This is a genomic window from Tunturibacter psychrotolerans, from assembly GCF_040359615.1.
GTDB classification, from domain to species: Bacteria; Acidobacteriota; Terriglobia; order Terriglobales; family Acidobacteriaceae; genus Edaphobacter; species Edaphobacter psychrotolerans.
In genome coordinates this window covers 4,029,132-4,082,782 of the sequence record NZ_CP132942.1, presented here as the reverse complement: position 1 = coordinate 4,082,782, position 53,651 = coordinate 4,029,132, and the positions used below count along the sequence as shown (strand labels likewise).

64 protein-coding genes (2 of these 64 cut by a window edge) are annotated in these 53,651 nt (G+C 58.0%); 23 read left to right on the top strand and 41 right to left on the bottom strand.

Translation table 11 applies throughout. The features are described 5' to 3' along the window. A protein-coding gene (gene uvrA / locus RBB77_RS17180; protein ID WP_353062961.1) for an excinuclease ABC subunit UvrA crosses the window boundary here: on the bottom strand, positions 1-1,013 show its 5' end (the start). 2,098 nt of this gene lie to the left of the window's left edge; 1,013 of the gene's 3,111 nt are visible here — the first part of the coding sequence; the start codon lies at positions 1,011-1,013; the stop codon falls past the left edge of the window. Positions 1,014-1,260: 247 nt separating this feature from the next. Between uvrA and RBB77_RS17175 the strand changes: the two genes are divergently transcribed. Beyond that, entirely contained in the window at positions 1,261-1,431 is a 171-nt protein-coding gene (locus RBB77_RS17175; protein WP_353062960.1) for a hypothetical protein, read from the top strand. A gap of 172 nt (positions 1,432-1,603) precedes the next feature. On the opposite strand, the gene RBB77_RS17170 is transcribed toward RBB77_RS17175, so the two are convergent. Next, on the bottom strand, positions 1,604-2,362 hold the full coding sequence (locus RBB77_RS17170; RefSeq protein ID WP_353062959.1) for a hypothetical protein: 759 nt from the start codon (positions 2,360-2,362) through the stop codon (positions 1,604-1,606). Positions 2,363-2,503: 141 nt separating this feature from the next. On the opposite strand from RBB77_RS17170, the gene RBB77_RS17165 reads away from it, so the two are divergent. The 4 genes from RBB77_RS17165 (at position 2,504) to RBB77_RS17150 (ending at position 5,774) form a co-directional block, all read left to right on the top strand. Further along, complete coding sequence (locus RBB77_RS17165; protein ID WP_353062958.1) at positions 2,504-2,884, top strand: MGMT family protein; 381 nt, start codon at positions 2,504-2,506, stop codon at positions 2,882-2,884. Positions 2,885-2,989: 105 nt separating this feature from the next. Then, complete coding sequence (locus tag RBB77_RS17160; RefSeq protein WP_353062957.1) at positions 2,990-4,003, top strand: hypothetical protein; 1,014 nt, start codon at positions 2,990-2,992, stop codon at positions 4,001-4,003. A 145-nt stretch (positions 4,004-4,148) separates the two neighbouring features. Continuing rightward, entirely contained in the window at positions 4,149-4,799 is a 651-nt protein-coding gene (locus RBB77_RS17155) for a nitroreductase family protein (RefSeq protein ID WP_353062956.1), read from the top strand. An 18-nt stretch (positions 4,800-4,817) separates the two neighbouring features. Further along, complete coding sequence (locus RBB77_RS17150; RefSeq protein ID WP_353062955.1) at positions 4,818-5,774, top strand: alpha/beta fold hydrolase; 957 nt, start codon at positions 4,818-4,820, stop codon at positions 5,772-5,774. A gap of 15 nt (positions 5,775-5,789) precedes the next feature. Here the strand turns inward: RBB77_RS17150 and RBB77_RS17145 are convergent, their stop codons facing one another. The 10 genes from RBB77_RS17145 to RBB77_RS17100 all read right to left on the bottom strand — a co-directional run bounded on the left by RBB77_RS17145 (position 5,790) and on the right by RBB77_RS17100 (position 14,150). Beyond that, on the bottom strand, positions 5,790-6,428 hold the full coding sequence (locus RBB77_RS17145; RefSeq protein ID WP_434557069.1) for a UbiX family flavin prenyltransferase: 639 nt from the start codon (positions 6,426-6,428) through the stop codon (positions 5,790-5,792). Next, positions 6,428-7,534, bottom strand: coding sequence for a hypothetical protein (locus RBB77_RS17140; RefSeq protein ID WP_353062953.1), 1,107 nt, complete (start codon positions 7,532-7,534; stop codon positions 6,428-6,430). Before RBB77_RS17140 ends, RBB77_RS17145 begins: the two co-directional genes overlap by 1 nt. 319 nt (positions 7,535-7,853) lie before the next feature. Next, complete coding sequence (locus RBB77_RS17135) at positions 7,854-8,468, bottom strand: YkgJ family cysteine cluster protein (RefSeq protein ID WP_353062952.1); 615 nt, start codon at positions 8,466-8,468, stop codon at positions 7,854-7,856. Positions 8,469-8,486: 18 nt separating this feature from the next. Next, the gene (locus RBB77_RS17130; RefSeq protein WP_353062951.1) at positions 8,487-8,879 is read right to left on the bottom strand and encodes a hypothetical protein; all 393 of its coding nucleotides are present in this window, start codon (positions 8,877-8,879) and stop codon (positions 8,487-8,489) included. A 53-nt stretch (positions 8,880-8,932) separates the two neighbouring features. Beyond that, the gene (locus tag RBB77_RS17125; protein ID WP_353062950.1) at positions 8,933-9,997 is read right to left on the bottom strand and encodes an SDR family oxidoreductase; all 1,065 of its coding nucleotides are present in this window, start codon (positions 9,995-9,997) and stop codon (positions 8,933-8,935) included. Between the two features lie 113 nt (positions 9,998-10,110). Beyond that, complete coding sequence (locus RBB77_RS17120) at positions 10,111-10,317, bottom strand: hypothetical protein (protein WP_353062949.1); 207 nt, start codon at positions 10,315-10,317, stop codon at positions 10,111-10,113. A 58-nt stretch (positions 10,318-10,375) separates the two neighbouring features. Then, positions 10,376-10,846: a nuclear transport factor 2 family protein gene (locus RBB77_RS17115; RefSeq protein WP_353062948.1), complete on the bottom strand. Its 471-nt coding sequence runs from the start codon at positions 10,844-10,846 to the stop codon at positions 10,376-10,378. A gap of 60 nt (positions 10,847-10,906) precedes the next feature. Further along, positions 10,907-12,427 (bottom strand): glycoside hydrolase family 32 protein, encoded by a 1,521-nt coding sequence (locus RBB77_RS17110; RefSeq protein ID WP_353062947.1) that lies wholly within the window; start codon positions 12,425-12,427, stop codon positions 10,907-10,909. 67 nt (positions 12,428-12,494) lie between these two features. After that, the gene (gene purB / locus RBB77_RS17105; protein WP_353062946.1) at positions 12,495-13,796 is read right to left on the bottom strand and encodes an adenylosuccinate lyase; all 1,302 of its coding nucleotides are present in this window, start codon (positions 13,794-13,796) and stop codon (positions 12,495-12,497) included. Between the two features lie 96 nt (positions 13,797-13,892). Then, on the bottom strand, positions 13,893-14,150 hold the full coding sequence (locus tag RBB77_RS17100; protein ID WP_353062945.1) for a glutaredoxin family protein: 258 nt from the start codon (positions 14,148-14,150) through the stop codon (positions 13,893-13,895). A gap of 62 nt (positions 14,151-14,212) precedes the next feature. On the opposite strand from RBB77_RS17100, the gene RBB77_RS17095 reads away from it, so the two are divergent. After that, positions 14,213-14,713 (top strand): DinB family protein, encoded by a 501-nt coding sequence (locus tag RBB77_RS17095; RefSeq protein WP_353062944.1) that lies wholly within the window; start codon positions 14,213-14,215, stop codon positions 14,711-14,713. A 94-nt stretch (positions 14,714-14,807) separates the two neighbouring features. Here RBB77_RS17095 and RBB77_RS17090 read toward each other — a convergent pair whose 3' ends face one another. The 4 genes from RBB77_RS17090 to RBB77_RS17075 are packed head-to-tail and all read right to left on the bottom strand — an operon-like array spanning position 14,808 to position 18,215. After that, complete coding sequence (locus RBB77_RS17090; protein WP_353062943.1) at positions 14,808-15,581, bottom strand: SDR family NAD(P)-dependent oxidoreductase; 774 nt, start codon at positions 15,579-15,581, stop codon at positions 14,808-14,810. 9 nt (positions 15,582-15,590) lie between these two features. After that, positions 15,591-16,469 carry a tRNA adenosine(34) deaminase TadA gene (gene tadA, locus RBB77_RS17085; RefSeq protein ID WP_353062942.1) on the bottom strand — a complete coding sequence of 293 codons (879 nt, stop codon included), beginning with the start codon at positions 16,467-16,469 and terminating at the stop codon, positions 15,591-15,593. A 37-nt stretch (positions 16,470-16,506) separates the two neighbouring features. Continuing rightward, entirely contained in the window at positions 16,507-17,169 is a 663-nt protein-coding gene (locus RBB77_RS17080; protein WP_353062941.1) for an HD domain-containing protein, read from the bottom strand. Beyond that, on the bottom strand, positions 17,166-18,215 hold the full coding sequence (locus RBB77_RS17075; protein ID WP_353067655.1) for an agmatine deiminase family protein: 1,050 nt from the start codon (positions 18,213-18,215) through the stop codon (positions 17,166-17,168). The genes RBB77_RS17080 and RBB77_RS17075 overlap by 4 nt, the downstream gene beginning before the upstream one ends. A gap of 417 nt (positions 18,216-18,632) precedes the next feature. On the opposite strand from RBB77_RS17075, the gene RBB77_RS17070 reads away from it, so the two are divergent. Then, a complete protein-coding gene (locus RBB77_RS17070; RefSeq protein WP_353062940.1) occupies positions 18,633-19,025 on the top strand; it encodes a tautomerase family protein in 393 nt (130 codons plus the stop codon). 36 nt (positions 19,026-19,061) lie between these two features. Here the strand turns inward: RBB77_RS17070 and RBB77_RS17065 are convergent, their stop codons facing one another. From RBB77_RS17065 to RBB77_RS17055, 3 genes are all read right to left on the bottom strand, one after another. Further along, on the bottom strand, positions 19,062-19,826 hold the full coding sequence (locus RBB77_RS17065) for an SDR family NAD(P)-dependent oxidoreductase (RefSeq protein WP_353062938.1): 765 nt from the start codon (positions 19,824-19,826) through the stop codon (positions 19,062-19,064). A gap of 146 nt (positions 19,827-19,972) precedes the next feature. Further along, complete coding sequence (locus RBB77_RS17060; protein ID WP_353062937.1) at positions 19,973-20,920, bottom strand: carbon-nitrogen hydrolase; 948 nt, start codon at positions 20,918-20,920, stop codon at positions 19,973-19,975. Positions 20,921-21,046: 126 nt separating this feature from the next. Then, positions 21,047-22,108, bottom strand: a complete 1,062-nt coding sequence (locus RBB77_RS17055) for an aldo/keto reductase (RefSeq protein WP_353062936.1) — start codon at positions 22,106-22,108, stop codon at positions 21,047-21,049. 253 nt (positions 22,109-22,361) lie between these two features. On the opposite strand from RBB77_RS17055, the gene RBB77_RS17050 reads away from it, so the two are divergent. Then, complete coding sequence (locus RBB77_RS17050) at positions 22,362-23,792, top strand: glutamine synthetase family protein (protein WP_353067654.1); 1,431 nt, start codon at positions 22,362-22,364, stop codon at positions 23,790-23,792. A 94-nt stretch (positions 23,793-23,886) separates the two neighbouring features. Next, a complete protein-coding gene (locus RBB77_RS17045; protein ID WP_353062935.1) occupies positions 23,887-24,771 on the top strand; it encodes a hypothetical protein in 885 nt (294 codons plus the stop codon). Positions 24,772-24,822: 51 nt separating this feature from the next. Here RBB77_RS17045 and RBB77_RS17040 read toward each other — a convergent pair whose 3' ends face one another. Further along, entirely contained in the window at positions 24,823-25,392 is a 570-nt protein-coding gene (locus RBB77_RS17040) for a flavin reductase family protein (RefSeq protein WP_353067653.1), read from the bottom strand. 275 nt (positions 25,393-25,667) lie between these two features. Between RBB77_RS17040 and RBB77_RS17035 the strand changes: the two genes are divergently transcribed. The 3 genes from RBB77_RS17035 (at position 25,668) to mdh (ending at position 29,009) form a co-directional block, all read left to right on the top strand. Continuing rightward, positions 25,668-26,435, top strand: coding sequence for an SIMPL domain-containing protein (locus RBB77_RS17035; protein WP_353062934.1), 768 nt, complete (start codon positions 25,668-25,670; stop codon positions 26,433-26,435). A gap of 86 nt (positions 26,436-26,521) precedes the next feature. Beyond that, positions 26,522-27,922, top strand: a complete 1,401-nt coding sequence (locus RBB77_RS17030) for an NADP-dependent isocitrate dehydrogenase (RefSeq protein WP_353067652.1) — start codon at positions 26,522-26,524, stop codon at positions 27,920-27,922. Between the two features lie 157 nt (positions 27,923-28,079). After that, on the top strand, positions 28,080-29,009 hold the full coding sequence (gene mdh / locus RBB77_RS17025; protein ID WP_353062933.1) for a malate dehydrogenase: 930 nt from the start codon (positions 28,080-28,082) through the stop codon (positions 29,007-29,009). A gap of 99 nt (positions 29,010-29,108) precedes the next feature. Here mdh and RBB77_RS17020 read toward each other — a convergent pair whose 3' ends face one another. Both RBB77_RS17020 and RBB77_RS17015 read right to left on the bottom strand, forming a co-directional pair. Further along, complete coding sequence (locus tag RBB77_RS17020; RefSeq protein ID WP_353062932.1) at positions 29,109-29,630, bottom strand: peptidylprolyl isomerase; 522 nt, start codon at positions 29,628-29,630, stop codon at positions 29,109-29,111. Between the two features lie 79 nt (positions 29,631-29,709). Further along, complete coding sequence (locus RBB77_RS17015; RefSeq protein ID WP_353062931.1) at positions 29,710-30,459, bottom strand: peptidylprolyl isomerase; 750 nt, start codon at positions 30,457-30,459, stop codon at positions 29,710-29,712. Between the two features lie 249 nt (positions 30,460-30,708). On the opposite strand from RBB77_RS17015, the gene RBB77_RS17010 reads away from it, so the two are divergent. Then, positions 30,709-31,008, top strand: a complete 300-nt coding sequence (locus RBB77_RS17010; protein ID WP_183975238.1) for a putative quinol monooxygenase — start codon at positions 30,709-30,711, stop codon at positions 31,006-31,008. Positions 31,009-31,017: 9 nt separating this feature from the next. Here the strand turns inward: RBB77_RS17010 and RBB77_RS17005 are convergent, their stop codons facing one another. Further along, positions 31,018-32,250 (bottom strand): dipeptidase, encoded by a 1,233-nt coding sequence (locus tag RBB77_RS17005; RefSeq protein ID WP_353062930.1) that lies wholly within the window; start codon positions 32,248-32,250, stop codon positions 31,018-31,020. Positions 32,251-32,590: 340 nt separating this feature from the next. Between RBB77_RS17005 and RBB77_RS17000 the strand changes: the two genes are divergently transcribed. After that, on the top strand, positions 32,591-32,791 hold the full coding sequence (locus RBB77_RS17000) for a hypothetical protein (protein ID WP_353062929.1): 201 nt from the start codon (positions 32,591-32,593) through the stop codon (positions 32,789-32,791). A 245-nt stretch (positions 32,792-33,036) separates the two neighbouring features. Here RBB77_RS17000 and fdhA read toward each other — a convergent pair whose 3' ends face one another. The 12 genes from fdhA to RBB77_RS16940 form a co-directional block, all read right to left on the bottom strand. Beyond that, positions 33,037-34,224 carry a formaldehyde dehydrogenase, glutathione-independent gene (fdhA, locus tag RBB77_RS16995; protein WP_353062928.1) on the bottom strand — a complete coding sequence of 396 codons (1,188 nt, stop codon included), beginning with the start codon at positions 34,222-34,224 and terminating at the stop codon, positions 33,037-33,039. Positions 34,225-34,351: 127 nt separating this feature from the next. Next, positions 34,352-34,747: a GlcG/HbpS family heme-binding protein gene (locus RBB77_RS16990; RefSeq protein ID WP_353062927.1), complete on the bottom strand. Its 396-nt coding sequence runs from the start codon at positions 34,745-34,747 to the stop codon at positions 34,352-34,354. 153 nt (positions 34,748-34,900) lie between these two features. Next, positions 34,901-35,368: an energy transducer TonB gene (locus RBB77_RS16985; protein WP_353062926.1), complete on the bottom strand. Its 468-nt coding sequence runs from the start codon at positions 35,366-35,368 to the stop codon at positions 34,901-34,903. 9 nt (positions 35,369-35,377) lie between these two features. Continuing rightward, positions 35,378-36,127 (bottom strand): succinate dehydrogenase iron-sulfur subunit, encoded by a 750-nt coding sequence (sdhB, locus tag RBB77_RS16980; RefSeq protein WP_353062925.1) that lies wholly within the window; start codon positions 36,125-36,127, stop codon positions 35,378-35,380. Between the two features lie 98 nt (positions 36,128-36,225). Then, complete coding sequence (locus RBB77_RS16975; protein WP_183975252.1) at positions 36,226-36,426, bottom strand: hypothetical protein; 201 nt, start codon at positions 36,424-36,426, stop codon at positions 36,226-36,228. 96 nt (positions 36,427-36,522) lie between these two features. Further along, positions 36,523-38,298 carry a succinate dehydrogenase flavoprotein subunit gene (gene sdhA / locus RBB77_RS16970; RefSeq protein WP_353062924.1) on the bottom strand — a complete coding sequence of 592 codons (1,776 nt, stop codon included), beginning with the start codon at positions 38,296-38,298 and terminating at the stop codon, positions 36,523-36,525. A 407-nt stretch (positions 38,299-38,705) separates the two neighbouring features. Beyond that, positions 38,706-39,020, bottom strand: coding sequence for a hypothetical protein (locus tag RBB77_RS16965; protein WP_353062923.1), 315 nt, complete (start codon positions 39,018-39,020; stop codon positions 38,706-38,708). 3 nt (positions 39,021-39,023) lie between these two features. Beyond that, positions 39,024-39,827 (bottom strand): succinate dehydrogenase, encoded by an 804-nt coding sequence (locus RBB77_RS16960; RefSeq protein WP_353062922.1) that lies wholly within the window; start codon positions 39,825-39,827, stop codon positions 39,024-39,026. A 162-nt stretch (positions 39,828-39,989) separates the two neighbouring features. Continuing rightward, complete coding sequence (locus tag RBB77_RS16955; RefSeq protein WP_353062921.1) at positions 39,990-40,379, bottom strand: VOC family protein; 390 nt, start codon at positions 40,377-40,379, stop codon at positions 39,990-39,992. A gap of 9 nt (positions 40,380-40,388) precedes the next feature. Continuing rightward, positions 40,389-41,021: a non-canonical purine NTP pyrophosphatase gene (locus RBB77_RS16950; RefSeq protein WP_353062920.1), complete on the bottom strand. Its 633-nt coding sequence runs from the start codon at positions 41,019-41,021 to the stop codon at positions 40,389-40,391. A 9-nt stretch (positions 41,022-41,030) separates the two neighbouring features. Further along, a complete protein-coding gene (locus tag RBB77_RS16945; RefSeq protein ID WP_353062919.1) occupies positions 41,031-41,579 on the bottom strand; it encodes an AAA family ATPase in 549 nt (182 codons plus the stop codon). Between the two features lie 16 nt (positions 41,580-41,595). Next, positions 41,596-43,074: a hypothetical protein gene (locus RBB77_RS16940; RefSeq protein WP_353062918.1), complete on the bottom strand. Its 1,479-nt coding sequence runs from the start codon at positions 43,072-43,074 to the stop codon at positions 41,596-41,598. 133 nt (positions 43,075-43,207) lie between these two features. On the opposite strand from RBB77_RS16940, the gene RBB77_RS16935 reads away from it, so the two are divergent. Then, positions 43,208-43,348 (top strand): hypothetical protein, encoded by a 141-nt coding sequence (locus RBB77_RS16935; protein ID WP_353062917.1) that lies wholly within the window; start codon positions 43,208-43,210, stop codon positions 43,346-43,348. A 213-nt stretch (positions 43,349-43,561) separates the two neighbouring features. Here the strand turns inward: RBB77_RS16935 and ogt are convergent, their stop codons facing one another. Next, positions 43,562-44,110 carry a methylated-DNA--[protein]-cysteine S-methyltransferase gene (ogt, locus tag RBB77_RS16930; RefSeq protein ID WP_353062916.1) on the bottom strand — a complete coding sequence of 183 codons (549 nt, stop codon included), beginning with the start codon at positions 44,108-44,110 and terminating at the stop codon, positions 43,562-43,564. 322 nt (positions 44,111-44,432) lie between these two features. Here ogt and RBB77_RS16925 point away from each other — a divergent pair, with 322 nt between their 5' ends. After that, the gene (locus RBB77_RS16925) at positions 44,433-44,822 is read left to right on the top strand and encodes a RidA family protein (RefSeq protein ID WP_353062915.1); all 390 of its coding nucleotides are present in this window, start codon (positions 44,433-44,435) and stop codon (positions 44,820-44,822) included. Between the two features lie 71 nt (positions 44,823-44,893). Here RBB77_RS16925 and RBB77_RS16920 read toward each other — a convergent pair whose 3' ends face one another. From RBB77_RS16920 to RBB77_RS16910, 3 genes are read right to left on the bottom strand one after another with little or no spacing between them, the layout of a single operon-like run. Then, positions 44,894-45,652: a flagellar motor protein MotB gene (locus tag RBB77_RS16920; RefSeq protein ID WP_353062914.1), complete on the bottom strand. Its 759-nt coding sequence runs from the start codon at positions 45,650-45,652 to the stop codon at positions 44,894-44,896. After that, positions 45,649-46,434: a flagellar motor protein gene (locus RBB77_RS16915; RefSeq protein WP_353062913.1), complete on the bottom strand. Its 786-nt coding sequence runs from the start codon at positions 46,432-46,434 to the stop codon at positions 45,649-45,651. The genes RBB77_RS16920 and RBB77_RS16915 overlap by 4 nt, the downstream gene beginning before the upstream one ends. 29 nt (positions 46,435-46,463) lie before the next feature. After that, a complete protein-coding gene (locus tag RBB77_RS16910; protein ID WP_353062912.1) occupies positions 46,464-46,742 on the bottom strand; it encodes a flagellar FlbD family protein in 279 nt (92 codons plus the stop codon). Positions 46,743-46,839: 97 nt separating this feature from the next. Between RBB77_RS16910 and RBB77_RS16905 the strand changes: the two genes are divergently transcribed. From RBB77_RS16905 to fliS, 4 genes are all read left to right on the top strand, one after another. After that, positions 46,840-46,974 carry a hypothetical protein gene (locus RBB77_RS16905; protein WP_353062911.1) on the top strand — a complete coding sequence of 45 codons (135 nt, stop codon included), beginning with the start codon at positions 46,840-46,842 and terminating at the stop codon, positions 46,972-46,974. Positions 46,975-47,005: 31 nt separating this feature from the next. Further along, positions 47,006-47,845 carry a flagellin gene (locus RBB77_RS16900; RefSeq protein ID WP_353062910.1) on the top strand — a complete coding sequence of 280 codons (840 nt, stop codon included), beginning with the start codon at positions 47,006-47,008 and terminating at the stop codon, positions 47,843-47,845. A 153-nt stretch (positions 47,846-47,998) separates the two neighbouring features. Then, complete coding sequence (fliD, locus tag RBB77_RS16895) at positions 47,999-49,369, top strand: flagellar filament capping protein FliD (RefSeq protein WP_353062909.1); 1,371 nt, start codon at positions 47,999-48,001, stop codon at positions 49,367-49,369. A gap of 9 nt (positions 49,370-49,378) precedes the next feature. After that, on the top strand, positions 49,379-49,849 hold the full coding sequence (fliS, locus tag RBB77_RS16890; RefSeq protein ID WP_353062908.1) for a flagellar export chaperone FliS: 471 nt from the start codon (positions 49,379-49,381) through the stop codon (positions 49,847-49,849). A gap of 138 nt (positions 49,850-49,987) precedes the next feature. Here the strand turns inward: fliS and RBB77_RS16885 are convergent, their stop codons facing one another. Next, complete coding sequence (locus tag RBB77_RS16885; RefSeq protein ID WP_353062907.1) at positions 49,988-51,754, bottom strand: ABC transporter ATP-binding protein; 1,767 nt, start codon at positions 51,752-51,754, stop codon at positions 49,988-49,990. Between the two features lie 34 nt (positions 51,755-51,788). Next, on the bottom strand, positions 51,789-52,499 hold the full coding sequence (locus RBB77_RS16880) for an FKBP-type peptidyl-prolyl cis-trans isomerase (RefSeq protein WP_353062906.1): 711 nt from the start codon (positions 52,497-52,499) through the stop codon (positions 51,789-51,791). Between the two features lie 121 nt (positions 52,500-52,620). On the opposite strand from RBB77_RS16880, the gene RBB77_RS16875 reads away from it, so the two are divergent. The 3 genes from RBB77_RS16875 to RBB77_RS16865 form a co-directional block, all read left to right on the top strand. Further along, positions 52,621-53,004, top strand: coding sequence for an ArsR/SmtB family transcription factor (locus tag RBB77_RS16875; protein ID WP_353062905.1), 384 nt, complete (start codon positions 52,621-52,623; stop codon positions 53,002-53,004). Then, a complete protein-coding gene (locus RBB77_RS16870) occupies positions 52,970-53,467 on the top strand; it encodes an SRPBCC family protein (RefSeq protein WP_353062904.1) in 498 nt (165 codons plus the stop codon). The genes RBB77_RS16875 and RBB77_RS16870 overlap by 35 nt, the downstream gene beginning before the upstream one ends. A 114-nt stretch (positions 53,468-53,581) precedes the next feature. Next, positions 53,582-53,651, top strand: partial view of a hypothetical protein gene (locus tag RBB77_RS16865; protein WP_353062903.1) — the start only. Its footprint extends 167 nt past the window's final position; the window shows 70 of its 237 coding nt (coding positions 1-70); its start codon is at positions 53,582-53,584; the stop codon falls past the right edge of the window.

Below are 53,651 nucleotides of genomic sequence, written 5' to 3'. Positions count from 1 at the left end.
GCGAAGAGCTTGATGAGGCGGAGGAGGTAAGCGGAGCCGCTGCCGGGGCCCATGGCGCCGTCGAGGAGGGGTTTGGACCAGTCGGTGATGGTCTTGGCGGGGTCGAAGTCGTAGATGCTGCCTAGGCCGTGGCAGTTGGGGCAGGCGCCGTAGTTGGAGTTGAAGGAGAAGCTGCGGGGCTCGAGGCGGGGGACGTTGATGCCGCAGTCGGGACAGGCCATCGAGGACGAATAGAGGGTTTCCTCTTGCTCGCGGGTATCGGGATTTTGAATGCCGACGAGAACGAGGCCACTGGCCATCTGGAGGGCTTTGGTGACGGAGGTTTCGAGGCGGCGAGTGTCGTATTTGGGGGCTGCGTTGGCGCTGTCGGGCGGGAGCGGCTTGAGAATGATGCGGTCTACTACGGCTTCGATGGTGTGGTTTTTGCGCTTTTCGAGGCGCATGCCTTCGGTGAGCTCGGTCATTTCGCCGTCGATGCGGGCGCGGAAGCCCTGCTGGTCGAGGGCTTCGAGCTCTTCGCGGAACTCGCCTTTGCGGCCGCGAACGATGGGAGCGAAGACGGTGATGCGTTCGCCGGGGGAGAGGGCGGCGATGCGTTCGACGATCTGTTCGGCGGACTGGCGGGTGATGGGGCGGTGGCAGTTGGGGCAATGGGGCTGGCCTACACTCGCGTACAAAAGCCTCAGGTAATCATAGATCTCGGTGATGGTGCCGACGGTGGAGCGGGGGCTGCGGCTGGTGGTTTTTTGCTCGATGGAGATGGCGGGAGAGAGGCCGTCGATAGCGTCGACGTCGGGGCGCTCCATCTGGTCTAAGAATTGTCTTGCGTACGCCGATAAGGTTTCTACGTAGCGGCGTTGGCCTTCGGCGTAGATGGTGTCGAAGGCGAGGGAGGATTTTCCGGAGCCGGAGAGGCCGGTGACCACGGTGAGGGTATTGCGCGGGATGCTGACGTCGACGTTGCGCAGATTGTGCTGGCGAGCGCCGCGGACGGTGATGTGTGTAATGCCCATGTGAGTTCTGTGGCGGTGTTCGGCCAAGTCTCTAGAATACGGCATTTTGGGGAGGAGAAGGTCGGGCGGGGGTGAGAGCTGATTTTGGCTGGTACAACCCCGGAGTGGGAATGATGTATCCGAAGGAACAACAAGAGCCACTTTCGGGTCATTGTAATGGCAGGTAAGTTTGCAACAATAGCCGAGATGTTAAAAGTTCAGTCGCCGTAAAAAGGCCGGCGACCTATGAATTCGAGGGTTGGGTGTGATGACGTCGATTATGTTGGTCTGTGCGGTGTTGGCTTCGCTGGCTGTAGGTGTCCTGGTTGCTTATGGGGTTTGTATTGCCATGTTTAGCGCATTCCACATGCATGCCCGTCAGGTGGCAGGAAACGCGGCCCGTCGAGTGGCGGCGACTGCACAGGCTGCGAAGAGCTAAGGGTATCGACTTTTCGAATCGAAACAGCCCCTTCCGCTTCCGCGGGACGGTGCATCTCAAGTATTCAAACAACAAATCCTAAAATTTAATGATCTCGCAAACGGAGTCCAGCCGAAGTGCCCCAGGCGGAGAGGCTGACATAGCCGGTGGCTGCCTAATTTGAAGTTTAAACCTATTGAGGCGGAGTCTGCTGGCGGAGATGCTGGAGCTGCTCGTAGATCTGCTGGGGTGTTTTGACTCCGTTGGGGGAGTCTGGCTGGGATCCGTCCGCGGGAGTGGATGCGCCGGGCGCGGCGGGAACGATTGGCGGCACGGTCCTGTTCCGGTCAGGAACCGCTTCGGCGGCGGGCTGAGGTTCGGGGGCAGGTTGCGATTGAGAGTCATCGGACTCGTTTTTGTCGTCGGAGGCGACCGCGTTCGGGTTGGGTGGAGTGGGACCGCCCTGACGTGGGGTGAGGATGAGCTCCGGCGCGGCGTTGCCATCGTGTTTTACGAAGAGCATGTTGCTGCCTGTGCCGTCTAGCAGTTCGGCGAGAATTTGATCTGGCGCGGCGGGACCGTATTGCCCGAAGACTCGCTCATCCATGACGCCTCCTGTGATCTTGATGCCGGTGTCATGGGAGATCTGCCGGAGGATCTGGTTGAGGCTGGAGTTGTCGGCCGAGACCGAGAGACTGCCGTTGACCAAGGTGACCTGAGCGCGCTTTGGCTGTTGCTGAGAGGGAGTGAGCGGGACCGTGGGCTCAATGGTGGGGGGAGTCGGCGGCAAGGTTGATGCGGCCGGAACGGTTGCGGATGGTTTGAACTGAGAGGTGGGGACAGACTGCGCAGACAGCAGGGCGGCGGAGGCGAGGCTGGAATAGAGGATGAAACGAATTGGCCCGATGCTCTGCATGTAGTTGTAGGACGCGCTGCGGCGAAGAAATGTCATCGCCGCGAAGAACCTCTTCTATAGTTTATCGCGGATGACCTGCGGGCAGCGAATTTCCATGCTTTGGACGGTTGGTTTGCCCGGCTTGGGGATGAGTCGGGAAGATGCTTCGTCCGTCGAGGCTCTGATAGAGTTTTGGTCATGCGCGCGACGGTTGTTCCGCAGAACCTGAAACGAAGAATTTTGAAAGAGTCGCTGCGTGAAGACGAGCAACGAGATGCGGCTTTTCGTAGCATCATTCGTTCGGTTCCCAAGGGCAAGGTTTCAACGTATGGCAAGGTGGCGGCTGCGGCTGGCTATCCCTTGTACCATCGTGCGGTGGCACGGTTGCTGCGGCAAGCTCCTCTTCAGGGATTACCCTGGCAACGCATTGTCGGTGCAGGCGGTGAAATTAAGCTAAGGGGTGAAGCTGCGGCGGAACAGCGGTTCCGACTGGGCATGGAGGGGGTAAAGTTTCGCGGCAAACGCGTCAATATGGAGATCTATGAACACGCGCTCCGCAGCTGGGAGACGCTGGACTAAGGCTTCGCCTGTTGGATGTGTAGGAGTAGCTGTAGACTGGGATGGCCTTTTTGTGCGTCCTCAAATGGGTTATCGAGGCTCTGTAACAGGTTGATGGTGGACGTGATGATGAGACTGAAGATTGGATTGCTGATGGTGGGGCTACTTGTGGCTGGGGTGGCGTCGGCGGAGGTGTGCACGACACAGTCGCAGATGACGGGCGGAGAGCGAGAGGCTTTAGTGACAGCGGCGCGCGGGCTGGCGGCGAAGGTTCAGGCTGGTGATGTGGCCGGTTTGCGTGCGGCTACAGCTGCCGAATATGCCAAGGATTTTGGTGGTATTGGAGAGGTTGTGAGCAGCACCGCGGCGCATGTGAAGGGTGGCACGCTGAAGGTGGAACAGGTTTATGTGCTGGATGGGACTGAACTGAAGCGTGCTGCGGATGGGTCGGTGCCGGATGCACAGTTTTTCTGTTCGCTGAATAAGACGTCCGCGGAAGCAGATTTTATTATTTCGGGGCTGGCGCCGGGACGCTATGGATTTGCGATGATGGACGTTCCCGATGGCGCTGCGCCGTGGCGGTTGTCTTTTCTGCTGCGGCAGGATCAGGGTCAGTGGGTGATGGCGGGGTTCTATCCGAAGCCTTTGATGGCGGCGGGTCATGATGGGCTTTGGTACTGGACGCAGGCACGTCTGATGACGGCTCAGAAAGAGCATTGGAATGCGTGGCTCTACTACCAGCAGGCGGAGAGTCTGCTGCGGCCTGCGAACTTTATTCAGAGCACGCATCTGGAGAAGTTGAAGGCTGAGGAGACTGCGGCTGCGCCACCTGCGTTGTCGGAGGGCGTGAGTGCGGAGTCGCCGCTAGTGGTGAAGGGTCCAGATGGAGTGGAGTACCGCTTTACCGCGTTGGGGGTGGATGACTCGCTTGGGAATGACAAGGTGGACATCACGGCGCATCTGAAGTTGGAGCAGGTGGGAGATGCGGCGACTGCGAAGAAGCATAACTTGGATGCGATGACTGCGCTCTTGACTGCGTATCCGGAGTTGAGGAAGCCCTTTCACGGCGTGTGGATGATTGCGGAGGCTCCTGGGCAGAATCCATTTGCGACTGAAGAGGCGATGAGCCAGATTCATTGAGGCGGCCGCGCAGTCTTCTGATTGGTGTTTGATTGGGTAGTGATATCTTGAGAATCGTTTCTGCAGGACGGTAAGAGATGCAGGGTAAGATGACTCACCTTCCAGGTTAGAACTGGCACTCTATTGACAGGCAAGAAAGAGAACAATGACAAAGATTAAAAAAACACTGAGTCAGGCAATCCAAGAACGTAGAGCGACACCGAGTTTTGATGGAACGCCGATTCCGGCGGAGGACCTGCGCCAGATTCTCGATGCAGGCTTGCATGCACCGAGCGGATACAATCTTCAGCCCTGGCGTTTTGTAGTGGTGCAGTCAGCGGAGCAGAAGAAGAAGCTGCGGGGCGCGAGCTATAACCAGGGTAAGGTCGAAGAGGCCTCGGTGGTGATCGTGGCCTGCGGCGATACCGATGGGTGGCGGAAGGATTTGGACCTGATACTCGAGAAGGGGCGCAAGGGTGGGATGCCGGAGAGTTATGCGGCGCAGGCACAGAGCAGCGTTCCGAATTACATGTCAAGCTTCAGTAGCGGGCAGATGCAGGCGTGGCTGAATAAGCAGGTGATGCTCGCGTTTACGCACATGCTGTTGATGGCCGAGGTGATGGGCTACGACACCGCGCCGATGGAAGGGTTCGAACAGGACAAGGTGCATGAAGTGCTGCGGCTTCCGCTGAGCTATTGGGTGGTGGCGCTGCTGGCGATTGGACATGTGCAGGGGACGGACAAGTTCGACGGCGGGCGGTTTGAGATGGGACACACGGTGTTTGGAGAAGAGTTTGGCAAGCCGCTGAAGGTGTAATGCGGAGAAGACTGGGCTATGAAGCTTGCACTGCGCGTTGTGGCTTTTCTTTTGCTTGTGGTTGTCGCGGCCGGGTTGATCTTTTATCGCTATCCGCTTTGGGTCGCGGATCAGCATACTCGATTTCATCTTTGGCGCCTCGGCGTGAAGAGCGAGTACGTCGAGGCTGGCGGATACAGGCTTCATTATTTCGAGGCTGGACCAGCGGGTGGAGCTGGGACGCCGGTGGTGCTAGTGCATGGGCTGGGAGCTCGGGTTGAGGATTGGGGGGCGATGATTCCGGCGCTGGCGGCGCAGGGATTTCATGTGTATGCACCGGATCTGCTGGGATACGGAAGGTCGCCGAAGCCCGATGTGAGTTACTCGATCTCGCTGCAGGAGCAGACGGTGGCTCAGTTCATGCAGGCGGTGCATGTTCCCAAGGCGGATGTTGGTGGATGGTCGATGGGTGGGTGGATCGTGATGAAGCTGGCGCTGGATCATCCGGAGATGGTGGACCGGCTGATTGTGTACGACAGCGCGGGCGTGTATTTTCCGGCTACGTTCGAGGCGGATTTGTTTACTCCGCATGATGTCGCGGGTGTAAGGAAGTTGATTTCGATGCTGACTCCGAATCCTCGGGATGTTCCTGATTTTGCGGCGGAGGCGATGGTGCGGAAGCTGCAGCGGAATGCGTGGGTGGTGAATCGAAGTACAGCCTCGATGATTACAGGGAAGGATCTACTGGATTTTCGGTTGCACAATATCTCGCAGCCTATGTTGATTGTGTGGGGCTCTAAGGATGAGCTGATTCCGCTGGCTTCAGGGGAGACGATTCATAGGAGTGTGCCGCAGTCTGTGCTGGATATTGTCGAAGGGTGTGGGCATCTGGCTCCGGCGGAGTGTGCGAAGCCTGTGATCGAGGGGACGGTCGAGTTTTTGCGGGCGCAGCCGCCGATGCATGGTGGCGAGAGGACGTTTCCGGCGGGTTCTTGATGTTGCGTGCTTCGGCTAGTCGGGTTGCCACTGGTAGGCGTTGGGTTGTGGCAGGCCGATGTGGGCGAGGACTCGGTTCACGAAGTTGCGAGCCATCTCTTGCGTGCTTTGCGGGTGGTTGTAGAGTGTGGGGATGGCGGGGAAGATGGTGGCGCCAGCGTCGGAGGCTAGCTGCATGTTGCGGATGTGGATGCGGTTGAACGGTGTCTCGCGGATGCAAAGGATGAGGGGGCGGTTTTCTTTGAGGCAGACGTCGGCAGCGCGGTGGATGAGATTTTGCGCGAGGCCATTGGCGATGGACGCAAGGGTGCCCATGGAGCAGGGGAGAATGATCATCGCGTCGGTGGGGTAGCTGCCGCTGGCGATGTTGGCTGCGATGTCGGTTTCGGCGTGTTGCTGGAGTTTGGGGGAGGGAGCGCCGAGGAGTTTTTCGGCGAGGTCGTTGCGTCCGCTTAGGTGGAGCTCTTCGGCGAAGACGCGGAGGGCGCTGTCGGAGGCGACGAAATTGATTTTGGTGACGCGGGGGTCGGCGGCGACGGCGCGAAGGATCTCGGCGGCGTAGATGCTGCCGCTGGCTCCAGTGACGGCTAACGTGATGTTGGTCGGTTCTGTCACTGGATTGATTATCGCTGATGGGAGAGGGTACCTCCGCATTAAGGACGCAGTGTGTCGTTCTGCGCAAAGCCCTTTTCAAGCTCGCGTCGTATTTCGGGAGTGTCTTCCAGCACACCGCATCGGTCGAGTTTGATTGGCGAGTCTTTTGTTAGGATGTCGTGCTTTTCGTCATTCCCGACGGGAAACACGATGAATCGTTTTCCGGGAACCATCCCTTGGCCTTTTTCAGGCGGGATGTCTCCATTTCCGTAGGGGTGTCCCCTGACGATAGCGCCGGGCAGCCAGGGAGAAGGCTCCTTGAGAGAAGTGACGATCCGCACTTTTGCCATGCCGGGATCGAACTTCTGGTCATCTGCCGTGGTCGGGAGGACTTCGACGGCCAAGGCGTAGCGGACGTCCCGCGCGTGCGCCCATACAGGAATGTTGCTGCAGGGAGGAGGGATTGGCATCTTGGTATAGCTGGGTTCGGGCCTTGGAGGTGGTATCGGCACAGTGGGGCTGGATTGGTATTCGTCGTAGAGGTGCCACTCTCTGGATGCAGGCAATAGATCGTCAATGTGCGCACACGCGGTGAACTGGGTGAAGCATGAGAAGTTATACGATGTGAGGCGCTCGATATCGGCAGGTGGAGTATGGGGGGAATAGTAGACAATCTCCATCTGGCAGGCGACCATGCAGCCCCCTGGTCTTCCTGCTTTGTAGTACGGGTGCTGGGCGAGCTCATCCTCGGAGTACATGTAACTGAACGGGTCTTCTATCGTCCGATGAAGCCGCTGGCGACTCTCGGCACTGATAGAGAGAGTCCAGGGCCAATCGTTATCGCTTCGCATCCTCCTGGTGGGGACTTCGACGCCAATCCCGCTGCCTGTTCTCCAGATGGTCCCGTCATGGACGGTGAAGGAAGCGTAGAACACTACGTCGCGCCCGCCGAGCCATTGGTAGAGATTGAGACGGTCGTGCGCGGAAAACCAATCCACCCAAGCGCGACGGGGAGCATTGGGGTTTTGATATCTGATGGTGCCTATGCTGATTGCGTAATGGCAAACTTGCGTGCAACTGCCGTCGTAGTGGCCCCACGCTCCCCAGCGGTGCATAAGGCGTTGGGCATCGGCCCAGGTGCTTTGGTAGAGGCGAATCTGATGCATATCTGCGGACAGCCGCTCGGCTCGCCAGCGGGATATTATCAACTGAATCTGCACTATCAGAAATGTGATGAAGAACAGGGACAGGAACAGTGCGCCAGCAAAGAGGACAATGCGTACAGCCCAGCTTCTGATGGTCATATAAGGTTAGACACCAAGGACAGTAAAGTTAGACATAAAAGACAGTGAAAGTGATTGGTTTGATGGCGACGAGTCAGACTAGTCTGCGCGATTTTGCTGCGCGACGAATTGTATCAACTGTTGAATATGAGTCCTCATTGAGATCTGAGAGGAGTGGTGGCGCGCCGGATCAGCGGATAGGTCAGGGGGTGATTCGGGGGCGTAGGGCGTAGGCGATGAGGGTTTGGCCGTGGAGGTTGTGGGTGGTGTTGAAGGCTTCGTTGCTGGCTTCTTCTTTGGCTGGGATGGTGGGGTCTAGTTCGCAAGCGGCGATCTCTTCGGTGGTGGCGTGGATGAAGCAAAGCTCGCAGGTGGCTAGGTTGACTTCGCCGTTGTCGCCTTCGCTTCGCATGGGTGGGCCGAAAGTGCGGCAGAGGATGGGGCGATGTTCGTAGAGATCGCAGGTGCCGGTGGTGAGGTCTAGGACGGGGCAGGGCTCGTCGTTGGCGAACTCTTCGAAGAGGATGGCGGCTTCGTGGTCTTCGTTGAGGATGCCGGTGGTGAGGTCGCCTGGGAACCATGGGTCTAGGCGGGTGAGGGAATCTTTGACTCGGTTGTGGATGCGTGTGGCTTTAACCGGGTCGGTTTGCTCGAGTGTGGCTAGGCCTTCGCGCAGGCGTGCTCCGTCTTCGTGGGCGATGGGGAAGACGCCGATGCAGCATTGAGAGCAGCCGGGGTGGCAGACGAGGTGAGGGTCTCCTCGCTGGTAGGCGTCGGCTACGGCTGCGTCTACGATTTGGACGAGTGTGTCTGACATTGCCAAGTACGAAGATAGTTATGGGAGTGCGAATGCTGCAACAAAGCCAATCGCAGATGACTGAACATCTTGCCATCGTGGATCATTCAACGTTTCTTCTGCCTCCAGTATTTCCGGAGCTTCGTTGAGGAAACTATTCAGCGTTAGGGAGAAGTTCGCCGCTGCTTCATGCTGTTGGTCCGAAAAGCTAAAAGCACAGTCCTGCAGAAACAGGTTGAACACACAGTCGTCCACTAGCACACTGACGACCTCATTCGGGTCCTCCCAAGCAGGTCGATCATCTTGGAGCCAGTGGGTTGATTGATAGTGCTTATCACCTATTCTCTCGACGGCTTCGACTACATTTCTCTTCCAGCGGTCGAGAGGTACCTGAGGATAATGCTGGTCGTAGTCGGATTGAGTCTTGATCATCGTCATTTTCCTAAGTAGGTTGATATCGGGTTTGTGAAGTCGAAATCAAACTCTTAGGGAATGATACGGTCGTGGCGGAGGCGAGTGAAGAGGTCGAAAAAGCTGTCGTCGGTGGGTTGGTAGTCGAGGAAGCCGAGTTTGCGGCTCTTGCTCATGTCGGTGACGACTTCGATGGGACGGCCGAGGTCGGCGTCGGTGTGCCATGCGGAGACGAGTTGGTCGATGTTGGACTCGATCAGGTTGTGGGATTTTGCGATCTTGTGCCAGATGCCTTCGGTGCCGGCTAGTTGTTGTTCAAGCGGAGTGCCCTGGCCGGAGAAGGGAGCGGGTTCTATGCCGAACCAATCGGCGAGACGAGGCCACATCCAGTTCCAGCGGAAGACGTCGCCGTTGACTACGTTGAAGGCGTGATTAAATGCTACTGGTATCGTTGCGGCCCATTCGAGATGGCGTGCGAGGAGTCTGGCGTCGGTCATGTCGGTGAGACTGTTCCACTGGGCGGCCGAGCCGGGGAAGAGGAAGGGGCGACCGGTTTCGCGGCAGATGTTTGCGTAGACGGCAAGAGTGACGCCCATGTTCATCGCGTTGCCGAGCGCGTAGCCGATGATGGTGTGCGGGCGATGGATGGTCCAGTTGAAGTCGTCGCGGTCTGCGGCGGCGAAGACCTCGTCTTCCTGGGCGTAGTAGAAGTTTTCGATTTCGAGGCGGGGTTGCTCTTCGCGGAATGGCGTGGCGGGGAGCTTGCCTTTGCCGTAGGCCTCGAAGGGGCCGAGGTAGTGCTTCAGGCCGGTGACGAGAGCTACGTGGCGGACTGACCCGGCGGGCGCGACGGCTTCGAGGAGGTTGCGCACCATGGCTGAGTTGATGCGGATGTTTTCCGCTTCGGTAGGTTGGCGGAGCCAGGTGGCGAAGAAGATGTGCGACGGCTTGAGATGAGAGACTGCGGCGCGGAGAGAGGTGGGGTCGAGGAGATCGGCGGCGATGAAGTTGACTCCGTCGATGGCGTTCGAGGCGCGTCGGGCGAGGCCATGGACATGCCAGCCATTTGCGAGGAGCTGGTGCGCGAGATTGTTGCCGACGATGCCTGTGACTCCAGCGATGAGCGCGATGCGGGACATGAGTGATCCTTGAGTCAGGTGGCTGACTTCAATTGGATGATGCTCCTGACCGATGCGATTCGGTGGGAAGGAATGTGTGTAAGACACCGGCCTGCGCGGCCGGTGCCATGACGCTACACAGCTTTGCGCTGGAAGGTTGTTTTTTTGGATCCGGCGAAGGAGTCCTTCGCCTTGACGGAAGCGGTCGACGAGGTGGCAAGAGATTTGTCGCCGCCCTTTGCCTGAGCCGCAGCTTTTTCGCGTGCGGCCTGAAGCTTCTGTGCTTTCGGGCTCAGCCCGCGGGTCTTAACTTCAGCTGCTTTTGGAATGAAATCACTCATAGAGAGATCGTATAACGGGCAGATGGTTTTCGAACAGGGCGTGCCGGTGTGTTCGGAGTTACGTTGCCGGATGCGGTTTGACGCCGGACCATGTCCAGCTTCGGATCTTCCAGCCGCTCGGCTCTGCATGAAGGACGAAGGTTGCCTGGCCTTCTTCGGCGATCGGTTTGCCGTTCTGCTTGTAGAGATAGACGGTGGGGATGATGACGTAGGCGAGGTCTTCTTCGATTTCTGTGCGCGTGGGGGCGCTATATTTGACGATGCCTTCGGTGACGCCTGTGGACGTGGCATGTTTTTCGTAGTCGGCTGCCCATTCTTTGGCGGCGTTGGGGCCGGTCCATCGATGGGGAGAGAACTCGTCGATGATGGTGATGTCACCGTCTTCGTAGGCTGCGAATGCGGAATGAGTATCGCCTGTGTTGAAGCCGTCGATGAACTGGCGGATAGGCGCCATCACGTTCGGTGAAGCGGCCAGGGCGGTGTTGGTTAGCAGGACGATTGCGAAGAGTGCGAGGATTGCTTTCTTCATGTAGAACTCCAGTCGGCGCTGCTTAGTTGCTTCGCATCGTCGCGAAGAGGTTCGAAAAGATTACCAGATTGATTTGAGTTCCCAGACTTGGCCTTCGCTTTCGATGGGCTTTGCGTCGTCGGGGAAGATCTGGATTTGAAGATTGTTGGCGACGGGGAATACCAGGTCTGTCATGGCGATGGTTCCGTCCTGGGCGAAGGCTTCGACGGAGGACCGATCGACGATCAGGGTGAGGTCGTAGGGGCGAGTGGTGACCAGCGGAGCTTTGGTTCGGACGCGGAACTCTGGACTGATGGCTGCGCCTGAGTGGGTGCGGTCGATGTAGAACTCTTTCTTGCCGGTGTCGAAGGCTACTTCGGTCCAGTGTTGCTGGTCGGAGTAGATTTTCAGGCCGAAGACGGATTCGACGGGATGGCCGAAGTGGATCCGAATTTCGAAGGGAGGTTGGATGGTGTGTCCGCTTCCATAGAGGGCAGAGGTGTTGGTGGCGAGGGCTGAGATCTCGTAGTTTTTCCCTCGGAGAGGAGCGATGATGGGCTCCTGTTTGAGGGCGAGACCTGCGGCGTCGTTGATGAAGGAGAGACGGCGAGGGATACTCATCTGTCCTCGCCAGGGAGTGGTGGGGATTTGGGCGGCGTACTGCCAGTTGCTCATCCAGCCGATGAGGACAGGTTTCTGATCCTTGGGTAGACCGTTGTAGCTGATGGCGCAATAGTCGTCTTTGCCGTAGTTGGTCCAGCCGTAGGAGCCGCGGAGGCGTGATTGGCGGAAGGTTTTGCCGTCGAAGTCTCCGAGGAAGTATTGCTCGCCAGAACCGCCTTGTGGGGCGCCGGGATTGAGGCCGACCTTGAGAGCCCAGATGCTCTTTGCACCGTTGGAGGAGGGGATCTGGAGGAGGTCGGGGCACTCCCAGTCGCCGTTGATGTCTCCGGTGGGACCGAAGTCGCTGAGTTGTGTCCAGGCTTTGAGGTTGGAGGAGGAGTAGAAGCGGATCTTGTGTTCTTTGGGGAGGGAGACGGCCATGACCCAGTGGCGCGCGATGGGGTCCCAACTGACGCTGGGGTCGCGGAAGTCTGCCAGGTGGAGATCGAGGACGGGATTGCCGGGGTATTGCGCCCAGTTGCGGCCTTTGTCGAGGCTGACGGCGAGGTTTTGAGTTTGGCGGATTCCTTCAGGGGTTTGAGTGTGGCCGGTGTAGATGGCGACGAGACAGTCGCCGTGAGTGCAGAAGCCGCTGGTGTTGCCGTGATCGACGACGACGCTGCCGGTAAAGATCATGGTGTTGTCGTGTTCGGGGATGGCAACTGGAAGCTCGTGCCAGTGGAGGAGATCGGTGCTGACGGCGTGGCCCCAACTCATGTGTCCCCACTGATCGCCGTAGGGGTTGTACTGGAAGAAGAGGTGGTACTCGCCCTGAAAGAAGACGAGACCGTTGGGGTCGTTCGTCCAGTTTTCCGCAGGGGAGAAGTGGACTTGCGGGCGGTAGGGCTGGTCGTAGTCGGAGTTCTGCGCGGCTATGGGGAGTGTGAATAGAGTGAGAGCGGCGACGCAGCGGATCAATTTGCGAAAAAAACTCTTCACCGTTGATGCTCCATTGCAGATGGATGCAGGTTCTGATGTTGAGAATATTCGCTATTGCAAAAAAGATCTATTCGCCGAGGACTCGGGTGAAGATGGCGTCTACGTTGGCTAGTTGGCGGTTGTAGTCGAAGGCGCGGGCTAGTTTTTCGGGGGAGAGGCGGGCGGTGATCTCGGGGACCTTGGCGATCTCGTCGCGGAAGATGAGGTCGTTCTTCCATGAATTCATGGCGTGGCCCTGGACGAGGCGGTAGGCGTCTTCACGGGACATGCCGGATTCGGCGAGGTCGAGCAGAAGTTGACCGGAGAAGATGAGACCGCCGGTGGATTCGAGGTTCTTCAGCATGCGGGCTGGATAGACGAGGAGCTTGGCGATCAGGTTTTCCGTCTTCGCGAGGAGGTAGTCGGCGAGGATGGTGGAGTCGGGGAGGATAACGCGTTCGGCAGAGGAGTGCGAGATGTCGCGCTCATGCCACAGGGCTACGTTTTCGAAGGCCGTCTGTGCGTTTGAGCGGATGACTCGGGCGAGGCCGGAGATCTGTTCGCTGGTGATGGGATTGCGCTTGTGGGGCATGGCGCTTGAGCCCTTTTGCTTTTCGCTGAAGAACTCTTCGGCCTCGCGGACTTCGGTGCGCTGAAGGTGGCGAATCTCGGTGGCGATCTTGTCTAACGTGCTGGCGAGGACGGCGAGAGTGGAGATGTAGGCGGCGTGGCGGTCGCGCTGGACTACCTGAGTCGCTATCGCGACTGGTTTGAGACCTAATTGGTTACAAATTGCTTCTTCGTGTTCGGGCTTGAGGTGGCCGAAGGTGCCGACGGCTCCGGAGAGCTTGCCGACGCGAAGGTCTTCGGCGGCTGCGTCGAAGCGGGTGAGGTTGCGCTGCATCTCGGAATACCAGAGGAGCAGCTTGAGGCCGAAGGTGGAGGGCTCGGCGTGGATGCCGTGGGTGCGGCCGATGATGGGTGTGTGTTTGAACTCAAGGGCGCGCTTCTTCAGGGTTTCGGAGAGGGCCACGATGCCCGCGCGGATGATGGCGGATGCCTCTTTGATCTGGAGGGATTGTGCGGTGTCGACGACGTCGGTGCTGGTGAGGCCGTAGTGGAGCCAGCGGGAGTTTTCGGGGGAGTTGATGTGCTCGGCGACGGTGGTGGTGAAGGCGATGACGTCGTGACGGACCTCAGCTTCGATCTCGTTGATGCGGTCGACGGTGAAGGCGCCCTTGTCGCGGATGGCGTCGGCAGCAGACTGGGGGACAAGGCCGAACTTGGCGAGGGCCTGAGAGGCGGCTACTTCTACGGTGAGCCAGCACTGGTACTTGTTGGCGTCGGACCAGATGCGGCCAAGTTCGGGGCGTGTGTAGCGGGCGATCATGAGTTTCCTTCAGTGTTGCGCTTGGCGAATGTCCCCGAACCATTTGATGATCTAGTTGTGCTCAGGATGACAATTTTGACAGTTGGATCAATCGAACTAAGGCTGACTTACGCCGAAGAGTTCAGACATTTCGTCGTAGAGGAAGCCTTCACTGGGTTTATAGGGCTGGATCCACTTGCCGTCGAGAACGAACTGAGGGATGGCGCGCTTGCCGGTATTCTGGATGACGAGGTCGGCGGCGCCGGGGGTGTTCTCGATGTCGATCTCTTTGAACGGGATGTTGTGTGTTGTCAGGAAACGCTTGGCTTCGCGGCAGTCACGGCACCAGGAGGCGGAGTAGACGGTGAGATCCATAGAGTTTTATTTTACCCGCTGGCTGGCCGAGGGCAGGGTATGGCTGGATTAGAATCCCTGTTATGTCGCAGCTTAAGGTGCTTTTGCTCGCGCATACCGGCTACTCTGCCTGGGGGACTCAGCAGGTTCTCGATGCCTGTACGGCTCTTACGCCCGAGCAGCGGGAAAGAGGGATGGGCGCGTCTCACTCGAATATTCTGCAGACCTTCTGCCATGTTTATGATGCTGAGCAGGTGTGGCTTCGCAGATTGGCCGAAGTTGATAACGAAAAGCTACCGCCCGGTCCTGCTCCGCACCACTCTTTCGAATTTCTCGTCGAATCGTGGCCGGAGTTGTGGGATGGGTATCGACGATGGATCGATGCAGCTTCTGAGGCGGACCTTACTCTGGAGCTTTTGACCGTGCTGCCCGACGACACGCGTTTCTGTGTTCCTCGGTGGCAGATTGTGTTACATGCGATCAACCACTCTACCTACCATCGCGGGCAGATCATCACGATGCTGCGGGCGTTTGATATTACGCCTCCGAATACGGACGTGACGGCTTACTACTCGACACGCTAGAGCTGTCCTGCCGGACGGGCCCGCTGCGCGCGGGGCGGCCACTTCGTGGCGCGTATACCCTTTTTGCTGATTTGTGCGCAGCTGGGATGTGGATTTATTGCTCGTGGTAGTTGCGGATTAGGCCGCCGTCGATGAAGTAGGTGGAGCCGGTGACGTAGGCGGCGTCGTCGGAGGCAAGGAAGAGGGCTACGCCGGAGACGTCGTCGGGTGTGCCCATGCGACCTAGCGGGATGTTTTTGAGGAGGGCGTCGAGCTTGGGTTTGTCTTCCATCAACTTGACGTTGATGGGAGTGGCGATGGCGCCGGGGGCAATGTTGTTGATGGTGATGTTGAGTGGGCCAAGCTCGACAGAGAGATTGCGCATGAGCATGCGGACGCCACCCTTGGAGGCGCAGTAGGTGGAGAAGTTGGGAAAGACCATGTCCTCGTGGACGGAGGAGATGTTGATGATGCGGCCTGGGAGCTTCGCGTCGCGCAGGCGGCGGACGAAGGCCTGGGTGAGGAAGAAGGCGCCTTTGAGATTGACGTTGAGGACGGCGTCATAGTCGGCTTCGGTGACGTCCCAGAAAGATGCGCTTTTTTCGATGCCGGCGTTGTTGACGAGGATGTCGCAGCGGCCGAGTTGTTCGTAGGCCTGGTCGACGAGGTTTTGCGTGTCGCTAAGGCTGGTAACATCGGCTCGGACGAGAATGGCTTTGCCGCCAGCGGCTTCGGCTTTGGCAGCGGTCTCCTTAGACTTTTCTATGTTGGTGCGGTAGTCGACGACAACGCTGGCGCCTTCGCTGGCGAAGCGGATGGCGATGGATTGGCCGATGCCGGAGCCGGAGCCGGTAACGATTGCGACTTTGCCTGCGAGACGACCTGGCATTGATGGCTCCTATTTTTTGATGGATTTTTTTGCAGCGGCTTTCTTGGTTGCTTTCTTTGGGGCTTTTTCCGCTGCGGATTTTTTTGCTGGCTTCGCGGGCTCGGGCTTTTCTTTGGCGATGATTTCGGAGAGAAGCGTCTTCGCTTTTTCCAGTTCGGCGTGACGTTCCTGGGCTAGGTTTTTGCCGGCACGGTTGATGTAGAAGTTCAGCATCTGCATGCCGGAGGCTGGGCCCTTTGGAGAGACTTTTTTTGTCGCGAGCGCTTTGGCTATGGCGGAGGCGTTTTTTTTGAAGAGGCCTTCGTCGGGATGGGTTGAGTCGGTGTTTACCTTTGCGGACCACTTCTTTTTTGTCGCCATGAGTGTCTCCTTCGCTGCGTCGCGGGGCGCTGCTTCGGTTTGTAGGATGCGGGCTTGGGACTTTTCCTGGCGGCGTTTGCGAAAAAAAGCGGTGAGGAGGGTGCCGCACTCTTCGGCGAGGAGGTTGGCGGTGACTTCGACTTTGTGGTTGAGTTGGGGGTGGTTCATGACGGAGAGGACTGAGCCACAGGCGCCTGCTTTGGGATCGGGCGCGGCGTAGACGAGGCGAGCGATGCGTGCGTGGAGGATGGCTCCGGCGCACATGGCGCAGGGCTCGAGTGTGACGTAGAGGGTGCAGTCTTCGAGGCGGTAGTTGCGTAGATAAAGACCGGCCTGGCGGAGGGCGACGATCTCTGCGTGGGCGGTGGGGTCGTTGTCGCGTAGGACACGGTTCTGACCGCGGCCGATGATTTTGTTTTGATGGACGACGACGGCGCCTACGGGAACTTCGCCATTTGCCTCGGCGCCATTGGCTTCTGCGATTGCTTTGCGGAGGTAGGCTTCGTCGGTTTCGTTCGCAGAGGTCATTGCAGGCTAGTTTAGCTTTGCTTCGTGATCAGAGCGGTTAATAGAGATTTGGGCCGGCTTCGGATTCGAGGGCATCGAGGAAGGTTTGCATGGTCGCGATGCGCGGGGCTGCGAGGACTTTCGAGGTCTCAAGAAGGAGCTGTGAGGGGAGATTCGTGAGGTGTTTTTTGAGGGCCGTGTGGGCTTCGGTGAAGGTTTCGAAACGCGTGTCGCTGCCTAGTTTGGCGAGGGTGCGGGTGATGCCAATGGCGCCGAGTTGCTCGAGGATGTCGGCGTCGCGGGCGATGGTGGCTTCGATGGTGAGTGGCTTGTCGTGGGGCTGGTGGGTGCGAATGACTTCGAGAACGGCGGTGATTTTTTCTTCGGGGAAGCAGAACTCCGTGAGGAGCGCGGGAGTTTTTTCGATCGCGTAGGCTACGTGGTCCCAGGTTTTGAGTGCGACTTCGTCTTCGGGGCGGTGGCCGACGAAGACGCCTAGATCGTGGAGCCAGACTGCGGCGAAGACTACGTCATCGTCATAGGTGAGGCCTTGTCCGATTTGCTGCGTGAGTGCGTAGAGGCGGGGTTGGTGGCCGAATTTGTGGGTCGGCTTGGCGTGGGTCGCGATGTAGGTTTCGAGGGCGGCTCGGTAGGACTGATCTTTCGTGTCTTTGGTGTCCAATGTAGTTGTCGTATCTGTTTTGTCTGTCATGGTATTCATGCGGGTTCTTGTTGGGAGAGGCAGTGGAGGGTGCCTAGGCCCCAGACGAGGTCGACGGCGTGGATGCCGATGATCTCGCGGTCGGGGAAGCAAGCAGCAATAATGTTGAGCGCGTGACGGTCGTTGGGGTCGTTGAAGGTGGGGACCAGGACGAGCGAGTTTGCGATGTAGAAGTTGGCGTAGCTGGCGGGTAGGCGTTGGCCTTCGAAGATAACCGGGGCGGGCATGGGCAGCTCGACTATTTCGAAGGGCTCGCCTGCGAGGTTGCGGAAGTTGCGGAGGCGGTTGAGGTTTTCGGCGAGGGGCAGGTGGTTTTCGTCGTGAGTGTTGGGCTCGACGGCGGTGAGGATCTTGTTTTCGGCGACGAAGCGGGTGATGTCGTCGACGTGGCCGTGGGTGTCGTCGCCGGCACAGCCTTTATGGAGCCAGAGAACTTTTTCGATGCCGAGATATTCGTGAAAGGCCTGCTCCAGGCGCTTGCGGGTTTCGGACTCGTCGCCTAGACCGGGGTTGCGCTGTTGGATTTCGCTGAGGAGGCACTCTTCGGTGGTGAGGAGGAGGCCGGCGCCGTTGGTGTCGATGCTGCCGCCCTCGAGAACGAGGCGGTGGGGCTTGCCGTTGGCTCCTTCGATCTCGGGTTTGAACTGGGGCATGTCGTAGTGTTTGGCGACGTGCTGGGGGATCTGGTCGTCACGGTGCCAGTTGTCGTACTTGGCCCAGGCGTTGAACTTCCAGTTGGTGATGGCGGATTCGCCTGCGGCGTTTTTGACGAAGATGGGGCCGGAGTCGCGGAGCCAGACGCGATCGGTCTGCCAGTGGTGGAAGTGGAGGCGGGCGAGGTTGGCTCCGGCGCGGCGGAGGAGGTTGGTGGCGCGGCGCTCGGCGGCAAGGTCGTTGACGAGGATGTGGACGTCTTCGACGCTGGAGAGATGACGGACGATTTCTCCGTAGACCCAGGGGATGGTTTGGAATTTGCCGGGCCAGTCTTCGGCGTTATGGGGCCAGCCGAGCCAGGTGGCGGCGTGGGGAGCCCACTCTGCGGGCATGCGGTAGTTGGTCGGTGTGTCGGTCGTACGGCTCACCCTGGCTTGCTCCTTCTTGGGAGGTACCCCTCCCCGGGTCAAAAAGTGTGCAAAGTCTTCCATCCACGCGGCTTAGGCTTGGACTTCCAAGGCATTCAAGACACGGTAGCAGCCCTGCACCACGTTTGGATGAACTGGCGTGGGCTTCGGTCGCTTGTTCGCGAAAGAGCGCGCTTATTTAAGTATAGCTGTTTGGAGATAACTGATACGCCACGCGAATGTGCTGGATTGACGCGGGTTTTATGTGGTTTGGGGGTTGACAGAGTTATGGGCGGCGCATCGATCGAGTCCTATGAAGAATCTTATGAGAGGTGATTGGTTCGAGACACCGGGAAGCCGTTGGATGCTGGGCTCGACCATCCTTCATCATCAGGAGATTTCATGCCGTTGTTTACAGTGACGTTGAGATCCGGTAGAACCGCTGACGAAAAAGACGCGATCTCCCGGGCCATACACCAGGCGAGCATCAAGGCGGGGTATCCCCACGACGATATGTTCCAGCGGTTTTTTTGTCTTGAGGAGAGCGACCTGAGAGTTGATCTCAACTATCCTGGTCTGCCGAAACCTCGAACGGAGAAGATGCTGATGATCGAAGTGCTTGTGTCGTCCGGGACTGACGCAGCCAGAAAGACACGTCTGCTGGCGGCTTTAATCGAAACACTCGACGGTGCTGGCACCGATCCGAACGACATTATGGTGTTCTTTGGCGAGATTGATCGTGCCAGCAGTTCCTTCGGGGGCGGCCGGCTCGCGCCACCGGTTGCAACCGCCTAGTTGAGATGTGGGTAACGCCGCTATCAGGGCCGAGTTTTACTGTTTGTAGATTGGCGCTCCCATGGGTGCGCCCGTGGCTCCGCCATCAATAACGATCTCAGTGGCCTGAATGAAAGAGGACTCATCTGAGGCGAGAAAGACGACGGCATTGGCCACTTCCAGAGGGTCGCCCATTCGTCCGAGAGGGATGCCTCTTTCGACAACCTTGTGGAGCGTGTGTCTATCTTCGTCGGTGGTTACGGTTGCATCCCATATAGGGGTATCGACTGCCCCTGGGGTGACCACATTGATTCGAATTCCGCGTGGAGAAAGCTCGGAGGCCATCACGCGCGCCATTGTTCTGACGGCCGCTTTACTTGCCGCATAGGCAGACAGGCCAGGCCTGCCGTTCACATTCTGGACCGAACTGTTGAAGATGATGGAAGCGCCGTCGTTCAGATAAGGCAGGCACTCCTGCACGATAAAGAAGGTCGAGGTTACATTGACGCTCAAAATCTCCTCGAACACCTCGATCGAGGTGCTGCCGAGCGGCGTGAGGGGGCCGATTCCAGCGTTTGCAAAGAGGATATCGAGATTGCCGAACTGCTCGACTGTCGCTGCGATAGCTTTCTTCATGGCTTTGCGGTCTGTTACGTCCGCTTTCATGACAAGCACCCCGGGCCCGAGTTCTTGTACGGTTGTTTCGAGCGTCTTCTGGTTTCTGCCTGTGATCGCGACTTTCGCTCCTTCCTCCAGGAATCGCTTTGCGGTGGCCAATCCGATGCCGCTGTTGCCACCTGTAATCAGTGCTACTTTACCCATTAATCTCATCTGACTTCCTTTCTGACGCAGCAGCATATTCGTGTCTGGGCTGTATCAGCCGGCCACCCAAGACGTGGCCCTGATAGATAAACACTTCTGGCGGCTAGATATTCCCGCGCGTTCACGGCTAAGACCGGGACGGGGCTCTAGTCGATGAAGCGGCTGGTGATGCCGTTGTAGGCGTCGATGCGGCGGTCGCGGAGAAAGGGCCAGTTGCGGCGAGTGTCTTCCTGGAGCTTGAGGTCGATCTCGGCGATGAGGATCTCTTCTTTGTCGTGGCTGGCTTGCGCGATGACGCGACCGAACGGGTCGGCGATGAAGCTGCCACCCCAGAATTCGAGGCCGGATTTGGGCGTGTGGTCGCCGGGGCCGCGCATCTCGACACCGTTGTGGATGACGTCGCCGTGCTCGTGGCCTACGCGGTTGACTGCGCCGACAAAGACGCCGTTGGATATTGCATGGGCGCGCTGCGTGGTCTGCCAGGCGGAGTATTGAGCGTCGCCGTATTCGGCTTTCTCAGAGGGGTGCCAGCCGATGGCGGTGGGGTAGAAGAGCGTGTTGGCGCCGCGGAGGGCGGTCTCGCGGGCGGCTTCTGGATACCACTGGTCCCAGCAGACGAGCGTGCCGATGTCTCCCTGAGTGGTCTTCATGGCTTTGAAGCCGAGGTCGCCGGGGGTGAAGTAGAACTTCTCGTAGTAGAGGGGGTCGTCGGGGATGTGCATCTTGCGGTAGATGCCCTTGATGCTGCCGTCGGTTTCGAGGATGGCAGCGGTGTTGTGATAGAGGCCGGGGGCGCGGCGCTCGAAGAGGCTGGCGATGACGACTACTTTTTCTTCCTTCGCGATGGCGCTGAGGCGCTCGGTGGAGGGGCCGGGGATGGACTCGGCGGTGTCGAAGAGGGCGTGCTCTTCGCGCTGGCAGAAGTATTGGGCGCGGAAGAGCTCGGGGAGGCAGATGACGTTGGCTCCGGCGCGGGCGGCTTCGCGGACACGGTCGGCGGCTTTGTCGAGGTTGGCTGCGGTATCGGGGACGCAGGACATCTGGATGAGGCCGATGCGTTTGTTGGTGGTGGTCTTGCTGTTCGTTGTCGTCATGATGATCCTGTTCAAGTTTATAGGCGTTTGTGAGCCTCGTCGGGCTGCGGGTGCCTTGCTTATTTGCGGAACGTTAATGTGGGCGGCAGGACACGACCTTTCGTGGGGCGGTGTCCTGCTGCGGAGTTATGATTTGCCGGGTGTGACCGGAACGGTGCGGGCTATCGGCTCGAGGCGATTGGAGCTTTGGAAGGGAAGCATCCAGCCGGGGTACTCGGGTGGCAGGGCGCTGACTTCGTCGAGCTGCTTTAGTTCGTCGGCGGTGAGCTTGAGATCGACGGCGGCGAGGTTGTCTTCGAGCTGGTCGAGGCGCTTTGCTCCGATGATGATTGAGGTGACTACGGGCTTCGCTAACAGCCACGCGAGAGAGATTCGGGCGGGGCTGCAGTTGTGGGCTTTGGCGATGGGGGCCATGACGTCGAGGATGCGCCAGGTGCGCTCTTTGTCGACGATGGGGAAGTCGAACTCGGAGCGGCGGGAGCCCTCGGGGCGCTGATTTTCGCGGGAGAATTTGCCGGAGAGAAGACCGCCCGCGAGTGGGCTCCAGACTAGGAGGCCGGTTTTTTCGGCTTTGAGCAGGGGGACGAGATCGCGCTCTAGGTCGCGGCCGGCGATGGAGTAGTAGGCCTGGAGGGTGTCGAAGCGGGCGAGGTTTTTGAACTGGGAGATGCCGAGGGCCTTGGCGATCTTCCAGGCCTGCCAGTTGGAGACTCCGATGTAGCGGACTTTTCCTTGCTGGACGAGGGTGTCGAGTGCGCGGAGGGTCTCTTCTATGGGGGTGATGGAGTCGTTGCCGTGGATCTGATAGAGATCGATGTGGTCGGTCTGAAGGCGGCGGAGGCTGGCGTCGACGGCGTCCATGATGTGGCCACGGGAGGCGCCGACGTCGTTGCGACCGGGGCCGGTGCGGCCGAAGGCTTTGGTGGCGATAACTACAGTGCTGCGCGAGATGTTGAGAGTTTTGAGGGATTGGCCGAGGGCTTTTTCGCTCTCGCCTTCGGAGTAGACGTCGGCGGTGTCGAAGAAATTGATGCCGGCGTCGATGGAGGCTTTGATGAGCGCGTCGGCTCCGGTCTGGTCGACGGTACCGATGGCGCGGAAGAGGCCGGTGCCGCCGTGGAAGGTCATTGTGCCGAAACAAAGCGTGGAGACGAGAAGGCCGGTGTCGCCGAGAGTCTTGTATTGCATGAGTGTCCTTTGGTTGAGAGGTCGGACTGACAAGTAATTAGACGTTGTCACCGGGCTCGGTGATTCAAGGTGGCGAGATACGGAGGCTTTCCTTTGGCTTTTCGCGATTGCAGCTTTTTTGTCGATGAATTTTCTGTTAGTTTTGAGGTGTAGAGCGGTCAGATCACGGTCAGGCACGCCCTCTTCCAATCACCTAAAAACATCTTTCCCAGTAGTTGCAGCAAGACGTGTATCTCATTGCAGAAGGAGTGTTATTTTGAGCGAATTTCGTGATTTTCTGGAGCTTTCCTATGGCGAACTCGAGGACCTGAACCTGGCGGCGAAGGAGCAGCGGAGGAATCGAGTTGCGGCTGATGTGATTCGGGAGGAGCGGCTGAAGTACCTGACCGATGAGAAGCGGATCAAGGCTGTGACGGTTCTTTTCAGCGATCTTGAAGGCCGCCTGCACATGCTGGACTACGACAAGAAGTTCCTGGTGAAGAGCTACGACAACCTGACGTTTGATGGTTCGTCGATTCGTGGATTTACGGCGCAGCGGGAGAGCGATCTGCGGCTTGGAATCGACTGGAGCGCGTTTTACTGGGTGCCGGCGGATGTGTTTGGCGCAGGCAAGGTGATGGTATTCGGCGAGGTGATCGATAAGAACGGCACGACGTACAGCGCGGATATTCGGGGAGTGCTGAAGTCGTTTTCGCAGGAGCTGTTCGATAAGCAGGGCTACACGCTGAACGCGGCGAATGAGATTGAAGGGTTCCTGTTTGAGGGGATCGATGCGGAACGGAGTTATCACGAGACGGGTAGCTTCGAGTATGTGAATAAAGGTGGGTACTATCACTCGCTGCCAGGCGATCCGCTGCGTGAGTTTATCGACACGACCGCTGAAGTGCAGCGCGCGATGGGCTTCGAGAATGAGAAGGACCATCCCGAGGTTGCGCCCTCGCAGTTCGAGATCAACTACACCTATGGTGAGGTTGTGGCCGCTGCGGACCAGATTCAGCTTTACAAGCTGATCTGTCGACAGGTGGCGACACAGATGGGAATGACCGCGAGCTTTCTGCCGAAGCCGGTTGTTGGCGTGAACGGCAGCGGCATGCACACCAATGTCTCGATTACGAAGGGCGGGAAAAATCTTTTCTGGGATCCGAAGGGCGAGGAGAAGATCTCGAAGTTGGCGTGGCAGTTTACGGATCGCATTCTGACGCATGGCAACGATATTTGCCTGCTCCTGAATGCGAGTGTGAATGCTTATCGCCGGCTTGATCCTCACTTCGAGGCGCCGAACCAGATCAAGGCTTCGGCTACTGATCGTGGATCGATGGTGCGGATTCCGATTGGCAATGAGAAGTCGGCGCGCGTGGAGGTTCGGTCGGTTGGGCCGGATGCGAATCCTTACCTGGTTCTGTATTCGATCTTCAAGAGCGGATTGCATGGCGAGACTTCGAGGATCAAAAACCTGCGGCAGGCCGAGCGTTATCTGCCAGACAATGTCTACACGGCGTTGGAGAACTTCCGTGGCGCGGAGTGGACGACTACATTGCTGGGTGAGGATGTGAAGGGCCGCTATGCGGATCTGAAACAGGCTTCGGCGGATCGCTGTGCGCGGTTGCTGGGGACGATTGTGAAGGCGCCTGAGGTGCAGTTCCATCACGATGTTTATAATCAGCTGCTCTGGAATAACTTCTAACGGAATTACAAATTCCAGCGAAAGCCGATGAGAGATCATCGGCTTTTCTTTTTGATGGGCATGGGATGTGGTGCGTGCTAGAGTTCGTATCGATATGAACGTTCGGGCCCTGTTTTCTCTTGCGGTATTTGGATTGTTACTGCTGACTGGTTGCGGTGCAGGGAGTCCGCCTCAAGCGAATCTAGCAGGAAACTGGTTGCTTGTTGGGCCGATGCCGACAACTGAGTTGCCGCTTACGCCGGTCACCAACGTACGGCTTGCGATGACCTTTGATGTGATCGGGAACAACATCTCCGCGTACGGGTATGTTGATTGGCCATGTGACGTCGCCGATCAGTCGGGGATTGTGGTCTCATCGGCGTCGTTCGGTGTTTCGGCCACGGGGACGGTTGAGGATGGTGGAAGATTCACGCTTCAGACGGCTGCTGGCGATCCTGGTTCGCTATCGATTCAAGGAAAAGCTCCCCAGCCCGGTAGCGGGGAGTGGTCTGGCACTTACAACATGTCTTACACGCTACCGTTCGGTGTCTGTTCGGGAAGCTCGTCGGGGCTGATTGCGGCGACGGCTTTTCCTCTGATCAACGGAATCTATGACGGTACAGCGCAGATTGTCACGGCTGGGATTCCAAAGGGAAAGCCCATTACGATTCAAGCGACTTTGAAGCAAAGTGGGACCGTGATCAACCCGGCCACCGGATTGTCTACGCCGAGTGATATTTTGCTCGAGGGTAGCGTTCAGGTAGCAGGGTCTTCTTGTTTTAAATCGGGCACGACAGGTGTAATGCCTCTGAGTGCGGTCGAAGGAGATTTGGTCCTCGCGAACTTCACGATGGACGATGGCTCGACGCTTGAACTACAAGGAACGTTGATAGACGCGGTTGAAGGAACTATCGATGCCGATTTCGTTGGAGTAGCTGGAGGTAAGTGCGCAGGTATCTATCAGACAACGGGTTTCACCCGACAAGCGCAAGTGCGGTGATCTCTTAATCTTCGGCTGGTGAACGTCTGCTGACGTGTCGAGACGAACAGCTTACATACCGGCTTCGAGCATGGCTGCGACGCGGGCGGGGCGGTAGGCGGATTCCGGGATTGTTGCGAGCCGGGAAGGATGCACCTCGTCGCCGAGGCCGAAGAAGCGGCAAAAGCTCATGATGAGAGGGCGCCATTTTTCGGGGTCGACGTGGTTGGTTTCGCCTTCGAGTCTTAGTTCGGGTTCGATGTGGACACGAAGGATCTTTACTTCGAGCGCGATGAGGCGGCCGGGAGACTCCTGGGTCGCCAGAGGATGACTTTCGGTTAATTCTGCCTCGAGTTGAATCGGGCACTCTGCGATACGTGGCGGGGCGACCAATTCGGATCGAAGCGGGGTGAATCCGGAGGCGGCAAACTTGTCGCGATGGTAGACGTAGCCCTTTTGGATTTTGTGCGGTGGCACGGGATTGGAGCCCGTGAGGAGAGCGAGCCTGTCGACGTGAGCTACCTGGTCGACCGATGGGAGATTGAGGACGCATTGGCGGGTGCGCTGAAGGTTCTGCGGGGTCTTCGAGTGTGCGCCGAAGCCGAGTACAGCATTCCAACCTAACCACCACGCTGAAGATATGGGAGAGAGGTTGGGTGAGCCGTCTTCGTTGATATGCTGACGACAACGACAGGTGTTCCGAAGTAGAGGATTGAAGGGTGGATGATTTCGTGCATTACTGTCTCCGTTGATGAATATGGATTGAGCGTAACGAAGGTGCGCCAGCGGTACTATCCGGTTTGTGACAGAGAACTCGTCTGCAGGAGTCTCGAGTTGCAGCGGTGCACAGGCTCATACCGATTGACACGGCGTTTGGCTTGCTGCATTCTGCTGCTGTTGTGCGGAGGAGGGTTCACTTGGAGACGGAACGATCTTCGTTGTTTGCTCCTGCGGCGGTTGTTGGAGTTTGTTTGCTGGTTGGATTGGTGGCGGGTGGATGGATCCTGGGGTCGGAGATTAAGGACATCAGGCTGGCGGACCGGTATGTGACGGTGAAGGGTCTGGTGGAGAGGACCGTGAAGTCCGATATGGCGACCTGGCCGGTGAGCTTCAAAGAGGCAGGAAATGACCTGCCGCAGGTGTTTGCCAAAAGTGAAGCGGATAAGACGGCCGTGCTGAAGTTTTTTGCTGGGCAGGGGATTGCGCCTGGAGAGATCACCGTGGGGCAGATCAAAGTGACCGACAAGCTGGCGAATGAGTATGGCGGGAACAACACGGGGCCGCGATACATCGTGGAGCAGACGGTGACGGTGCAGTCGAAGGATGTGGACAAGATTTCGAAGGCAGGGCAGAAGACGGCGGACCTGGTGCAGGCGGGGATCGTTGTGGGTGGCGCGAATGGGCAGCAGGGTGGGATTCGGTACGAATTTACGGGGTTGAATGCGCTGAAGCCGGACATGATTACCGAGGCGACTCGGAATGCGCGGGCTTCGGCAGACCGGTTTGCGGCGGACTCGGGCAGCCAGGTGGGGTCGATTCGTTCGGCGAACCAGGGAGTGTTTTCGATCTCACTTGCGGGCAGTGGGGCGGCTCCAGATGAGGGGGGCGGTGGAGGAGATGCGGACGCGAGCATCATGAAGAAAGTGCGCGTGGTTTCCACGGTCGATTATTACCTTGTTCGATAAACGAACTCTTGTGCCGCATACCGTTTGCAAGCCATGTTGCGCGAATGGTAGCCTCGGTCTTCGATTCTTCTGCGGAGACGATGACGATGCAAACGAGCTACAACGGGATTCCAGTGCCGGCGAATGGGCAGGCGATCGAGTACAACAACGGAAAATTTAAGGTTCCTGATCATCCGATTATTCCGTTTATCGAAGGAGATGGAACGGGACGGGATATCTGGAAGGCTTCGCAGCGAGTGTTCGATGCAGCGGTGGCGAAGGCTTATGGGGGCAAGCGTTCGGTGGCGTGGTATGAGGTGCTGGCGGGGGAGAAGGCCTATCGCCAGACGAAGAACTGGTTGCCGGATGATACGGTGAAGGCCACGGTGGACTTTCGCGTGTCGATCAAAGGCCCGCTGACGACACCGGTGGGTGGTGGAATTCGTTCGCTGAACGTCGCGTTGCGGCAGTTGATGGATCTTTATCAGTGTGTGAGGCCGGTGAAGTACTACGCTGGCGTGCCGAGCCCTGTGAAGGCGCCGGAGAAGTTGAATGTGGTGATCTTCCGTGAGAATACGGAGGATATTTATGCCGGGATCGAGTTTCGGCAGGGTACACCTGAGGCTGACAAGTTCATCGCGTTTGTTAACGATGACATGCTGAAGGGAACGAAGAAAAAGATTCGGCTGGACTCCGGTGTGGGGGTGAAGCCGATTTCGATTACCGGATCGAAGCGGTTGGTTCGCGCGGCGATTCAGTATGCGCTCGATAACAAGCGCAAGACGGTGACGCTGGTGCACAAGGGAAATATTCAGAAGTTCACCGAGGGAGCGTTTCGCGAGTGGGGATATGAGGTTGCTTCGCAGGAGTTCCGCGAGCAGACGGTGACGGAGCGGGAGAGCTGGATTCTTGGGAATATTGAGGCGAATCCGAAGCTGACTGCGGAAGAGAACGCAGCGTTGATTGAACCCGGGATTGAGTTTGCCGCGAAGGAGTTTGGTGAGGAAGTTATTGCCGAAGTGAAGCAGGTGATCGCTTCGATTGGAAGTTCGCACGGCGGAGGGAAGTGGAAGAGCAAAATTCTGGTGAATGACCGGATCGCGGATTCGATCTTTCAGCAGATTATTTTGCGGCCTGAGGACTACAGCGTTTTGGCGACGACGAATCTGAATGGTGATTACATTTCGGATGCAGCGGCGGCTCAGGTCGGCGGGTTGGGAATTGCGCCGGGTGGGAATATCGGCGATGGATATGCCGTGTTTGAGGCGACGCATGGTACAGCTCCGAAGTATGCAGACAAGGATGTGATCAATCCTGGGTCGGTCATTCTTTCAGGTGTGATGTTGTTTGATTTTCTGGGTTGGACTGAAGCGGCGCGGCTGATCGAGAGCTCGATGGAGAAGACGATTGGGCAGAAGTTCGTGACGTACGACTTCGAGCGTGGGATGCAGGGCGCGACGAAGGCAAAGACGAGCGAGTTTGCTACACGCATGATTGAGAATATGTAGTCGAAGGTGGGGACGGTCCGTTTCGAGATGGCTGTTCCCATTTTTCTTTAGTTGAACTTTAGTGCGGTATTCGCTCGTCCTGGGCGATATTGAACGTATTGGTTCTGTAGGGACTCTAGAATAGAGAAGAGATTTAGCGACTCGTGAAGGAGAAAAGATGCGGAAGAAAGTAACGATTGTTGGTTCGGGGAATGTGGGAGCTACGGCTGCGCACTGGATTGCGGCGAAGGAATTGGCTGATGTGGTGCTGCTCGATGTTGTCGAAGGTGTGCCGCAGGGCAAGGCGCTTGATCTGTTGCAGGCGATGCCGATTGAGAAGCGCGATTGCAGCATCATTGGAACCAATGATTACGAGGATACGGCGAACTCCGATGTGGTTGTGATTACGGCGGGGATTGCGCGTAAGCCTGGGATGAGCCGTGATGACTTGCTGACGACGAATCATGGGATTATGTCGAAGGTTGTGGGTGAGGTGGTCAAGGCATCGCCGAATACGATCATCATCGTGGTGTCGAATCCGCTGGATGCGATGGCACAGACGGCGTTCAAGCATGCCGGGTTGCCGCGTGAGCGTGTGATCGGGATGGCTGGAGTGCTGGACTCGGCGCGGTTCCGCACGTTTATTGCTGAGGAGTTGAAGGTGTCGGTCGAGAACGTGACCGCGTTTGTGCTGGGTGGACATGGCGACACGATGGTGCCTTTGTCGCGCTACTCGACGGTTGCGGGAATTCCTATTACGGAGTTGATCGCGCCTGATCGGTTGAAGGAACTGGAGACGCGTACGGCCAATGGTGGCGCGGAGATTGTGAAGCACCTGAAGACTGGGTCGGCTTACTATGCTCCGAGTGCTGCTGCGGTTGAGATGGTTGAGGCGATTCTGAAGGATAAGAAGAAGATTCTTCCTTGCGCCGCTTATCTGCAAGGGGAGTATGGCATCTCGGGCTTGTATGTTGGCGTGCCTTGTAAGCTTGGCGCGAAGGGGCTGGAGCAGATTATTGAGATCAAGCTGACTCCGGCAGAACAGGCTGCGCTGCAGAAGAGTGCGGATTCGGTGAAGGAGCTTTGCACGGTCATTGGGGTGGCTTAAAGTCCCTCTTTTATGCCTGAAGATATTCCTCGATCGCCGTTCATGAAAAGAAAAGGCCCGCTCGATTTGAGCGGGCCTTTTCTTTATTGCGAATGAAGCTTAGGCTACGCGTTCGATGGTGACTGACTCTAGGACGACCGGGGTCTTGGGGCGATCCATGCCGTCTTTGCTGACTTTGGAGATCTTCTCGACTACGTCGTAGCCTTCTACGACTTCGCCGAAGATGGTGTGCTTGCCGGTGAGCCAACTGGTGTCGGCGACAGTGATGAAGAACTGGCTGCCGTTGGTGTTCGGGCCGGCGTTCGCCATGGCGAGCTTGCCCTTCTCCTGGAAGCCGTGCTTTGAACCCTTGGTCTCGTCGGCGAACTTGTAGCCGGGGCCGCCCATGCCCGTGCCTTCAGGATCGCCGCCCTGAATCATGAACTGGGGGATGACGCGGTGGAAGATGGTGCCGTCGTAGAGCTTAGCGCCCTTCTTGCTGCGGCTGTTCCACTCCTTGGAGCCCTCGGCGAGACCGATGAAGTTGGCTACGGTTTCGGGGGCGTCCTTCTCGAAGAGTTCACAGACGACGGTTCCTTCACTGGTCTTGAATGTGGCGTAGGTGCCAGGTTTGTTGGGCATTTCGAAATCTCCTTGCGTAGCGGGTTGATTGCTTTGTTAGATGAGAGGCGTTTCCGTTGAGATCGCGGAGGCCTGAAGATTATTTGGGCGGCACCGCAGCGGTGGCAGGTGTCGCCGGCGTCACTGGTGGTGGAGGCATGGGTTCGCCTTCGCGCACGATGGTGACGCGATTGATTACTACCGGTGTGAGTGGCTTATCGTTGGAGTTGCGTTCGACGCGTGCGATGGAGGCGACGAGGAGGGCGGTGTGGGCGTCGCACTGGCCGAAGATGGTGTGCTTGCCGTTGAGCTGCGGAACTTCGGTCTCAGTGATGAAGAACTGCGAGCCGTTGGTGCCGCCGCCTGATGGGCCGGGGCCCGCGTTGGCCATGGCGAGGAGGCCGGGTTGGTCGAAGGTGAGTGAGGGGTCGATCTCGTCCTGGAAGAAGTAGCCGGGGTCGCCGGTGCCGTCGCCGACGCGGTCACCACCCTGGATCATGAAGTTGGGGATGACGCGGTGGAAGGTAGTGCCGTTGTAGAAGGGCTGGTGGTGCATCTTCTGAAGGGTCTTGGGGTCGGTCCAGTCTTTGCTGCCATCGGCGAGACCGATGAAGTTTGCGACGGTGATGGGGGCTTGCTTGTCGTAAAGCTTGCAGGTGAGGCGGCCCATGGTGGTATCGATGACCGCGGTGGGGCCGGTGGGGACGACGGGCGCTTTGACGTTGCTGGTGGTACTCGGAGCGTCTGGGAGGGCGTCGGCTGGAGGCGGTGGTGTCGACTGTGTTGGGGTTGACTGTGCCTGGACGGAGACGGCGAGTGCCAGGGAGAGTGCGAGAGTGCGAAGCATCATGCGGTTTGTAGCTCCAACAAACAGGTTAACGCAGACGGGCGGTGGGAGCAATGTTCCTGCCTTGCACGGCGCTCTGATAAAGATGCGTTTTTGGGTGACATCGATGAAGAGAATTTGAGTGAATTGGGGACTTTTCTGTCTCTCCATCTTCTCGGAGCGGTCTTATTTCTGTCATTTCGTTTGGAAGGAAGGAAAGCTTCGTATCCAAAACAGACTTCGCGCATCTCACTGGCTGGAGGGAATTACGAAATGGCGAAGTTTGCGCTGTATGCAGAGCTGAAAGCTAAACCCGGTAAAGAGGCGGATGTGGAAGCTTTCCTGAAGCAAGGTGCAGAGATGGCGAAGGCTGAGGCTGGGACCGTGCACTGGTATGGATTCAAGGAAGACAAAGGCGGAATCTTTGGAGTGTTTGACACTTTCAACGACGAGGCGGGACGCGATGCGCATTTGAATGGTGAGATTGCGAAGGCGCTGATGGCGAATGCTGAGACGCTGTTCTCCGAGGCTCCGAAGATTCACAAGATCAATCTGATTGCGGAGAAGGTTTAGCTGTTGCGATTATGGATTGTGATCGGAGGCAGCCTGCACTTCGCGGAAGACGCGGAGGAGGTTGCCTCCGAGTAGTTTGTGCAGGTCGTCGGCGGTGTAGCCGCGAGCCATGAGGGCAGCAGTGACTTTGGGAAGGTCGGCGGCGGAGTCGATGCCCGCAGGTGGGACAGGGATTCCGTCGAAGTCAGTGCCGATGCCGACGTGATCGATGCCAGCGATCTTGATGACGTGGTCGAAGTGATCGATGAGCGAGTTGAATGGCGCGCGGCCGATCTTTGCGGCGAACTCGCGGTCGATCTTGTCGGAGGCAGTGTAGGGGACTGGTAAGCCTTTGGCGCTGTACTCAGCTTCGAGGGCCTTTTGGGCTTGCTTGCGTTCGGGTTCCTGTGCGGCCCAGGCTTTGCGCCAGTTCTCATCGATGAATGCGGGGAAGAAGTTGACCATGACGACGCCGTTGTTCTTCTTCATGGCGAGGAGCATCTCGTCGGTCATGTTGCGTGCGGCGTGGGTGAGAGCTCGAGCTGAGGAGTGGGACGCGATGACGGGCGTGCGCGTGGTGGCGATGACATCCCAGAAGGTTTTGTCGGAGACGTGGGAGATGTCGACCATCATGCCGAGGCGGTTCATTTCGGCTACGATTTGTTTGCCGAAGGGTGTGAGGCCATTGTGGTGTTGGACTTTTTCGTCGTCGATGTCGCCGGAGGAGTCGGCCCAGTTGTTGGTGTTGGACCAGGTGAGGGTCATGTAGCGGACGCCGAGACGGTAGTAGTCGCGTAGGAGGCCGAGATCATTTTCAATGGAGTGGCCACCTTCGATGCCCATGAGGACAGCGAACTTTCCTTGTGCGTGGGTGGCGACGATGTCGTCGGCGGAGACGCAGAGGGCGAGTTTGTCAGGGTGTTTGCGGACTTGCTCGAGGGTGCCGTCGATGAGCGCGAGAGTGCGGTGAGCGCTGGCGTTGGCGGGGTATTGGTTGGGGTCGACCCAGATGGAGAAGAACTGTGCGTCGAGATTTCCTTGCTTGGCGCTCGAGTAGTTGAGCATGCCGCCGTTGAGGGGATCGGTGAAATCCCAGTGTTCATCGACGAATCGTTGGGGGGTGTCGGCGTGGGTGTCGATGACGATGGCGGATTGGTGGACGGCTTGTGGATCAGTCATTGTTTTTGTTTGGGATTTTGTCTGTGCTGGGGCGTGAAGGGTGAGGATGAGCAGGGCAGAGACGAAGATGCCGCGTTTGTGCATGTTGGGTCGCCACTCTTTCGGTCACGGATTAGCCGATTGTAGCAAGTGGATGGTTTCAGTCTGCTTATGATTTGGCGGTGTGTCTTCTTATTTTTTTTGTGCGTGGTGGAGCGTGAGTTTTGTGGGGGATTTTGAAAAAGTGGGTGATTCGTTGTGGTGTTTTTGTGGTGTGAGTGTGGTGAACTGTGTGGCTAACGTGGTGTTGTTGCACCACATTTTTGAGCGATGAAAAATGCGCCACATTTTCTGAAGTTTTTTTGTTTTTTTTGATGTTCTATGGGCTTGGGCGCAGGAGCAACCTGCGGCTGGGCGATGCCATCTGTCTAGTGAGAGGTGATGTATGGCACAGGGTATGAATTCTTCGAAGACGGGTGCACGTCCTTCCCACGAAGCTATTGAAGCAGACAGCACCGCAACAGAGGTCGGTAAGACCGATGAGCAGAAGTTGGATCATGTTGCGATGGAGAGTGCCAAACGCGCTCAAAACAGGATTCACTCGAACGAAGAGACGACACCGGGTAATTCGATTTTTTCGAAATGATGTCTTAGCAGAGCAGTAACGAGACGGTGATGCCCCGCGGGCCGGCGGGGCGTCTCCGTTTTTTTGCGTCTGGTGAGGGCGGAGAGAAATTTACATTTCCATCCATCGCGGTGAGACTGCGAGGGATGGGGCACCCGAAGCTTGGTGGTGCGCGAGCGAGAACGGTTCGCGCGTGGCGCGAATGCCCACATCTCAGAATCGAGAGATGGGGCACCCGGCCTCGTTGTTTGTTTGAGTGCGGTTCGTTATGCGAGAAGGCCGTGGGGATCGAGGACGAACTTCTTCGCTGCGCCGGAGTCGAAGGCTTTGTATCCGTCGGCTGCCTGGCTAAGAGGAATGACTGTTGCGCCGACGATCTTTGCGATGGGCAGGCGGTCGTGCAGAATTGCCTGCATGAGTTGACGGTTGTGCTTCAGCACTGGCGTCTGGCCTGTGTAGAAGCGGTGTGACTTGGCCCAGCCGAGGCCGAAGCGCATCTTAAGGTTCCCGGTTTTGCCTGCATCGTCTGCGGCTCCGGGATCTTCTGTGACATAGAGGCCGGGGATGCCAATGCCGCCTGCGGCGCGAACGATGGACATGAGGGAGTTGAGGACAGTTGCGGGGGCTTCCTGACCGTCCTTGCCCTGCGCGCGTGCTTCGAAGCCAACGGCATCAATTGCAGCGTCGACCTCTGGTTTGCCGACGACTGCGGCGATGAGTTCGCCGAGGTTATCGCTCTTTGTGAGGTCGATTGGAGTGAAGCCGACGCTTTCGGCGTGCTTGAGTCGTTCGGGGATCATGTCGCCGATCATGACGACTGCGGCACCGAGGATCTGGGCAGATGCGGCAGCGGCGAGGCCGACTGGCCCTGCACCGGCGACGTAGACGATGGAACCGACGCCGACGCCCGCTGTGACTGCACCGTGGAAGCCGGTGGGCAGAATGTCGGAGAGCATGGTGAGGTCTTTGATCTTCGCCATGGCCTGCTGCTTGTCGGGGAATTTGATGAGGTTGAAGTCGGCGTAGGGGACGAGAACGTACTCGGCCTGGCCACCGACCCATCCGCCCATGTCGACGTATCCGTAGGCTCCGCCGGCGCGGCCGGGGTTGACGTTGAGGCAGACGCCGGTCTGCTGCTCGCGGCAGGTGATGCAGCGTCCGCAGGCCACGTTGAAGGGAACGGTGACGAGATCGCCGGACTTGAGGTATTCGACGTCGGAGCCGGCCTCGATGATCTCGCCGGTAATCTCGTGGCCGAGGACCATGCCGGTGGGGGCGGTGGTGCGCCCGCGAACCATGTGCTGGTCGGAACCGCAGATGTTGGTGGAGACAACTTTCAGGATGACGCCGTGATTGATCTTTTTGCCTGCGGGATTCTGCATCTTCGGGAAATCGATGGACTGGACTTCAACCTTATTTCGTCCGAGGAAAACTACTCCGGTGTTTTCAGCCATTTGAAACCTCATTGCTTGTGCTGGGTTTAAAACTTCGCTTTTGGTGATGACGCAGTGAGTTCGATGCAAAGAAAAGGTAGCGCGATTGCCGCACTACCTTTTCGAATTTTCTGACCAATTGGGAGGTTTAGAGTGCGGCGGCGCCGGCTTCTGCGACTGCGTGATCCTGTGCGCCTGAGCCGCCGCTGACACCGATTGCGCCTACAACTTTGCCGTCCTGTTTGAGGGGGATGCCGCCGGCGAAGATCATGACTTTGCCGTCGTTGGAGGCGTGGATTCCGAAAAACTGATTGCCGGATTGGCTGTGATCGGCGAGGTCTTTGGTGGCAATGTCGAAGGCGCGGGAGGTCCAGGCCTTTTTGATGGAGATGTCGACGGAACCGAGCCAGGCGTTGTCCATACGGACGTGGGCGATGAGGTTGCCGCCGGCGTCGGCTACGGCGATGTTCATGGGCTGGCCGATTTCGGCGGCTTTCTTTTCGGCTGCGGCGATGATGCGACGGGCGTCTGCTAGTTGGATCATTTTTTCTCCTGATACGAGCATATTGGTTTGATGCTCGCGATGCGTGGAGCTTGGGTTTTTTAAAGTAGGTGGGGCGAAAATTTTACATTCCCACCCATCGCGGTGAGACTGCGATGGATGGAGCACCCGGAGATGGGCGGGTGAGCCGAAAAATTAGCCAGCTTTAAAATTGACTACGATATTGAGTTCGACACGTACCGGCTGACCGTTTTTCATGGCGGGCTTGAGCCTGTAGCTCTTCACAGCATCAATGGCACTATCCTCAAGTTTTTTCACTATCGATTCATCTGCGGGGCCATTGGCTCCTTGAATCTTGCTATCAGTGATATGAACGTTGCTTGTTGTCCCGTCCGGTTCGACATAGCATTTCAGAGTCACCTGCCCGCCAAGTTTTGCCTTCCGAGCCTCTTTGGGTAGTTTCGGTTCTGACGAATGAATCAAGACTGGCGGTGAAACGTCTTTTCCGACCTTGGTAACTTCGATCCCATCTGTCTTTGAAGTTATGGCGGGGACATTCTCCTGCGATGACTCTGATTGCGCCAGAGCCAAAAAAGGAAGAAGTGAAAATGCAGCCAGCGAGACGATCGATCTAAGCGATCGCGGCATAAAAAGATGATTCAATCGGCCGTCCTATCTAGCGAAGAGGTCTTTGACTTGTTGGATGAAGACGTCGCGGCCCATATCGGAGATGGCTTCGGTGAGGGGGAGCTGTTTGGGGCAGGCCTGGACGCAGTTTTGGGCGAAGCCGCACTCCTGGATGCCGCCGTCTCCGGCTAAAGCGCGGAGGCGTTCTTCTTTGAGGACAGAGCCGGAGGGGTCCATGTTGAAGAGCTTGGCCTGGGCGATGGTGGCGGCGCCGACGAAGTTGGTGACGTCGTTGAACTGGGGGCAGACCTCCATGCAGATGGTGCAGGAGATGCAGTTGGAGAGGGGGTAGCGTTGCTCCTGTATTTGGGGGGCCTGTTTGGGGCCGGTGCCTAGATCGTAGGTGCCGTCGATGGGGACCCAGGCTTTGACCTTCTTGAGGTTTTCAAAGAGGACGGAGCGGTCTACGGCGAGGTCGCGGACTACGGGGAACTTGCTGAGGGGAGCTAGGGTGATGGGCTGCTCGAGCTTGTCTACGAGGGCAGAGCAGGCCATGCGGGCTTTGCCGTTGATGAGCATGGCGCAGGAGCCGCAGATCTCCTCGAGGCAGTTGGAGTCGTAGGTGACGGGCGTGGTGGCGCGGCCGGAGACATCGACGGGGTTGAGCGCGATCTCGCCGAGGAGCGAGGTGATGTTCATACCCGGACGGTAGGGGACTTCGAACTTTTCGGTGATGGAGGGGGCGTCCGGGGTGGGCTGGCGCTTGATCTCGACTTTGATGGTGCTCTGTGCCATTGCGACTGCTCCTTAGGGCCTGCAGATATCCTGTGCCTTCGGCGTGGGGGTGAGCTGGAGGCGTTTGTTGCTGAGGATCGCAGTCGCTAAGGATGGAGCTAGAAGCTGCCGGTTTTGTGCAGACGTTCTTTTTCCAGTGTTGCGACTGCTATGCCCTCTTCTTTGCTGATTGGAGGTCGACCCTTGAGGGCCATGGTCCGCTCGTTGGGGTGAAGGTGCGTGGTGTAGAGATACATATACGCCATGACCAAGGCGAATATGACGGACAGCGCGATGTAGACGAGATCTATGCGTTCCATGCTCGATTAGATGGGGTTCGCGGGTTTTTGGGTAACTCGTCATAAACAAAAGCGAGAAGCAGATTCCTTCGGGAATGACAACAAGAAAAGAAAAGGCTAGGCGGTGGCGTCGTAGCGGCGGGGGCGGGGTTTGATGTGGCTGATGTCTACTTCTTCCAGTTCGAAGGCGGGGGCGTCGTTTTTGTAGCTGGCTTTGGTGGTTTTGAGGAACTTTTCGTCGTTGCGGTCGGGGAAGTCGGGTTTGTAGTGGGCTCCGCGGGACTCGTCGCGGAGACGGGCGCCCTGGACGATGACGCGGCCTAGTTGGAGCATGTTCCAGAGCTGGCGGGTGAAGGCGAAGCTGGTGTTGGCCCACTGGCTCTTGTCGGAGAGGTTGACGTTGCGGTAGCGGTCGAGGAGCTCGACGAGCTTGGCGTCGGCTTCGTCGAGGCCAGCGTTGTAGCGGATGATGGTGGCGTGCTTGGTCATGGTTTCGCCGAGTTCGCGCCAGAGCTTGAAGGGGTTTTCGGTGCCGGGGTTGTTGAGGAGGAGATTGTTGAACTCCTTCTGGCGGGCAAGCTCGGCGGCGTGGCCACCGTCGCCTTCCTGTGGTGCAAGAGCGCGGGCGTAGGCGAGGGCTTGGGGACCGGCTACGAAACCTCCGTAGATGCAGGAGAGGAGGGAGTTGGCGCCGAGGCGGTTAGCTCCGTGGATGGAGTAGTCAGCCTCTCCAGCGGCGTATACACCGGGGATGTTGGTCTGCTGGTTTGCATCGACCCAGAGGCCGCCCATGGTGTAGTGCATGCCGGGGAAGATCTTCATGGGGACTTCGCGGGGGTCGTCGCCGACGAACTTTTCGTAGATCTCGAGGATGCCTTCGAGCTTGCGGTTGAGGGTTTCCTTGTCGATGTGGGTGAGGTCGAGGTAGACCATGGGCTGGCCGTCGATGCCCATACCGTGCTCGTAGACGACTTTGAAGATGGCGCGGGTGGCGACGTCGCGGGGGACGAGGTTGCCGTACTTGGGATACCACTCTTCGAGGAAGTACCAGCGGTCGGATTCGGGGATGGATTTTGCTACGCGCTTGTCGTTCTTGTCGCGGGGGACCCAGACGCGGCCGCCTTCACCTCGGGCGGACTCGGACATGAGGCGGAGCTTATCTTCTCCGGGGATGGCGGTGGGGTGGACCTGGATGAATTCGCCGTTGGCGTAGAAGGCTCCCTGTTGATAAAGTGCTGATTGAGCTGATCCGGTGCAAACTACTGAATTGGTGGACTTTCCGAAGATTGCTCCGTTGCCTCCGGTGCAGACGATGATGGCGTCGGCGGGGAAGGTGCGGGTGTCCATGGTGCGGAGATCCATGGCGGTGATGCCGCGGCAGGCGCCCTTGGAGTCGAGGACGGCGGAGAGGAACTCCCAGCCTTCGTACTTGGTGACTTTGCCTTCGGCTTCGAAGCGGCGGACCTGCTCGTCGAGGGCGTAGAGGAGCTGCTGGCCGGTTGTTGCGCCCGCAAATGCTGTTCGGTGATACAGCGTTCCGCCGAAGCGGCGGAAGTCCAAGAGGCCTTCGGGGGTGCGGTTGAAGGGGACGCCCATGCGGTCGAGGAGGTCGATGATGGCGGGACCCTGGGCGGTCATGTTTTTGACGGGGGTCTGGTTGGCGAGGAAGTCGCCGCCGTAGATGGTGTCGTCGAAGTGCTTGAAGACGTCGTCGCCTTCGCCTTTGAGGTTCTTGGCGGCGTTGATGCCTCCCTGAGCGCAGACGGAGTGAGAGCGCTTGACGGGGACGATGGAGAAGAGGTCGACCTTGCCGCCAGCTTCGGCGATCTTGATGACGGCGGCTAGTCCGGCTAGGCCGCCGCCTACTACGATGATTCGGGGTGTTGCTGCCATGAGTTCTTCCCTTGATGAAAGATCGCTATTTATTCAGTTGCTGAAGCCAAAAAAATGTGGAAGCAATCAACAATATCAATCCAACCACGTAGACCTCGGTGAGATAACTCGATGGAAGTAATGCTCGGTGCGTCTTCAAAATCTGTATTCGTTGCCGAACCGATGGTCGGATACGGTACGAAGGCATTGCATCCATTCTTTTCAGATCGTTTGTCAATATGAACCAGGCTACGGTTACCCAAAGAACGCTGAACACTAGCAGTAAAAAACTCATTTACGTCTGTCACTTGAGCTGCTCATATTGCCGCCGGCTTCGGCGATCTTGATGACGGCGGCTAGTCCGGCTAGGCCGCCGCCTACTACGATGATTCGGGGTGTTGCTGCCATGTATTACCCTCTCGCTTTACTTAACTGTGTCCGACTAAAAAGTGACCCAAGCACATTCCGACTGCCGCCGAAACCCCTCCGATCCCGCAAAGCCAGTAACCGATCCGAAGTTGCTTATATAGCGGTCCGTCCCCTGTTTCTTTGCGGTATTTGCTGATGGGCTGATACGTATAAGCACCTTTGCCCCATGCTGCCCATGCCGGGATGCGCTGTTCTCCCGAGTGCCCGCGATTCCAATACTTCGCCATCAGATAAACAACGACATTGCTATAGATCACTCCGACAAAAAGTAAGCCCAAGCCGCCCACAGCCAACACCGCTATGAGGACATCCATAAGTCACCGTACCTCGCCCGGTTGGTCTGGGTTTGTTGAGTTTGGTGGTGGGACGGTTGGTGCGGGTAGGGCGATGCCGGTGGGTTGGGCGGGCATTACGTTGACGGGGGCGTTGGGGTACTCCCAGACGACCGCGTAGATGCTGGCGAGGCCCATGACGCAGAGGGCTAGGCCGAAGGCGGTGCAGACGTAGCCGAATTTCTTGCGGGCCTTTTCGCCGGGGGTGATGCCCCACTTGGCGGCGAAGAGCCAGATGCCGTAAGCGAAGTGCCAGGTGGTGGCGATCATCGCGATGACGTAGATGGCGAGCATCCAGGGGTTTGAAAGTTCAACCTGTACTTTATGGAAGGCGGCTCCTGGATTCTCCGGGAGGGAGATGCCGCTGAAGCGCTGCCGCCAGACGTGCTGGACGATGTAGAGGAAGGCGATGACGCCGGTGATGCGTTGGGAGACGTACATCCAGTTGCTGGCCCAGGGGTAGACGTTGACGCTGACGCGGCCGCGGAAGGCGATGAAGAGTCCGTAGATGGCGTGGAAGGCGAGGGGGATGAAGATGAAGGCCCACTCGAGGACGCGGACGAGCGGGAGGGAGTTGAGGAACTTGACCTGCTGGGCGTATGCGAGGGGGCCGTTGAGGGTCTCGAAGTTGGAGATGATGTGCTCGACGAGGAACGCGCCGATGGGGATGATGCCAGTGAGGGAGTGGAGTTTGTGCCAGAGGTAGGAGTTGCCTTCGCCTGCGCGGAGTGGCTGCACACCTTTGAGGGGCTTAGTGGCAGGAGGTGCTGGCGGGGCGGCGGTGGCCATGGGGACTCCTTGAAATCATGATGGATGCACTCACTTAAGAGATGGAAAAAGTGCAGCATCGCGATTATTCCGCCGTGGGATTGGCAGCGTCAAGGAAAGTGCCGGGATTTGTGCGGTTATCGTAATGTTTGTGCGATTTTTATTCAGGTGATCGATTACCGCTTATTCGGAGGCAGGGGTGCAGTAGAACTCGATGCGGAGACCGTTGGGGTCGTTGAGCCAGATGTAGTTCTGTTTGCCGTGGGGGTCGATGCCGATGCCGCTGTTGGGAATGCCTGCAGATTGAAGGTGGCTATGGATCTGCTCGAGGTGCTGGAGCGATTCGACACCGAAGGCGAGGTGGTTGAGGCCGACATGTTCTTTGTCGTAGGGCGTGGATGCTGGAGTGGTTGCTTTGGTGAAGAAGAGCCTGGCGGTGGTTCCGATTTTGTAGAGGAACAGGTCTTCGTTTTCGAAGACGGGTTCGCCGAAGAGGGCGCGGTAGAAGGTTTTGGATGCGGGGATGTCGCGGACGCGGAAGACGAGGTGGTCGATGGCGAGTGTTGGGAGCATGGCTTGAGTCTATCGCGGGGGGTGGGAATGGAGGCCGGAGTTCAGCTCGGAGATGAGAGCGGCGAAGGCGCGGCCGCGATGGCTGAAGGTGAGCTTGGTGGCGATGTCGAGTTCGGCCATGGTTTTGTTTTGGGCGGGGAGGTAGAAGAGGGGGTCGTAGCCGAAGCCATCGGTGTCGCGGGGGGCGGAGAGGATTTCGCCTTCGACTGCTCCATGACCGATGGCGAGGATTTTGCCGTTGCGGGCGGCGGCGAGGACGCAGTGGTAGCGGGCACTGCGCTGTGTGAGTGGGATGCCGGTGAGGTTGGTGATGAGGAGGAGGTTGTTGCGCTCGTCTGTGGTTGCGTTCGGTGGATCGGTGAAGTGGTGGTCGTCTGCGTAGCGAGCGGAGCGGACGCCGGGGGCGCAGTGGAGGGCGTCGACTTCGAGGCCGGAGTCGTCGGCGATGACGATTTCGTTGGGGGCGTGGTGGGAGTAGTAGATGGCTTTGAGGCGGGCGTTGCCTTCGAAGGTGGGCTCGTCTTCAGCGGGGGCGGGGATTTGTTTGAGGCCCGGCAACGGTGTGAGTGTGATTTCGGAAGAGGCTGTGGCGGCGAAGTCTCGGAGCTTGCCTGGGTTGGTGGTGGCGACGAAGAGATTCATCTGGCTACCTTAGCGCAGATCGAGGTGCGACTGGACGAAGTCGGCTCTCTCGTTTGGGGTAGTTGGCGGCAAGAGGATTGGATCGTAGCCGCAACGGATGTAGGCGTTCGTTGCCTGATCGAAACTGAAGAGCGCTTCATCGAAGGTTTGTTTGCGTTCGGTGTCGGTTGTGTAGATGGCGCGCCATGGCGGGGCGAGAAAGACTTTCGAGTAACGGTGGAGGGCGCAGGCTTCTTCGATGGCGTGCTGATCTTGGAGTTGAATGATATGCGCGTAGCCGAGTGTGTCGGGGAGACCGCGATCGAAGAAGGTTGGATACTGGGCGTGCTGGTGTCGGAGGAAAGATGCGATGGAGTCCCGGAGCATGAGGTTGATGTAGGTGGTGGTGTCTTGCCAGGGGAGAGCGTTGCCGCCGGATTGCATCTGTTGCTGGATGATGTGGCGCGCTACTTCGGGAACACAGGCGTAGCCGCGTGATTGGAGGACGTCGAGTAAGGTTGTTTTGCCTGCACCGGGTGCTCCGCTGATGGCGATTAGATTTTTGTTTGCTGTGTGCATGGTTCTAATGCGTCCTCTAATTGCCGGTGATTCTGAAGCGGACGAAGGCTACTACTCCGAAGGGGTGGGCGCCGTAGATGGAGATGAGGGGCGCGGGTGTGGTGTAGGTGGTGAATTGGGCGCCGGGAGCGGCAAGGAGATGTGGGGCGACGCGGTAGTCGCGGTCGTAGCCGAAGGAGTAGGCGGCTACGTGGCCGAGGGGGGATTCGGTGAAGTTGGGTGGGAGAGGGGAGCCGGGTGGGATGAGGAGTTCGTTGGAGCGGCCGGCGTTTTCGATGCGTGTCCAGACGTAGTTGCGGGTGCGGAAGTTCAGGAGGGATTCGAGAAGGTAGCTGTTTTCTTTGCTGGTGTCGGTGAGGGATTTCGTGCGGCCCCATAGGAGGGTGGTGGACCAGTTATTGGTTACTGTGGTGCCCATGTCCATGCCGGGCATGCTGGTGGTGTTGTGGTGTATGCCGAAGGGGCGGTTGTACATGATGGAGGCGGTTTGGCGTTGTTGATCCTCGTTGGGATAGAGGGCCTCGGGGCTGACGATGTGGGCGATGGAGTATTGGGTGGTGATGTTTTTTGTTGGTGCGAAGGTGATGCGGGAGGAGTAGCTGTCGACCGCGTGGCCGTTGGGGGAGGGTTGGAAGCCCCAGCGCTGCTCGGTGGGTTCGGCGCCGTGGAAGCCGGACTCTTCGAAGCGGAGCCAGCGCCAGGTGATGCCGCCGGTGAAGACGTTGAAGGCGATGTGGGTGGAGTCTTCCTGATGGTGGCCGAGGGCGGCGATGGGGTCCTCGGATGCGGAGAGGCGGTGCGGGTAAGCGGTGGGGCCGATGGCGGGGTCGCCTACGGGCGCGGCGTAGAGGCTGAGGAGGGTTTGTTTGCCGAGGCGGAGGTCGTAGAGGGCGGCGAGTTCCATGAAGAAGTCGTGCGGGTGCTGGCCGTCGATGATGGGTTTGCCGAAGGCGGTTTCGCCTTGCTGGAAGAGCTCAGGATATTGGCGGTCGGAGATGGTAGCTGGCTCGAGGGAGAGCATGGTGCGGAGGGTGAGCTGGCCGTATTGGCCGTGGTCGCCGAGTTGGCGCATGGCCATGGGCATGATCCAGTTGGTGGAGAAGAGCTTGTCGCCGCCGCGGACGACTTGGCCGGTGCAGGAGAGATTGAACTGCGTGCAGGTGTCGGGGGAGGGGCTGAGGGGATCGGATGTGGCGTGCTGTTGCGTGTCGGAGATGGAGGCGGTGCCGTGGAGCATAAGCATCCAGCCGTGATAGTCGCGCATGAGCATGGAGACGGGTGTGGATGCGGGTTCGGCGCTGGTTCCGGAGGTGGTGTGGTTGAGGATGGTGTCGATGAGGTTCGATGGCGGCTTCATCATGTTCATGTCCATCTGCATGGAGTTCGATTGCATGCCGGGCATATGGGGCATGGGGGGGTGATCTGTCTGTGACAGGGTGAGAGATGGCGTTAACAGAAACATGGGAAGCAGGGCCGCTTGCAGGATGGAGCGCATGGAGATTCCTTGTCTTGATGCGTGCGTTGTCAGAGCACAGCGTGGAGGAACGCTGTGACGCGGCTTGAGATCAAGAGGGAATCAGATACGAAGGGGAGTACTTGAACGGAGTGATGGCGGAGCGGTCCAGCGGATGACCGACGCTGTCAGCGGGGAAGAGATTTCGTTGGAAGATGCGAAGACGGTGACTGCCTGGAGTTGGAGCTGCGGCTCGACCGGTGTGGAGACGATTGCCGGCGGCTGTTGTTGTTGCGCGCTACAGCAGGCGGGCTGATCGAGGGGTGACTGCTTCGGACACTGATCGCATGAGGATCGCTTTGGTAGTGCGACTGTTACGCAGGTCGCTGCGCTGACGAGAAGGGTCAGGAGGCAGAGCAGCGTCGCGAAGAGGTGCAGAGTTTTTTGCATTCTTTGTGAGGTTTGACGAAGAAGCGAGGGCAGAGGATACGTCTGCCCCGAGAATTATTTTGCTGTTGCGATTGTATTCTCAAGTGAGTTTCAGTGGAAGGTGTGCGGCTCGGTGTTTGTTTTCATGCTCCAGAAGCCAGCGTTTGCGCTCGATGCCTCCGCCGTAACCTGTGAGGGAGCCGTTGGATCCGATGACGCGGTGACACGGCACGACGACTCCAATCGGATTGGAGCCGTTGGCGAGACCGACTGCTCTGACGGCGTTGGGTCTGCCGATTTGTATGGCCAGCTTTCCGTAAGAGACGGTTGTGCCGTGCGGGATCTCTCGTAGCGCGCGCCATACCTCACGCTGGAAGGGCGTGCCAGCAGTTCGTACGGGGAGCTCGTTTATCGCAGAAAGCTCTCCTTCAAAATAACGCTTCATCACATCGGATAAGCCAGATGGATTGTTGGATGGTTCAAGCTCGAATCCGTTGCGGCCGTAGTGAAGCCGTAGGGACTTTTGCAGGCGCTCTTCATGATCTGTCCATTCAACGGCGCGTAGGTTTCCGTCATGATCGGCTACGATGATCATCTCGCCGATCGGTGTGTCGAATCGATCTGTCAGGAGATTAAGAGGCTCAGGCATGTTGTCCTCGATTTGAAGAATTTTGGTTAGGTCCTGGTGCGCCGACCTGGTTGTCAGGCGAAGTAATCCGATGGACGAATAGCACTCATCCTGTCTCGTTATCGTGCGATTCCGTGAATGAAGTTTCTCATGGCGAGCGGCCGATAAACTCGCGGTTTTCGGACGCAATCATTGCCTGTCATCCGTCGCTCTCGTCGGCGGAAATCGTGCGAGCGCGGCCGTTCGACTTGCTTGAGTGTCAGGTCAGGTGTAGGTTCACGAACGCGGGGCTTACTTCACTCGCACGCCTCTTTACGGAAGGCGAGATCATCGAGGATAACTAATGAAGAACATCATTCACGATATCGGAGTAGCGAGCCAGATTGGGAAATATAGCGATGCCGTGGAGGCTCCTTCTACGAGCCGGCTTCTGTTTCTTTCAGGCACGCCTGGTCTGACGAGCGATGGACATCTGCCAGAGAGCTTTGAGGGGCAGGCGGAGCAGGCCTGGAGAAATATCCTGGCGTTGCTTGAACGTGCCGCTATGGGACCTGAGCATTTGGTTAAGATATCTCAGTATCTGATTCGGCCCGAGGACATCTCTCGGTATCCGCCGATTCGTGCCAAGTGGCTGGGTGATCATCGACCGGCATCGATGCTGGTCGTTATTCCTGCGCTTGTGCGTCCGGATTTTCTCATTGAGATCGAAGCGTTTGCTGTAGCTCCAAGGTAGAGGAGATCAGTTTTGATTTCGCGCTTGAAATATTTTTTTAGGGCGATCTTTTGTCGCCTACTCGAAGCGGGTTATTGAGAACCTGCAGGGTGTCGCAAAAGGATAATGTCGACGCGGCGATTTTGGGTGCGGCCGTCCTCGGTGGCGTTGCTGGCGACGGGATGAAACTCCGCGTAACCTGCTGCGGCGAGATTGGCTGGGTCCATTGGACCGTGTTCCAGGAGCAGGCGCGCGATGGCGGTGGATCGGGCGGTGGAAAGCTCCCAGTTGCTGGCGAACTGTGCGGTGTGGATGGGTACGTTGTCGGTGTGGCCTTCGACGCGGAGAGGGCCTGCGGGCAAGGTAGTAGCGAGGATCGAGATCATGGGGATCGATGCTGGACGAACCTCGGCTGAGCCGGAGGGGAAGAAGCCGGCTTCGTGAAGGGAGATGACGAGACCGTCGGGAGTGATGCGCATGGCGATGCCGCCGGGAGGGATGCCACCGGCGGCGACCTGCTCGTCGATGAGTTTGCGCAGGCGGGCTTCGGTCTCCTCCAGGCTTTCCGTGCTGGCGGAGGGCAGAGGGCGCACGATCGGCGAGGGGATTGAGTTGGTGATAGCTGAGGTATTAATATCGGTGAGCGGCGGAGTCTTCGAGTGGGCGTCGAAGGTACCGAGAGGAGTGAATGCGGTCTGCATGGCTTCAGAGAGCTTAAGTTGCTTCTTCTTATCCGATTGGCTGGACGCGAACAAGACGACGAAGAAGGCGAAGAGCAGAGTGATGAAGTCTGCGTAGGAGACCAGCCAGCGTTCGTGATTGACGTGCTCGGGATGTTTTTTCTTGCTCATGCTCTCGCCTCAGTGGCTTTCCCAGACTTCGGAGGGTGCGACTCGAAGAGATAGGTGCGGAGCTTGGTTTCGATCATTCGCGGATTCATGCCTTCGAGGATGGAGATGACTCCTTCGAGCATCATCTCCTTGATCATCTGCTCTTCACGGTGACGGAATTTGAGCTTGCCAGCGGCGGGGAGGCAGATCAGATTGGCCATGGCGACGCCGTAGATGGTGGCGACGAAGGCGACGGCGATGCCACGGCCTACCTCGTCGATGTTGGAGAGGTTCTTCATGACTTGGATGAGTCCGAGGACCGCGCCGATGATGCCAACCGTAGGAGAGTAGCCGCCGGCGGCTTCAAAGACAGCGGGGATTTTTTCTTCTATCTCGGATTTGTTGTCGAGCTCGAGTTGCATGATCTTGCGGACCTCTGCGGGTTCGGTGCCGTCGACGGCGAGCATGAGAGCCTGACGAAGGAAAGGATCAGAGACGGAAGGTAGATCTGCATCGAGGGAGACGATGCCGCTTCGGCGGGCTTTGTTGGCGAAGGTGACGATCTGGGCGAGGGTCGCTTCGCCGTTTGAGCCCTTGTGGAGGAACACCTTCAGCGCGGCCTTGAGGGCGGCGAGGAAGATGTTCATTGGGAATTGGAGCATGACGGCGCCGACGGTGCCGCCGATGACGATCATGGCCGCGGTGGGCTGGGTGATCTGGGCGATGCTGCCGCCTTCAACCATCATGCCGGCGAGAATGCCGATGAGGGCGAGAGCGATGCCGCCGATGCTGGCGAAGTCCATGGGTCTCCTCTTCCGAAGGTTTCGGGTGGCTATTCCTGCGAAGCTTTACGGTCGTGATTGCGAGCGATCTGGTCGGCGTCGTGGACGGACTTTGCGATAAGTGCCTGTGCGGCCTCGGGCCAGGCCTTGCGTAGAATTGCGGCTCGGAACTCGAGAGTGAGTTGCGAGACTTCGCTGCACGGCTCGAGGACGATGAGCTTTTCGCCGGTAATTAAGGTAAGGACGGTGTCGGGTGCGGCTTCTGCATATTTGATGAGGTCGCAGTTTACGGCGAGAGGACTACCGTTGAGGCGTGTCAGTTGGATCATGTGTGTGAGGACTCCTCCCGGATCTTTCATCGGCAGGGAAGTTGCGGCCAATAGGAAGAAGGAGGCAGGTGACTGTGACGATGGAGCGAAATGAGATTTGCGTAAAGTCAACGCGGGGGACGCCGATGAGGTGGGAGAACGCGGAGCCTACCGCACGGTGAACCGGATCTCACAACTGCTCTTTGCAGCGGTGAGTTCGCCGGTCGGACACCCGGGGCTGGCGTCGCGGTAACTCAAACCGAGCAGTATAGGAGCGTTTCCACATGTCCTTAGGTGTTCTTACAAACGTTGCAGCGATTAACGCAGAAAACAGTCTCAACTCGACCCAGAACAGCCTAAATACTGTTCTCGAACAACTGTCTTCGGGTTCGCGCATCAACAGCGGCGCCGATGATGCCGCCGGTCTTTCGATCGTAGATGGTCTCGCGGCCAATCAGGCGGCGTTGACTCAGTCCGCGCAGAATGCACAGAATGGTGTTGGCTTGCTGCAGACCGCTGATGGCGCTCTGTCGCAGGTTACCAGCCTGCTGGACCGCGCGGTCACCCTGGCGACGGAGGCTTCGAACGGTGGATTGACGGCCGCTCAGGCGACTGCCGCCGATACTGAGTTTCAGAGCATCATTACCCAGATCGGCAGCATCGGCAGCACGACGAACTTCAACAGCACGGGCGTCTTCAACCAGGCAGCGGGAACGTCGTTCGTTCTTACCGATGGAACGGCTGCTGGACTCACAACGATCACGTCTGCTGCAACTGCACTTACTACCACGAGTATCGGTGGTGTGACCTTTGCTCCTGCCGCCGACACACTTACTACCACCGCCTTGGCTGGGACGACACTGATCGATGTCACCAACGCAATCTCCGGTATTTCGGCAGAGCGTGGTGCGATTGGTGCCAACATCAACCAACTGAATGCTGCCTCGAACGTGGCCAGCACGGAGAGCGTCAACCTGTCGGCTGCACAGAGCTCCATTCAGGCGACGAACTTTGGCCAGGCGACAAGCGACCTAGCGAAGTTTCAGGTGTTGGACCAGACCGGTATCAGCGCCCTTGCTCAGGCGAACAGCACACAGCAGGAGATTCTGAAGCTGCTGCAGTAAGACTCAGGTTGAGGTGATGGCGGTCAGGATGACGATGTCCTGGCTGCCATTGTTTCATCGTTTAAAGAAACATTGGTTTTTTCTAAGAAAGAAGCAGACGTGATTGGCTGCTTGATTGCATTCTGCCGTGAGGAAATGACTGCTGGAGGATAAATGGGCACAGTTGGATTGAGTTTCGGATCGCCGACGAGTGGGCAGGGGTTTGACGTCGCATCCACAGTGGCGCAGATTCAGGCAGCGTCGTCGGCGATTGAAAATCCCTGGAACAGCCAGTTGACTACACTGCAAGCGCAGGACACCGTTTTTACTTCGTTGGGAACCGATCTTTCCACGCTGACAAGCAGTATCCAGGCGTTGACCGACTTTGAGGGCGTCTTCTCGGAGAAGGAGGGATCGAGCTCCAACACCAATACCGTCGCGCTTACCAGTGCTGCCACAACCGCTACGGCTGGCAGTCATACAATTCTCGTGGGTCAGCTTGCAACGACATCGTCCTCGGTGTCGGGCACGATTGCCAATGCCAACGATACGCTCTCGGGAAGCGTGGTGATTTCGGTAGATGGCAAGAGCCAACCGCCGATATCGGCAGATGGCGACACACTCTCTCAGTTGGCGGCTGCGATCAATTCGGCGGGCGTAGGTGTTGCGGCCTCCGTTCTGACGGACACGAATGGTTCGCGACTCTCGCTGGTCAGTTCGACCAGTGGCGCGGCTGGACAGTTGGATCTGTCGGCGAGTTCTCTGAGCGATTCAGGGAATAGCCTTGGTTTTACTACCCAGGCGGGAACCGATGGCAGTATCACGGTGGATGGGGCGACGCTCGACGTTAGTTCGAATACGGTGACGGATGCGATTCCTGGCGTCACACTGCAACTGCTGGCCAAGAGCACAGGCACTGCGCCGGTGCAGATAGAGATCACCAACGACAATACGGATGCAGAGACGGCCGTTAATAACTTTGTTCAGGCCTATAACAAGGTGGCGAATGATTTAACCGCGCAGGCGGGGAATGATGCCAGTGGTAATCCTGCGCCGCTTTCAGGAACTACGCTGCTCTCTCAACTCCAGACCGCGTTATCGGGAGCGCTCTTCAGTGGGAAAGGCAGCGGCTCGATCAACAGCCTGGATCAGCTTGGAATCGAGGTGGAGAGCGGCACCAGCGGAACGCTTACCTTGAATAGCGATACGCTCGACAACGCGCTCAATAGCAACTTTGCGGATGTGACCGGCTTCTTCCAGAATGCGGGAAGCTTTGGGCAGAACTTTGCGAGTACGCTCAATAACCTTGGAACCCAGGCGCCGGACGGAGCGATCTTTCTAGCACAGCAGCAGAACAGCAGCGAGGAGTCAGCGCTAAAGTCCGACATTACCAACGAGAATGCCTTACTGGCAACGCAGAAGACCCAGTTGACCACGGAGCTGAACCAGGCCAACCAGATATTGCAGTCTATTCCAAGCCAGTTGGACGAGGTCAACTCCATCTTCGATTCGATCACGGGCTTTAACCCAAACCAACAAGAATAGGGACAAGCAATGAGTGAGACAAGCTATCAGCAGCAGGCCTTGGCGGGCGCGACGGGAGTAGAACTTATTATCGCGCTCTACGATGGGGCAATTCGCTTTCTCTACCGTGCGATGCAGTGCGTGGAAGAAGAAGATGTTCGCGGACGACGGATTGCAGTGAAGAAGGTCATTGATATTTTGACCTATCTTCAGGCGCGGTTGCGCCCGGATCTTGGTGGACCGGTCGCAGCTTCGCTGGCGGACTTCTATGCGACGATGTTCACGATGACGCTGGAGGCTTCGCACCTTGAGTCTAAGGAGCAGTTTGAAGAGGTGATTGGATTTGTTCGGAATGTTCGGGAGGCGTGGGTTGTGGTGGCACGCGATCCTGAAGCGGGGAGGGTGCTGCCGAGAGAACTGCGGACACGGGAGGAGAGGTTTGTGCCGCAGGCTGAGGTGTATGCGCCTGTTGGTGAGGCGGCTTCGAGTTGGTCGGCTTAGTCTTGTTAGCAGGTCAGCAGGTCAGCAGGTCAGCAGGTCAGCAGGTCAGCAGGTCAGCAGGTCAGCGATAAGCCTGACGAGCAGACGAATCGTGTTTGCCAACATGCTGACATGCTAGTTAGCTGATTCGCTGACTGCTTAGGTGGCCACTGCGAGTTCTTCTTCGAGGCGCTGCTTTTCGAAGAGGCTGGTGTAGTAGCCGTTGCGGGCGATGAGCTGCTCGTGGGTTCCAAGCTCGGCAATGCGGCCGGCGACGAGAACGGCGATCTGATCGGCGTTGCGCGCGGTAGAGATTCGGTGAGAGATGAATACGGTGGTTCGGGTGTCCATGCCTTGGCGAAGGCCGTTCAGGATGCGCTCTTCGGTGTAGGTGTCCACGCTGGCTAGCGCGTCGTCCAGGATCAGGATTCGCGGTTCGCGGATGACCGCGCGAGCGATGGCGGTGCGCTGCTTCTGGCCGCCAGAGAGAGTGATTCCTCGCTCGCCGACCATGGTTTCGAAGCCCCTGGGGAACTCGAGGATTTCGGTGCCGATGTGCGCGATGTTGGCTGCGTCCTGGACTTGCTCTTGCGAGGCGTCGGGTCTGCCGAAGGCGATGTTCTGGTGAATGGTGTCGGAGAAGAGGAAGGTCTCTTGCGGAACGAAGCCGATTTGACTGCGGATGTCGGCGAGTGGGTAGGAGCGGATGGGTTCGCCGTCAACCAGAACCATGCCGGGAGCTGCATCGTGAAGGCGGGGGATGAGGCCGACGAGTGTTGATTTGCCGGAGCCTGTGGGGCCAACGATGGCGAGGGAAGATCCGGCAGGGATGCGGAGGCTGATGTCCTTCAAGACTGGTGGGGCGTCCGGGTAGGCGAAGGTCAGGTTGCGGAATTCGATTTCGCCGGCGATCACCTCGGCGTTTTCGAAACGTTCGCGTTGTTGTGGTGTTACGTCCTGATCGGTGATGGCGGGTTGTTGTTTGAGGAGTTCGTCGATGCGGACTACTGAGGCGGTGCCGCGCTGGAAGAGGTTGACGACCCAGCCGACGGCGATCATGGGCCAGGTGAGTTGCACCATATAGACGTTGAACGAAGTGAACTGGCCAACGGAGATGTGGTGGGAGACGACTTCGTGACCACCGACCAGAAGCGTGATCATCAGCGAGAGGCCGAGCACGAACTCGAGTGTGGGCCAGAGCATGGCCATGAGACGAACGAGATGCAGACTGCGCTTGATGTACTCGAAGTTGGCAATTTCGAAGGAGGCAATCTCGGCCTCTTCCTGGGCGAAGGCACGGATGAGGCGGGCGCCGGAGAAGTTTTCCTGGGCCTTGGCGGAGATGTCGGAGAACATGGCCTGAATGCGCTCGAATCGGCGATGGATGCGGTTGCCGAAGTATTGCACGAGCACGGATGCGATGGGGAGAGGCACGAAGGCGAAGAAGGTGAGCTTCGGGCTGATGCGGTACATGAAGGGCAGCGCGGCTGCGGTGAAGACAATCGTGTTGGCGCTGTACATGATTGCGGGGCCGAGGAGCTGGCGAACGGCGTTGAGGTCGTTGGTGGTGCGCGCCATGATGTCGCCAGTGCGGTGGGTGTGGTAGAAACTGGGGGCCTGGCGCTCGAGGTTGCTGAAGAGGTCGTTGCGGAGGTCGAATTCGATCTCGCGGGAGGCTCCGATGATGACCTGGCGGGTGATGTACAGGAAGATCGCGGACAAAACGGCTATGACGAGGAGGCGAAGGGTGTGGTGGACGACCTTGGCTTCGGTGATGCCGTGGTGCATGTCGTCGATGGCGTGGCCGATGACGATGGGGATCAGCACCTTGATGGTGTTATAGAGAATGACGGCGACCCCACCCCAGGCGAGATTCTTTCGGTATCGCCTGAGGTAGGGGGCTAGCGGTTTAAGTCGTTCCAGCATCTTGATTTCTGAGTGTCCTTTGGATCTGATGAGGCTATAGGGTCTCAGGGTGCGGCGGGTTGTTGGTTGGAGTGGTTGGTGTCGTTGGAGTACTTGGAGCAGTGGGCGTGGTTGGGGATGTTTGAGTCGTTGGTGCGGTTTGAGTTGTTGGAGTAGTCGGAGTCGTCTGGGTAGTCGGAGCGGTCTTTTGAGGCGATTCGGGCGCGGTTGGTGGCGCGGGAGGTGTCTTTGGCTGGGGCGGGGTGTCGGACATGGAGACTAGTTCGACGTCGAAGATGAGATCGGCTTTGGCCGGAATGACGGGGGGGCGGCCAGACTCGCCGTAGGCTAGCTGGTAGGGGACGAAGAGGCGGCGCTTTCCACCGACGTGCATGCCCTGGAACCCAGTGTCCCAGCCTATGATGACGCGGTGTGCGCCATAGGGGAAGGTGATGGGCTCGCCGCCGGGGTGATCGAAGGAGGAGTCAAACTTGGTGCCATTGGTGAGCCAGCCGGTGTAGTGGACGGTGTAGTACTTGCGCTCTTCGGCCGGGGCTCCGGTACCGATTTTGGAGTCGATATACCTCAGTGTGAAGAGAGGCTTGGGAATGCCGACTACTTTGGGGATGTTTGGGGGTGTGGTTGCGGGTTTTGCAATGGCAGTGGTGTGGTGCGGGGTCGTCGTGGTTGCTTTTGGTGTGGTTTGGGCGGTGGCGACGGTGGTTAGAGCGGCCAGAAGGGTGATCGAGGGGAGCTTTGCAATCATTGTGTTTCCAGTTTAGGACGTTTGGGCCTGGCCGAGGTGAACAGGAGAGGATTTCGTCTTGGCATAAAACTATTTAATTATTTGGTTGAATAGTTTTTAAATTTGGACTATATTCAACCGCATGGTTGAATTGTCGGTTGCTTCTTTGGATTCCGTGTTTCATGCTCTGTCGGACGCTACTCGTCGCGCGATTCTGCGGGACGTGAGCCGGGAGGCCAGGACGGTAGGGCAGATTGCAGAGCCGTACAACATGTCGCTGGCCGCCGTTTCGAAGCATCTGCAGGTGCTGGAACGGGCGGATCTGATTCGACGGGAGAAGAAGGGCAACTTTCGGATGGTGCAGTTGAATGCGGATAACTTGCGGGCGGCGCAGGAGTGGCTTGCCTACTACGAAACTTTCTGGACGGGCCAGTTGGATGCCCTTCAGAATTACCTGGAGACGGCGGAGACGCCGGGAGAGGATGTGCGGAATGGCAACTCTGGAGCTGGAACAGAAGAAGAATGATGGAAGTGCATTGCAGCTTGAGCTGACACGAGTGATTCGGGCTAGTCGGGCGCGAGTCTATGAGGCTTGGACGCGGCCGGAGATCTTGCAGAAATGGCATGCGCCGGGAGATATGAACTTTGTGAGCGCTACGCTCGATGTGCGTGAGGGGGGAACTTACGAAGTTTTATCGCAGGGGATGATGTGCGCCAAGGAGGGAATGACGGAGGAAGAGAGAACGCGCCAGGTAGCGGTTCGCGGGCAGTATCTACGGGTTATTCCGAACGAGCTGCTGCAGTTTACGTGGAACGGAAGTTGGGCTCCGACGGAGACCACGATGGTGACGGTGTTTCTGAGAGATGTCGAGGGCGGAACGGAGATTCGGTTGCGGCATGAACAGTTCGCCACGGAGAGCTCGCGTGATGGTCATGCAATGGGCTGGGAGAGCTTGTTTGGCAAGCTGGCCGCGGCTATCGAGGGCTGATGCGGCAAAGACGGCGCGGCGGACGGGTGGGTCCGCTGCTGATCGTCTTCTATCGAAGAAGCTCTAGAGGCTACTACTCCTATTTGGTCGAGATGACGAGCTTTTTTGTGTGGAATGAAAACAGGGGCAACGGCAAAACAAGGACAGCAGCAGATCCCCTTCGGGGATGACAACAAGAAGAACA

Coding starts and splice junctions, on each gene's coding strand:
- RBB77_RS17115 (WP_353062948.1), bottom strand. CDS start 10,846: ATGAAGAAAGCAATCCTCGCACTCTTCGCAATCGTCCTGCTAACCAAC.
- RBB77_RS17160 (WP_353062957.1), top strand. CDS start 2,990: ATGATGAGACTGAAGATTGGATTGCTGATGGTGGGGCTACTTGTGGCT.
- RBB77_RS17140 (WP_353062953.1), bottom strand. CDS start 7,534: ATGCATCAGATTCGCCTCTACCAAAGCACCTGGGCCGATGCCCAACGC.
- RBB77_RS17175 (WP_353062960.1), top strand. CDS start 1,261: ATGACGTCGATTATGTTGGTCTGTGCGGTGTTGGCTTCGCTGGCTGTA.
- RBB77_RS17165 (WP_353062958.1), top strand. CDS start 2,504: ATGCGCGCGACGGTTGTTCCGCAGAACCTGAAACGAAGAATTTTGAAA.
- RBB77_RS17010 (WP_183975238.1), top strand. CDS start 30,709: ATGGCGAAGTTTGCGCTGTATGCAGAGCTGAAAGCTAAACCCGGTAAA.
- RBB77_RS17120 (WP_353062949.1), bottom strand. CDS start 10,317: ATGAGTGATTTCATTCCAAAAGCAGCTGAAGTTAAGACCCGCGGGCTG.
- RBB77_RS16875 (WP_353062905.1), top strand. CDS start 52,621: ATGGTTGAATTGTCGGTTGCTTCTTTGGATTCCGTGTTTCATGCTCTG.
- purB (WP_353062946.1), bottom strand. CDS start 13,796: ATGATCGCCCGCTACACACGCCCCGAACTTGGCCGCATCTGGTCCGAC.
- RBB77_RS17095 (WP_353062944.1), top strand. CDS start 14,213: ATGTCGCAGCTTAAGGTGCTTTTGCTCGCGCATACCGGCTACTCTGCC.
- RBB77_RS17130 (WP_353062951.1), bottom strand. CDS start 8,879: ATGATCAAGACTCAATCCGACTACGACCAGCATTATCCTCAGGTACCT.
- RBB77_RS17075 (WP_353067655.1), bottom strand. CDS start 18,215: ATGCCCGCAGAGTGGGCTCCCCACGCCGCCACCTGGCTCGGCTGGCCC.
- RBB77_RS17090 (WP_353062943.1), bottom strand. CDS start 15,581: ATGCCAGGTCGTCTCGCAGGCAAAGTCGCAATCGTTACCGGCTCCGGC.
- RBB77_RS17000 (WP_353062929.1), top strand. CDS start 32,591: ATGGCACAGGGTATGAATTCTTCGAAGACGGGTGCACGTCCTTCCCAC.
- sdhA (WP_353062924.1), bottom strand. CDS start 38,298: ATGGCAGCAACACCCCGAATCATCGTAGTAGGCGGCGGCCTAGCCGGA.
- RBB77_RS17145 (WP_434557069.1), bottom strand. CDS start 6,428: ATGCGGAGGTACCCTCTCCCATCAGCGATAATCAATCCAGTGACAGAA.
- RBB77_RS16920 (WP_353062914.1), bottom strand. CDS start 45,652: ATGAGCAAGAAAAAACATCCCGAGCACGTCAATCACGAACGCTGGCTG.
- ogt (WP_353062916.1), bottom strand. CDS start 44,110: ATGCCTGAGCCTCTTAATCTCCTGACAGATCGATTCGACACACCGATC.
- fliD (WP_353062909.1), top strand. CDS start 47,999: ATGGGCACAGTTGGATTGAGTTTCGGATCGCCGACGAGTGGGCAGGGG.
- RBB77_RS17170 (WP_353062959.1), bottom strand. CDS start 2,362: ATGACATTTCTTCGCCGCAGCGCGTCCTACAACTACATGCAGAGCATC.
- RBB77_RS16915 (WP_353062913.1), bottom strand. CDS start 46,434: ATGGACTTCGCCAGCATCGGCGGCATCGCTCTCGCCCTCATCGGCATT.
- RBB77_RS17055 (WP_353062936.1), bottom strand. CDS start 22,108: ATGCAATACAAGACTCTCGGCGACACCGGCCTTCTCGTCTCCACGCTT.
- RBB77_RS16900 (WP_353062910.1), top strand. CDS start 47,006: ATGTCCTTAGGTGTTCTTACAAACGTTGCAGCGATTAACGCAGAAAAC.
- RBB77_RS16910 (WP_353062912.1), bottom strand. CDS start 46,742: ATGATCCAACTGACACGCCTCAACGGTAGTCCTCTCGCCGTAAACTGC.
- sdhB (WP_353062925.1), bottom strand. CDS start 36,127: ATGGCACAGAGCACCATCAAAGTCGAGATCAAGCGCCAGCCCACCCCG.
- RBB77_RS16880 (WP_353062906.1), bottom strand. CDS start 52,499: ATGATTGCAAAGCTCCCCTCGATCACCCTTCTGGCCGCTCTAACCACC.
- RBB77_RS16925 (WP_353062915.1), top strand. CDS start 44,433: ATGAAGAACATCATTCACGATATCGGAGTAGCGAGCCAGATTGGGAAA.
- RBB77_RS17135 (WP_353062952.1), bottom strand. CDS start 8,468: ATGTCAGACACACTCGTCCAAATCGTAGACGCAGCCGTAGCCGACGCC.
- RBB77_RS16960 (WP_353062922.1), bottom strand. CDS start 39,827: ATGGCCACCGCCGCCCCGCCAGCACCTCCTGCCACTAAGCCCCTCAAA.
- RBB77_RS16940 (WP_353062918.1), bottom strand. CDS start 43,074: ATGCGCTCCATCCTGCAAGCGGCCCTGCTTCCCATGTTTCTGTTAACG.
- RBB77_RS16870 (WP_353062904.1), top strand. CDS start 52,970: ATGGCAACTCTGGAGCTGGAACAGAAGAAGAATGATGGAAGTGCATTG.
- fdhA (WP_353062928.1), bottom strand. CDS start 34,224: ATGGCTGAAAACACCGGAGTAGTTTTCCTCGGACGAAATAAGGTTGAA.
- RBB77_RS17125 (WP_353062950.1), bottom strand. CDS start 9,997: ATGTCCCGCATCGCGCTCATCGCTGGAGTCACAGGCATCGTCGGCAAC.
- RBB77_RS16975 (WP_183975252.1), bottom strand. CDS start 36,426: ATGGAACGCATAGATCTCGTCTACATCGCGCTGTCCGTCATATTCGCC.
- fliS (WP_353062908.1), top strand. CDS start 49,379: ATGAGTGAGACAAGCTATCAGCAGCAGGCCTTGGCGGGCGCGACGGGA.
- RBB77_RS16965 (WP_353062923.1), bottom strand. CDS start 39,020: ATGGATGTCCTCATAGCGGTGTTGGCTGTGGGCGGCTTGGGCTTACTT.
- RBB77_RS16945 (WP_353062919.1), bottom strand. CDS start 41,579: ATGCACACAGCAAACAAAAATCTAATCGCCATCAGCGGAGCACCCGGT.
- RBB77_RS17045 (WP_353062935.1), top strand. CDS start 23,887: ATGAACGTTCGGGCCCTGTTTTCTCTTGCGGTATTTGGATTGTTACTG.
- RBB77_RS17155 (WP_353062956.1), top strand. CDS start 4,149: ATGACAAAGATTAAAAAAACACTGAGTCAGGCAATCCAAGAACGTAGA.
- RBB77_RS16950 (WP_353062920.1), bottom strand. CDS start 41,021: ATGAATCTCTTCGTCGCCACCACCAACCCAGGCAAGCTCCGAGACTTC.
- RBB77_RS17150 (WP_353062955.1), top strand. CDS start 4,818: ATGAAGCTTGCACTGCGCGTTGTGGCTTTTCTTTTGCTTGTGGTTGTC.
- RBB77_RS17060 (WP_353062937.1), bottom strand. CDS start 20,920: ATGACGACAACGAACAGCAAGACCACCACCAACAAACGCATCGGCCTC.
- RBB77_RS16885 (WP_353062907.1), bottom strand. CDS start 51,754: ATGCTGGAACGACTTAAACCGCTAGCCCCCTACCTCAGGCGATACCGA.
- RBB77_RS17005 (WP_353062930.1), bottom strand. CDS start 32,250: ATGCACAAACGCGGCATCTTCGTCTCTGCCCTGCTCATCCTCACCCTT.
- RBB77_RS17080 (WP_353062941.1), bottom strand. CDS start 17,169: ATGAATACCATGACAGACAAAACAGATACGACAACTACATTGGACACC.
- RBB77_RS17020 (WP_353062932.1), bottom strand. CDS start 29,630: ATGCCCAACAAACCTGGCACCTACGCCACATTCAAGACCAGTGAAGGA.
- RBB77_RS17070 (WP_353062940.1), top strand. CDS start 18,633: ATGCCGTTGTTTACAGTGACGTTGAGATCCGGTAGAACCGCTGACGAA.
- RBB77_RS17100 (WP_353062945.1), bottom strand. CDS start 14,150: ATGGATCTCACCGTCTACTCCGCCTCCTGGTGCCGTGACTGCCGCGAA.
- RBB77_RS17065 (WP_353062938.1), bottom strand. CDS start 19,826: ATGGGTAAAGTAGCACTGATTACAGGTGGCAACAGCGGCATCGGATTG.
- RBB77_RS16955 (WP_353062921.1), bottom strand. CDS start 40,379: ATGCTCCCAACACTCGCCATCGACCACCTCGTCTTCCGCGTCCGCGAC.
- RBB77_RS17030 (WP_353067652.1), top strand. CDS start 26,522: ATGCAAACGAGCTACAACGGGATTCCAGTGCCGGCGAATGGGCAGGCG.
- RBB77_RS17015 (WP_353062931.1), bottom strand. CDS start 30,459: ATGATGCTTCGCACTCTCGCACTCTCCCTGGCACTCGCCGTCTCCGTC.
- mdh (WP_353062933.1), top strand. CDS start 28,080: ATGCGGAAGAAAGTAACGATTGTTGGTTCGGGGAATGTGGGAGCTACG.
- RBB77_RS16935 (WP_353062917.1), top strand. CDS start 43,208: ATGACCGACGCTGTCAGCGGGGAAGAGATTTCGTTGGAAGATGCGAAG.
- RBB77_RS16990 (WP_353062927.1), bottom strand. CDS start 34,747: ATGATCCAACTAGCAGACGCCCGTCGCATCATCGCCGCAGCCGAAAAG.
- tadA (WP_353062942.1), bottom strand. CDS start 16,469: ATGACCTCTGCGAACGAAACCGACGAAGCCTACCTCCGCAAAGCAATC.